At 66.5% G+C, this 50,315-nt stretch carries 48 protein-coding genes and 1 riboswitch; of the genes, 12 read left to right on the forward strand and 36 right to left on the reverse strand.

Annotated elements, in window-relative coordinates:
* Positions 1-188: 188 nt before the first annotated feature.
* Positions 189-818, reverse strand: a complete 630-nt coding sequence (locus WS62_RS15525) for a septal ring lytic transglycosylase RlpA family protein (protein WP_066572235.1) — start codon at positions 816-818, stop codon at positions 189-191.
* A 603-nt stretch (positions 819-1,421) separates the two neighbouring features.
* Here WS62_RS15525 and WS62_RS15530 point away from each other — a divergent pair.
* The 3 genes from WS62_RS15530 (at position 1,422) to WS62_RS15540 (ending at position 3,268) form a co-directional block, all read left to right on the forward strand.
* Positions 1,422-2,066 (forward strand): MBL fold metallo-hydrolase, encoded by a 645-nt coding sequence (locus WS62_RS15530; protein WP_066572237.1) that lies wholly within the window; start codon positions 1,422-1,424, stop codon positions 2,064-2,066.
* Complete coding sequence (locus WS62_RS15535; RefSeq protein ID WP_066572238.1) at positions 2,063-2,719, forward strand: exonuclease; 657 nt, start codon at positions 2,063-2,065, stop codon at positions 2,717-2,719. The genes WS62_RS15530 and WS62_RS15535 overlap by 4 nt, the downstream gene beginning before the upstream one ends.
* 90 nt (positions 2,720-2,809) lie before the next feature.
* Entirely contained in the window at positions 2,810-3,268 is a 459-nt protein-coding gene (locus WS62_RS15540) for an Lrp/AsnC family transcriptional regulator (protein WP_004195771.1), read from the forward strand.
* 94 nt (positions 3,269-3,362) lie between these two features.
* On the opposite strand, the gene WS62_RS15545 is transcribed toward WS62_RS15540, so the two are convergent.
* The 3 genes from WS62_RS15545 to WS62_RS15555 all read right to left on the reverse strand — a co-directional run bounded on the left by WS62_RS15545 (position 3,363) and on the right by WS62_RS15555 (position 6,156).
* The gene (locus WS62_RS15545) at positions 3,363-4,559 is read right to left on the reverse strand and encodes a cation diffusion facilitator family transporter (protein WP_066572239.1); all 1,197 of its coding nucleotides are present in this window, start codon (positions 4,557-4,559) and stop codon (positions 3,363-3,365) included.
* 239 nt (positions 4,560-4,798) lie between these two features.
* Positions 4,799-5,092, reverse strand: coding sequence for an H-NS histone family protein (locus WS62_RS15550; protein WP_010107038.1), 294 nt, complete (start codon positions 5,090-5,092; stop codon positions 4,799-4,801).
* A gap of 383 nt (positions 5,093-5,475) precedes the next feature.
* Complete coding sequence (locus WS62_RS15555; protein WP_066572247.1) at positions 5,476-6,156, reverse strand: HugZ family pyridoxamine 5'-phosphate oxidase; 681 nt, start codon at positions 6,154-6,156, stop codon at positions 5,476-5,478.
* Positions 6,157-6,442: 286 nt separating this feature from the next.
* Between WS62_RS15555 and WS62_RS15560 the strand changes: the two genes are divergently transcribed.
* Complete coding sequence (locus tag WS62_RS15560; protein ID WP_066572249.1) at positions 6,443-7,654, forward strand: MFS transporter; 1,212 nt, start codon at positions 6,443-6,445, stop codon at positions 7,652-7,654.
* Positions 7,655-7,798: 144 nt separating this feature from the next.
* Here WS62_RS15560 and WS62_RS15565 read toward each other — a convergent pair whose 3' ends face one another.
* Both WS62_RS15565 and WS62_RS15570 read right to left on the reverse strand, forming a co-directional pair.
* The gene (locus WS62_RS15565) at positions 7,799-8,941 is read right to left on the reverse strand and encodes a branched-chain amino acid ABC transporter substrate-binding protein (RefSeq protein ID WP_066572251.1); all 1,143 of its coding nucleotides are present in this window, start codon (positions 8,939-8,941) and stop codon (positions 7,799-7,801) included.
* Between the two features lie 444 nt (positions 8,942-9,385).
* The gene (locus WS62_RS15570; RefSeq protein ID WP_066572254.1) at positions 9,386-10,486 is read right to left on the reverse strand and encodes an NAD(P)H-dependent flavin oxidoreductase; all 1,101 of its coding nucleotides are present in this window, start codon (positions 10,484-10,486) and stop codon (positions 9,386-9,388) included.
* Between the two features lie 292 nt (positions 10,487-10,778).
* Between WS62_RS15570 and WS62_RS15575 the strand changes: the two genes are divergently transcribed.
* Positions 10,779-11,471, forward strand: coding sequence for a dienelactone hydrolase family protein (locus tag WS62_RS15575; protein WP_066572257.1), 693 nt, complete (start codon positions 10,779-10,781; stop codon positions 11,469-11,471).
* Between the two features lie 112 nt (positions 11,472-11,583).
* On the forward strand, positions 11,584-13,074 hold the full coding sequence (locus tag WS62_RS15580; RefSeq protein ID WP_066490910.1) for an amidase: 1,491 nt from the start codon (positions 11,584-11,586) through the stop codon (positions 13,072-13,074).
* A 141-nt stretch (positions 13,075-13,215) separates the two neighbouring features.
* On the opposite strand, the gene metF is transcribed toward WS62_RS15580, so the two are convergent.
* The 25 genes from metF to flhD all read right to left on the reverse strand — a co-directional run bounded on the left by metF (position 13,216) and on the right by flhD (position 39,007).
* Positions 13,216-14,046: a methylenetetrahydrofolate reductase [NAD(P)H] gene (gene metF / locus WS62_RS15585; protein ID WP_066490911.1), complete on the reverse strand. Its 831-nt coding sequence runs from the start codon at positions 14,044-14,046 to the stop codon at positions 13,216-13,218.
* An 18-nt stretch (positions 14,047-14,064) separates the two neighbouring features.
* Entirely contained in the window at positions 14,065-14,418 is a 354-nt protein-coding gene (locus WS62_RS15590; RefSeq protein ID WP_059473799.1) for a phage holin family protein, read from the reverse strand.
* 164 nt (positions 14,419-14,582) lie between these two features.
* Complete coding sequence (gene ahcY, locus WS62_RS15595) at positions 14,583-16,004, reverse strand: adenosylhomocysteinase (protein WP_066490912.1); 1,422 nt, start codon at positions 16,002-16,004, stop codon at positions 14,583-14,585.
* A gap of 34 nt (positions 16,005-16,038) precedes the next feature.
* A riboswitch (S-adenosyl-L-homocysteine riboswitch) is annotated at positions 16,039-16,178 on the reverse strand.
* A 126-nt stretch (positions 16,179-16,304) separates the two neighbouring features.
* Positions 16,305-17,036 carry an RNA polymerase sigma factor FliA gene (locus WS62_RS15600; protein ID WP_059473801.1) on the reverse strand — a complete coding sequence of 244 codons (732 nt, stop codon included), beginning with the start codon at positions 17,034-17,036 and terminating at the stop codon, positions 16,305-16,307.
* Positions 17,037-17,060: 24 nt separating this feature from the next.
* Positions 17,061-17,873 carry a MinD/ParA family ATP-binding protein gene (locus tag WS62_RS15605; protein WP_059597563.1) on the reverse strand — a complete coding sequence of 271 codons (813 nt, stop codon included), beginning with the start codon at positions 17,871-17,873 and terminating at the stop codon, positions 17,061-17,063.
* Entirely contained in the window at positions 17,866-19,584 is a 1,719-nt protein-coding gene (gene flhF / locus WS62_RS15610; RefSeq protein ID WP_066572259.1) for a flagellar biosynthesis protein FlhF, read from the reverse strand. Before flhF ends, WS62_RS15605 begins: the two co-directional genes overlap by 8 nt.
* Entirely contained in the window at positions 19,581-21,683 is a 2,103-nt protein-coding gene (gene flhA / locus WS62_RS15615) for a flagellar biosynthesis protein FlhA (protein ID WP_066572261.1), read from the reverse strand. The genes flhF and flhA overlap by 4 nt, the downstream gene beginning before the upstream one ends.
* Positions 21,680-22,885 carry a flagellar biosynthesis protein FlhB gene (gene flhB, locus WS62_RS15620; RefSeq protein ID WP_066572315.1) on the reverse strand — a complete coding sequence of 402 codons (1,206 nt, stop codon included), beginning with the start codon at positions 22,883-22,885 and terminating at the stop codon, positions 21,680-21,682. Before flhB ends, flhA begins: the two co-directional genes overlap by 4 nt.
* 332 nt (positions 22,886-23,217) lie before the next feature.
* Positions 23,218-23,796: a hypothetical protein gene (locus WS62_RS15625; protein WP_231748306.1), complete on the reverse strand. Its 579-nt coding sequence runs from the start codon at positions 23,794-23,796 to the stop codon at positions 23,218-23,220.
* Between the two features lie 144 nt (positions 23,797-23,940).
* Positions 23,941-24,441 (reverse strand): VOC family protein, encoded by a 501-nt coding sequence (locus WS62_RS15630; protein ID WP_066572268.1) that lies wholly within the window; start codon positions 24,439-24,441, stop codon positions 23,941-23,943.
* A gap of 183 nt (positions 24,442-24,624) precedes the next feature.
* Entirely contained in the window at positions 24,625-25,923 is a 1,299-nt protein-coding gene (locus WS62_RS15635; RefSeq protein WP_066572270.1) for a DUF3443 domain-containing protein, read from the reverse strand.
* Between the two features lie 22 nt (positions 25,924-25,945).
* The gene (locus WS62_RS15640) at positions 25,946-26,449 is read right to left on the reverse strand and encodes a DUF2844 domain-containing protein (RefSeq protein ID WP_066572272.1); all 504 of its coding nucleotides are present in this window, start codon (positions 26,447-26,449) and stop codon (positions 25,946-25,948) included.
* Positions 26,450-26,657: 208 nt separating this feature from the next.
* Positions 26,658-27,386, reverse strand: a complete 729-nt coding sequence (gene cheZ / locus WS62_RS15645) for a protein phosphatase CheZ (RefSeq protein ID WP_066572274.1) — start codon at positions 27,384-27,386, stop codon at positions 26,658-26,660.
* 1 nt (position 27,387) lies between these two features.
* Positions 27,388-27,783, reverse strand: coding sequence for a chemotaxis response regulator CheY (gene cheY, locus WS62_RS15650; protein WP_059473810.1), 396 nt, complete (start codon positions 27,781-27,783; stop codon positions 27,388-27,390).
* Between the two features lie 49 nt (positions 27,784-27,832).
* Complete coding sequence (locus WS62_RS15655; protein WP_066572325.1) at positions 27,833-28,924, reverse strand: protein-glutamate methylesterase/protein-glutamine glutaminase; 1,092 nt, start codon at positions 28,922-28,924, stop codon at positions 27,833-27,835.
* A gap of 5 nt (positions 28,925-28,929) precedes the next feature.
* Complete coding sequence (cheD, locus tag WS62_RS15660; protein WP_066572277.1) at positions 28,930-29,628, reverse strand: chemoreceptor glutamine deamidase CheD; 699 nt, start codon at positions 29,626-29,628, stop codon at positions 28,930-28,932.
* Entirely contained in the window at positions 29,625-30,572 is a 948-nt protein-coding gene (locus WS62_RS15665) for a CheR family methyltransferase (RefSeq protein ID WP_066572280.1), read from the reverse strand. Before WS62_RS15665 ends, cheD begins: the two co-directional genes overlap by 4 nt.
* Before the next feature lie 3 nt (positions 30,573-30,575).
* Positions 30,576-32,579: a methyl-accepting chemotaxis protein gene (locus WS62_RS15670; protein WP_066572283.1), complete on the reverse strand. Its 2,004-nt coding sequence runs from the start codon at positions 32,577-32,579 to the stop codon at positions 30,576-30,578.
* Between the two features lie 58 nt (positions 32,580-32,637).
* Positions 32,638-33,165, reverse strand: a complete 528-nt coding sequence (gene cheW / locus WS62_RS15675) for a chemotaxis protein CheW (RefSeq protein ID WP_059473814.1) — start codon at positions 33,163-33,165, stop codon at positions 32,638-32,640.
* A gap of 30 nt (positions 33,166-33,195) precedes the next feature.
* On the reverse strand, positions 33,196-35,487 hold the full coding sequence (gene cheA / locus WS62_RS15680) for a chemotaxis protein CheA (RefSeq protein WP_066572290.1): 2,292 nt from the start codon (positions 35,485-35,487) through the stop codon (positions 33,196-33,198).
* Between the two features lie 31 nt (positions 35,488-35,518).
* Entirely contained in the window at positions 35,519-35,899 is a 381-nt protein-coding gene (locus WS62_RS15685; RefSeq protein WP_066490953.1) for a response regulator, read from the reverse strand.
* A gap of 30 nt (positions 35,900-35,929) precedes the next feature.
* Entirely contained in the window at positions 35,930-36,952 is a 1,023-nt protein-coding gene (motB, locus tag WS62_RS15690) for a flagellar motor protein MotB (RefSeq protein WP_066572291.1), read from the reverse strand.
* 16 nt (positions 36,953-36,968) lie between these two features.
* Positions 36,969-37,829: a flagellar motor stator protein MotA gene (gene motA, locus WS62_RS15695; protein WP_059473818.1), complete on the reverse strand. Its 861-nt coding sequence runs from the start codon at positions 37,827-37,829 to the stop codon at positions 36,969-36,971.
* Positions 37,830-38,043: 214 nt separating this feature from the next.
* On the reverse strand, positions 38,044-38,595 hold the full coding sequence (gene flhC, locus WS62_RS15700; RefSeq protein ID WP_066490966.1) for a flagellar transcriptional regulator FlhC: 552 nt from the start codon (positions 38,593-38,595) through the stop codon (positions 38,044-38,046).
* Between the two features lie 91 nt (positions 38,596-38,686).
* The gene (flhD, locus tag WS62_RS15705; RefSeq protein ID WP_059473820.1) at positions 38,687-39,007 is read right to left on the reverse strand and encodes a flagellar transcriptional regulator FlhD; all 321 of its coding nucleotides are present in this window, start codon (positions 39,005-39,007) and stop codon (positions 38,687-38,689) included.
* 592 nt (positions 39,008-39,599) lie between these two features.
* Between flhD and WS62_RS15710 the strand changes: the two genes are divergently transcribed.
* The gene (locus WS62_RS15710; RefSeq protein ID WP_066572298.1) at positions 39,600-40,664 is read left to right on the forward strand and encodes a glycosyltransferase family 4 protein; all 1,065 of its coding nucleotides are present in this window, start codon (positions 39,600-39,602) and stop codon (positions 40,662-40,664) included.
* Between the two features lie 103 nt (positions 40,665-40,767).
* Here the strand turns inward: WS62_RS15710 and WS62_RS15715 are convergent, their stop codons facing one another.
* The gene (locus WS62_RS15715) at positions 40,768-41,064 is read right to left on the reverse strand and encodes an H-NS histone family protein (protein ID WP_066490971.1); all 297 of its coding nucleotides are present in this window, start codon (positions 41,062-41,064) and stop codon (positions 40,768-40,770) included.
* Between the two features lie 306 nt (positions 41,065-41,370).
* Here WS62_RS15715 and aqpZ point away from each other — a divergent pair, with 306 nt between their 5' ends.
* On the forward strand, positions 41,371-42,075 hold the full coding sequence (gene aqpZ, locus WS62_RS15720) for an aquaporin Z (RefSeq protein WP_066490974.1): 705 nt from the start codon (positions 41,371-41,373) through the stop codon (positions 42,073-42,075).
* 164 nt (positions 42,076-42,239) lie between these two features.
* Here aqpZ and WS62_RS15725 read toward each other — a convergent pair whose 3' ends face one another.
* Together WS62_RS15725 and WS62_RS15730 are read right to left on the reverse strand one after the other, a co-directional pair.
* Entirely contained in the window at positions 42,240-43,061 is an 822-nt protein-coding gene (locus tag WS62_RS15725) for a Cof-type HAD-IIB family hydrolase (protein ID WP_066572300.1), read from the reverse strand.
* Between the two features lie 108 nt (positions 43,062-43,169).
* Positions 43,170-44,060, reverse strand: a complete 891-nt coding sequence (locus WS62_RS15730; protein ID WP_066572302.1) for a BadF/BadG/BcrA/BcrD ATPase family protein — start codon at positions 44,058-44,060, stop codon at positions 43,170-43,172.
* A 151-nt stretch (positions 44,061-44,211) separates the two neighbouring features.
* Here WS62_RS15730 and WS62_RS15735 point away from each other — a divergent pair, with 151 nt between their 5' ends.
* Positions 44,212-44,817: a DNA-3-methyladenine glycosylase I gene (locus tag WS62_RS15735; RefSeq protein ID WP_082720998.1), complete on the forward strand. Its 606-nt coding sequence runs from the start codon at positions 44,212-44,214 to the stop codon at positions 44,815-44,817.
* A gap of 435 nt (positions 44,818-45,252) precedes the next feature.
* On the opposite strand, the gene rpsU is transcribed toward WS62_RS15735, so the two are convergent.
* A complete protein-coding gene (gene rpsU / locus WS62_RS15740) occupies positions 45,253-45,465 on the reverse strand; it encodes a 30S ribosomal protein S21 (protein ID WP_066572305.1) in 213 nt (70 codons plus the stop codon).
* Between the two features lie 544 nt (positions 45,466-46,009).
* Between rpsU and WS62_RS15745 the strand changes: the two genes are divergently transcribed.
* From WS62_RS15745 to fliT, 3 genes are all read left to right on the forward strand, one after another.
* The gene (locus tag WS62_RS15745; protein WP_066572306.1) at positions 46,010-47,161 is read left to right on the forward strand and encodes a flagellin; all 1,152 of its coding nucleotides are present in this window, start codon (positions 46,010-46,012) and stop codon (positions 47,159-47,161) included.
* 149 nt (positions 47,162-47,310) lie between these two features.
* The gene (gene fliD / locus WS62_RS15750) at positions 47,311-48,840 is read left to right on the forward strand and encodes a flagellar filament capping protein FliD (protein ID WP_066572308.1); all 1,530 of its coding nucleotides are present in this window, start codon (positions 47,311-47,313) and stop codon (positions 48,838-48,840) included.
* Positions 48,841-48,853: 13 nt separating this feature from the next.
* The gene (gene fliT / locus WS62_RS15755) at positions 48,854-49,168 is read left to right on the forward strand and encodes a flagellar protein FliT (protein ID WP_066572310.1); all 315 of its coding nucleotides are present in this window, start codon (positions 48,854-48,856) and stop codon (positions 49,166-49,168) included.
* A 485-nt stretch (positions 49,169-49,653) separates the two neighbouring features.
* Here fliT and WS62_RS33855 read toward each other — a convergent pair whose 3' ends face one another.
* On the reverse strand, positions 49,654-50,055 hold the full coding sequence (locus WS62_RS33855) for a hypothetical protein (RefSeq protein WP_082720999.1): 402 nt from the start codon (positions 50,053-50,055) through the stop codon (positions 49,654-49,656).
* Between the last annotated feature and the right edge of the window lie 260 nt (positions 50,056-50,315).

The raw sequence follows: 50,315 nt of genomic DNA on the forward strand, positions 1-50,315 counted from the left end.
GCGATTCGATGCCAATTCCGCCGGCAAGATACTCGTCTACGATGCGCTGCCTGAACTGCTCGTTGTACTTCGTCATGAAAAACACCCCAAAGGTTGGATCGGTGTCCAACTTTTGGGGTGCAGTTCAGAGGCGGCCCTTTTCATATGCATTCGGTCGACTTTCGGCCGACGCGACGCGTTCGTCGCGATTACTTCGCCGCGTTCGATGCGAGCGTCTCGTCGCGGGCGACACGCGCTTCTTCGGGCGACAGGCCCTGGATCTTCACCCGTGCGGTGCCCGCGTGGACGAGGCCGATCACCTTCGCCGCCGCGTACGACAGATCGAGAATCCGGCCGCGCGAGAACGGGCCGCGATCGTTGATCTTCACGACGACCGACTTGCCGTTCGCCTGGTTCGTCACGCGCACGTACGACGCGAGCGGCAGCGTCCGGTGCGCGGCCGTGAGTTCGTTCATGTTGAAGCGTTCGCCGTTCGCGGTGCGGCGGCCGTGGAACCCCTTGCCGTACCACGACGCCCGGCCGGTCTGGCGGAAGTCGGAAACGTCGGCGGCGTCGATCGGCTTCGCGTCCGCGAGCGATTGGCGCGACGCATCCTGCGAGCCCGCGGCGGGCATCGAGGCGAGCGCCGTGTCGAAGTTCAGCGGTGCGCCCGCCGTTTCCTTGTTGTTGGCCGCGCCTGAAGCGGCGGTGCGCAGCGCGTCCTTCGACGCAGCGCCTTTCGCCTGTTCGGCGGTCGGTGCGTTCGGCGGCACCGCGCAGCCTGTCAGCGCGAAAAATACAGCTAGAGTCCCGAGGTGCCTCGGTAATCGAAATCTCATCGACGTGTCGCCTGCTTGTACGGGTCGCTTTTTTTACCGATGCGACCCGGACGGACATGCAGCCCCATCCGCGCTCGCGCGCGGGCGGCCTGCATCTGGCGCGGCTCACGTTCTGCCGCAACCGGTCCTGATTAGCTTTCACGTCTGGCGCAACCTGTCCCCGGCAGCCTGACCAGACCCCACATGCCGCCAATCGAACATGGCTTCCACGTTCGTGCGCGTCGTAGACTCAAACGCGCAGGAACGGCGGCATAGGCCTCATCCGGCTTCGCGGCAGCAGGGCCGCAGCGGACGCGTTGCGCCCGGCCGGACAAGACGTGAGCACCGACGAATCGGCACTGGATGCACCGCCGGACATCCGGCGGGCTATTGCATTGACGGTGCCACAAGAACCGAAAAAAACGGATTCCGAACACCCACTGACGACGTGGTCTTCCACGCACACTGGGTCGCATTATACATAAACGAAAACAGTCGCCTCAAAAAGGGCGGGCTCGGACGATTGATTCTCTCTATGATCGAAACAATCGATATTGAGTTGCCGCGCGCGGCGGGCAATCTGCCCGGCCAGTACAATCAGGGCTTTTAACCGCCGCTCGCGCCATGAAAGTCACGCTCATTCCGGTCACGCCGTTCCAGCAGAACTGCTCGCTGCTCGTCTGCGAGAAGACGGGGCGCGCCGCCGTCGTCGATCCCGGCGGCGATCTCGATCTGATCGAGCAGGAAGTCGCGCGGCAGAACGTCGAGGTCGAAAAGGTGCTGCTCACGCACGGCCACGTCGACCATTGCGCGGGGGCGAAGCGGCTCGCCGCGCATTACGGCGTGCCGATCGAGGGGCCGCAGGAAGAAGAACGCTTCTGGATCGAGAAACTGCCGATGCAGAGCGAACGCTTCGGCTTCCCGGCCGCCGAGACATTCGAGCCCGACCGCTGGCTCGACGACGGCAACACCGTCGCGTTCGGCGACGAAACGCTCGAGGTCTATCACTGCCCGGGCCATACGCCCGGCCACGTCGTGTTCTTCAGCCGCGCGCACCGGCTTGCGATCGTCGGCGACGTGCTGTTCGCCGGCTCGATCGGCCGCACCGATTTCCCGCGCGGCAATCACGTGGACCTGATTCGCTCGATCCGCGAAAAGCTCTGGCCGCTCGGCGACGACGTGACGTTCGTCCCCGGCCACGGCCCTGTGTCGACGTTCGGCGACGAGCGCCGCACGAATCCGTTCGTTGCTGACGGGGTGGCGGGATGAACGTCGCGACGACAGGCACGAGCCGGGAAATCTACGTCAGCACCGACGTCGAAGCGGACGGCCCGATTCCGGGCCCGCACTCGATGCTGAGCTTCGCGTCCGCCGCGTTCACCGAGGACAAGCAACTGATCGCGACCTTCTCCGCCAATCTCGAACTGCTGCCGGGCGCCGCGCCGCATCCGGTGCAGGACGCGTGGTGGAAGACGCAGCCGCAAGCGTGGGCCGCATGCCGGCGCGATCTGCAGGCGCCGGAGGCGGCGCTCGTCGCGTACGCCGAATGGGTCGAGGCGCTGCCCGGCAAGCCGGTGTTCGTCGCGATGCCGGCGGGCTTCGATTTCACGTTCATGTTCTGGTACATGATGCGTTTCGCCGGACGCTGCCCGTTCTCGTGGTCCGCGCTCGACATCAAGACGCTCGCGTTCGCGCTGACGGGCCTGCCGTACCGCAAGGCGATCAAGCCGCGCTTCCCGAAGCACTGGTTCGACGACCATCCGCACACGCACATCGCGCTCGACGATGCGATCGAACAGGGCGCGCTCTTTTGCAACATGCTCGCCGACCTGCGCGCGATGCAGGCCGCGAAGGCGTCGGCGCCGCCGCTCGAAGCAGCAGACGATTCAGCACAAAATCCCGCCGACGGCCCGAGAAATTAGCGAATATCGCTCGTTTTAACCGCTTCGGATTGCCTTTCCTTCCACCCGCCTCTACCATTGGCAAATGTTGTAGCCGCTTTGGAGGCGCAGGTGACCCTCGATACCTTTTCGCAAAAAATCCTTCGCCTGTTGCAGCTCGACGCGCGCCGCTCCGTGCAGGAGATCTCCGATCAGGTCGGCCTCTCCAGCACGCCATGCTGGCGCCGCATCAAGGACATGGAGCAGTCCGGCGTGATCCAGCGCTACACCGCCCTCCTCGATCGGGAGAAGCTCGGGCTCCATATCTGCGCGCTCGCGCACGTCCACCTGACCCGCCACAACGAGGGCGGCGTCGAGCAGTTCGAGCGGGAGATTGCGACCTGCCCCGAAGTGACCGAGTGCTACAGCACGACAGGCGAAGCCGATTACATCCTCAAGATCGTCGCGCCCGACATCAAGGCTTACGACATCTTCCTGCACGAGCGGATCTTCAAGATTCCCGCCGTGTCGCAAGTGCGCACGAGCGTCGTGCTGCGCGAGATCAAGTTCGACACGCAACTGCCGCTCTGACGCGCGTGGAGCGTTGCGGGCGCTCCGGTGCTTGGGCGCTTCGCGGCACATGCAACGGCGAGCGGCGCGAGCCCGCGCACCGCGCATAGGCCAATCAGAGCGGCCGGCCGACCGTCGCCGCGTCGCCCGACGCGAGCGCGCGCGAAATGCCGAGGCGCCGCGCGCCGAACCGGCGCTTCAATGCTTCGATGTCCAAACGAGCGGCCGGATCGCCGTCGGCCACACGCTCGCCGCCTGCGTGCGCGTCCAGCGCGAGCGTGATGTCGATTTCGAGCCCCGTGCTCAGATAGTGCAGGTTGATCGCGCTCGCCTGCAGCCCCGCCGTTTCGAGCGTCGCCGCGATCTGCCCCTCGATCTGGTCGCGCGGCGGCAAGTCGAGCACCGTGCGGCGCGCGACGTCATGCTCCGGATCGACGTGGATCAGCGCGTCGAGCACGCGCCGGTCCGTGAGCACGCGCGCCCGCGCGGCCTCCGCGATGTAGTGCCCCTCGGAGACGGACATCATCGGATCGACAAGAATGTGCGCGTCGACGAGCGCCGAGTCGCCCATCTTGCGGGTGCGCAGATCGTGCACGTCGCGCACGCCGGGCGTCGACACGATGAGCGCGCGGATCTCGGCGGACGCGTTCTCGTCGAGCGCACGGTCCGACAGGTCCTGCAGCGCGTCCCAGCCGAACGTCCAGCCCATCCGAGCGACCATGAAGCCGACGATCGCCGCGGCGATCGGATCGAGGACGCGCACGCCGGCGAGGCTGCCGATGATGCCGAGCGCGACGACGAGCGACGACGCGGCGTCCGAACGCGCGTGCCACGCGTTGGCGACGAGCATCGCCGAGCGCACGCGTTGCGCCTCGCGCAGCATGTAGCGGAACAGCGCCTGCTTCGACAGCAGCACGACGACGGCGACCGCGAGCGCGCTCGCATGGACGGGCGGAATGTCCTCGAGATGCACGAGCCGATCGCCGGCGCGCCACAGCATCCCGACGCCAACCGCGATCAGGATCGCGCCGAGAAAGAATGAAGCGACCGTTTCGTAACGGCTATGGCCGTAATTATGATCGGCGTCCGGTTTTGCGCCGCTGTGCCGATTGGCGAGCAGTACCACAAAATCGGAAACCAAATCCGACAATGAGTGAACGCCATCCGCAATCAAAGCTTGGGAATGCGCAATTAGGCCGACAGCCACCTGCAGCGTCGCCAGAATCACGTTGAGCACGATGCTGACGAACGTGCTCTTGCGAGCGACCGCCTGCTTTTCCGAGGCCAGGTCGTCGTTTGAAAATGTAGACATGAAATATCGAATGCGGCGAAAGATACCGCAATTCTATCAAGCGAGTCTTGAAAGCGCTCGAGCCAGGACCAAAAAAACAAGCAAAATCAATCGCTTATGAAAACGCAACGCATTTTCATTTACAACTAAACATTACATTTATGTGACAAATGCCGGCCGCGGGCGCCGGCTTCCAAAACACAAAAGGCCACGCTCCCCTCAAGGGGTGTGGCCTTTTGTGTTTGGCAGGCAGGTTGCGCTCAGATTGCGAATTGCTCGCGATTCTTGCCGGCGATCCAGCGAGGAGGCTTCCCACGGCCCGACCATGTCGCGCCGGATTCCGGGTCGCGGTATTTCGCCGCGACGCCGGCGCGGGGACGACCCGCCTTTCCGACTTTGCCACGACCGAGACCGAGTTCTGCGAGCGTGAAACCGTAATCGGCGATCTTTTGCTTGACGTCGCTCAATACCTCCGCGTATTCGCGCGACTTGGCCTCTTCGATCTGCTTCTCCAGCTTCTCTCGCTGAGCGAGAAGGTCCTTGTAAGAAGACATAAATTCCCTTTTATCTGACCAAATGGTGCCGATCTTGGGTCGGCTTGCCATCTTAACTAACGATGCCTCGGATAATGGGATCAAAGGTTAGCACAAAAAAGAATTCAGCGAATACCGCATCTCGGAAAATAAGCGTTGTATTTTGTGATTTGATTGTTCAAATTGACCAGCATCCGCTTCATTTGCAATTATTGCTAGTCTTACAAGCGGATAGACTGAATTCAGTACATATTTTAAGCTCGCAAATTGCGCAATTGACCCGGGCGATCGAATTAGAAGTTTTCATGAAACGAAAGGTTCCGCGGATTCAAAGCATGGCCGTCGCCTTATCTCGTTTAATACGTCCGCAATGTGCGCAATCGCTCATAATCGGCCCCGCCGCTTTACGTAAACGAAACGGCTGCCGCCTCCCGCAGCGCCGCGGACAGCGCATCGGCATCCATTTTCGGCGCGTCGAACGGCGTGCGCCGTCTCGTTCCATTCAAACGCCAGTCCGCGCCGTAGCGGTCGACGCCGAGCAATTCGAGCCCGGTGCGCCGCTCTCGCGACGCGTCGTATTCGTCCCATAGCGCGCGCTCGTCGTCGTACCCGACAGGCGCGAGCGGATCCAGCTCGGTCGCGTCGAGCCAGCCCATTCGACCGAATCCGCCGATATAGCGCAGCCGCTCGCACGTGAGCGCCCAGAACGTGAAATCGCCGAGCGCGAGATAACGTTCGCCGTCCGGGTGATAGCGAAGGTAGCGCGCGGCGACGTGCGAATCGATGCCGGCCGGTTCGAAGCGGCCGACGAGCGTCGCGCGTTCCGCCTCGAGCACGCTGTCCGACGCGCCCGCCGCATCGCCCAGGCCGTCGGCGACCAGAAAACCGGCGCGCGGATCGGCCGCGAGATTGCGCGTGTGCTCGGCGAGCCCGCTCACGAGCACGACCGGCCGGTGCCGCGCGTCGACCGCGTACGGCACGACGGTCGGATACGGGTAGCCTTCGGGCGCGCGCGAGTGCGTCGCGAGCGTGCCGAGCGCATTGCGGTGTAAAAGATGAAGCGGCAAGACGGCGGAAATGTTCACGTGCGTGATCCTTGCATGCGGGGGTGAAACGCTCGGGCCGGACCGGCGTCCGTCCGGGCCGGGCGCGCTGAACGCGTCGGCGCGCCCGGCAGGGGCGATCGGCAAGCCATCAAGCCAACGAAGGCGGCGCACGCCAAGCATGCACTCGCCGGCGCATCGCGCGCAACCCGGCAAGCGCAAGCAAGACGCAACGCGCTCCGCTAGAATCGGCGCTGTTTTGTTAAGCGCCGCGTCAGCTTCGCGCGCCGTTCTCACCCGATTTCATCCCGTCCCCGCCGAGCCTTCCGTGTCCGACCCGTCGCCCGATCTCGCTTCGCCCGCCTCCATCCATCGCCGGCCTCCGGCATCCGCCCGCCAGCGCGCACGGGCGGCGACGATGGCGCTCTTCTTCGTCGCCGGCATGATGTATGCGTCATGGGGCGTGCACGTGCCGACCGTGCGCGACAAGTTTGCGCTGTCGCCCGCGCTGCTGTCGTTCGCACTCCTCGCGGCCGCGATCGGCTCGATCGTCGCGATGACGACCAACGCGCGCTGGATCGCGCGTGTCGGCTCCCGCACCGCGTGCCTGACGGGCGGCCTCGCGATGTCCGCATGCGGCGCGCTGATCCTCGTCGTGCCGTCCTACCCGCTGCTGCTCGCGGTGCTCGTGTTGTTCGGCTTCTCGATGGCGACGCTCGACGTCGCGATGAACGCCGAGGCGAGCGCGGTCGAATCGGCGTTCGGCAAGCCGATCATGTCGATGCTGCACGGGATGTTCAGCGTCGGCGGAATGGCGGGCGCCGCCGCGGGCGGCGCGCTGCTGTCGGCCGGCATGGCGAGCGCCGTGCATCTCGCGCTCGCCGCGCTCGCGAGCGCGCTCGTGCTCGTCGTCGCATGCCCGGCGGTGCTGCCGCACGTGCCGCACGCCGACGCCGCCGCGCACGGCGGCCCGCGCGCGAACCGCTGGCGCTCGACCCCGCTGTGGGCGCTCGGCGCGATCGCGCTCATCGCGCTGATCGCCGAAGGCGCGATGTACGACTGGGCGACTGTTTACATGCGCGACGTCGTATCCGCGTCGCCGGCGTTTTCGAGCGCGGCATACGCGGCGTTCTCGGGCGGCATGGCCGCCGCGCGTTTCGCGGGCGATGCGGTTCGCGCGCGCTTCGGCGCGCCGCAGCTCGTCTGCGCGAGCGCGACGCTCGCGTGCGTCGGCATGATCGGCGCGCTCGCGCTGCCGTATGCGCTCGTCGCGCTGGCGGGCTTCACGCTGATGGGCCTCGGCCTCGCCAACATGATGCCCGTGCTGTTCGCCGCCGCCGCGCGGGTCGAAGGCATCCACGCGGCCGAAGGGCTCGCGCACGTTGCGGGGCTCGCATACTTCGGGCTGCTGTTCGGGCCGGTCGTGATCGGCGCGGTCGCGCAGGCGGCCAATCTTTCAGTTGGATTGTCGATCGTCGCGCTATGTGCGGCGCTCGTCGCGATCGTCGCGCCGAAAGTGCTGAGCCGGCTGAAGATCTGATCCGGCTCCGGCAAGCCTGCCCGCAGGCACCGAGGCATTCGCCCGATCACCCGCTCCGCTTGTCCTCTTTCTTCCTCTCAAAAAACAAGGCGCGCACGCCTTTCGGCATGCGCGCCCCGCCCCCTCCGTCAGCCGCGCAGACGGTTACATCTTGACTTCGTCCAGGAACGTCTTCTTGCCGTTCTTGTAGTCGTACAGCGAAATCACGCCGTGCTGCAGATCGCCCTTCGAATCGAAGGTCGTCGTGCCGATCACGCCCGTGTAGTTCGTCTTCGGCATCGCCGCGACGATCTTCGCCGGGTCCGTCGAGTTCGCGCGCTTCATCGCGTCGACGACGATGTACACCGCGTCATACGTGAACGGCGCGTAGATCTGGATCGGCTGGCCGAAGCGCTTCTCGTACTTCGCCCTGAACGCCGCACCGCCCGGCATCTTTTCGAGCGACGCACCCGCTTCCGAGCACACGACGTTGTCGGTCGCATCGCCCGCCAGGTCCGACAGCTTTTCCGTGCAGACGCCGTCGCCCGCGAGGATCTTCGCGCGCAGGCCGAGCTGCTTCGCCTGCTTCGCGAACGGGCCGCCCGTCGCGTCCATGCCGCCGTACATCACGGCATCCGGATTCTCACCCTTGATCTTCGTCAGGATCGCGCGGAAGTCGACCGCCTTGTCGTTCGTCGCGTCGTGCGACACCACCTTCAGGCCGAGCGCCTTCGCCTTCTTCTCGAATTCGTTCGCAAGGCCCTGGCCGTACGCGGTCGAATCGTCGACGACGGCGACGCTCTTGATGCCCTTCGAACGCGCGTAGTTGGCGAGCGCCGGACCTTGCTGCGCGTCGGTCGCGACGACGCGGTAGGTCGTCTTGAAGCCTTGCTGCGTGTAAGCGGGATTCGTCGCCGACGGCGAGATCTGCACGATGCCCGCATCGCTGTAGATCTTCGACGCCGGGATCGACGTGCCCGAGTTCAGGTGGCCGACGACGGCGACGACCTTGTCGTCGACGAGCTTCTGCGCAACCTGCGTCGCGGTACGCGGGTCTGCCGCGTCGTCCTGTGCATCGAGCTGGAGCGTGATCTTCTGGCCGCCGATCGTGAGACCCTTCGCATTGATCTCTTCGACCGCGAGACGCGCGCCGTTTTCGTTGTCCTTACCGAGGTGGGCGATCCCGCCCGTCAACGGTGCGACGTGGCCGATCTTGACGACCTGGTCGGCAGCAGCGTTCGTGGCGGCTGCAGCCAACAGCATAGCTGCCGCGCTGATCGGCAGCAGCTTTTGCATCTTGATATTCATGGAAGTCTCCAGTTTCAATCCAAAAAAACGCCTTCACCGACGCCCCGCACCGATCCTCGTGTTCGACAAAAAACCACTGGACGATTCGCCGGCTGCATTGGTTTATGCACTTGCACCAATCAAGCGCGCGATGCACCACATGCGAGGCGGCCTTCACGTGCTTGCGCGCAAGTGTAGGCGATCAAATTAATAAGTGGGACGTTTTTAGAAAACTGGGACGACTACCGATGTCGCACTTGCGTCAAAGCGGGTCCGATCGGCCGCAAACCCGCTAAACGTAAGGGTTTCCGCCAATTCAGATGAAGAAATGAAAGGCCCAATTAATGATTGGGAAAGCGATTTCAATCGTGTTTTTAATCAATGTCTTCCGATTGAAATAATTCGGTGAACAGAGCGTGTCGGACAACGCGGCCGGCGTGCGTTTTTGTCGCGCCGGCCGATTCGTCAGTCAACCGAAATAATGTGGCGCGAAAGCGTCGCGCGCCACTCCGAATCGAGCGCATCGATCAGTTGCGCGGTCGTTTGTGCTGCATCTCGGTGCTTGCCGAGCGGCGCGCCCTGGCCGGACCATAGCGACAGATACTCGGCGTCGCCTGCGCGCGCGGCCGCTTGCCGCAGCTCTTGCGTCAGCGCGTTTTGCACCGGGTACGGCGCGACCGAATCGAGTCGCTCGGTCAGTTGCGCCATCAGCGCGTTGCGGATGCCGCGTGCATGCCGGCCCGTGATCGCGCGCGTGACGGCCGTCGACGTGTCGTCGCTCGCGAGCAGGCGCGCCTTCCAGCACGCGGGGATCGCGCTTTCCGCGCATGTGAGGAACGCGGTGCCGAGCTGCGCCGCCTGCGCGCCGAGCGCAAGCGCGGCGGCGATCCCGCGTCCGTCCATGATGCCGCCCGCCGCGAGCACCGGCAGGCCGGTCGCGTCGACGAGCTGCGGCACGAGCGCCATCGTGCCGACGAGTGCGTCTTCGGCCGAGCCGATGAACGTGCCGCGATGGCCGCCCGCTTCCGCGCCCTGCGCGCAGATCGCATCGGCGCCCGCCGCCTGCCATGCGAGGCCTTCGGCGATGTGCGTCGCGGTGCCGATCACGTACGTGCCCGCCGCCTGCAGCCGCGCGACGTCTTCCTTGTCGAGCACGCCGAACGTGAAGCTCGCAACCGGCACACGCGCGTCGACGAGCGCGTCGAGCTGCGCGCGAAAGTCGGGCGCGTAGCGCGCGGGCGGCGCACCGGGCGGCAGCCCGAACTGCGCGCGCAGCGGATCGATCGCGGCAAGCGCGCGACGCACGGTCGCGTCGTCCGGATGCGCGTCGGGCAGCACGAACAGATTCACGGCGAACGGACGGCTCGTCGCCGCGCGCACCGCGGCGATCTCGGCGGCGAGCCTGTCGGGCGCGAACGACGCGCCGCCGAGGCTGCCGAGCGCGCCGGCGTTGGACGCGGCCGCGACGAGCGCGGGCGTCGTCGCGCCGACCATCGGCGCCTGCACGAGCGGCAGGCGCAATTCGAAGCGGGCGGAGAACGGGGTCGGGGCAATGCGGGAAGTCATGGCGAATCCTCGAATGAATGCAGGGATACAGGGAGGCGGATGCGGTCACGCGGGAGACCGGCGGGATCGAACGACCGATGCAACGACTGTAACCGCGCGCGACGGCACTGAAAATTGAATAATCCAGATCGATCCGATCGCGCGGCGAGAAGGCTCGCGCGAACACACCGGGCACGGGCGTTGCGCGGGCATGGCGCGGCACTGCATCGACGAAAGTTTGATGGCACACTGGGCCCCACTTTCACATTCACCGTCAGGACCGTCACCGGTCCTGCTTTGCCAGGAGATCAGCATGGCTTCGCAATGGATCGACATCCCCGCAGGCAACGACACGTTCGGCGGCTATCTCGCGCTGCCGAAGCGCGGCAAGGGCCCGGCCGTCGTCATCATTCAGGAGATCTTCGGCGTCAACAGCCACATCCGCTCGGTCGCCGACCAGTACGCGGCCGACGGCTACGTCGCGCTCGCGCCCGACGTGTTCTGGCGCACGCAGCCGCGCGCCGAACTCGGCTACGAGGGCGCGGACCGCGAAAAAGGCATCGAGCTGCTTCAGAAGACCGACGTCGCGCAGGCCGTCGCCGACATCGGCGCGGCCGCCGCGGCGCTGCGTGCGCGTCCCGAGGTCGCGGGCAAGCTCGCCGCGATCGGCTATTGCTTCGGCGGGCGCCTCGCGTATCTCGCCGCGGCGCGGCAGCACGTCGATGTCGCGGTCGCGTATTACGGCGGCGGCATCCAGAATCATGTCGACGTCGCGGCGAAGATCGCGCAGTCGATCCTCTTCCACTACGCGGGCCACGACCAGTCGATCCCGCCCGATGCAGTCGACAACGTGAAGGCCGCGTTCGCCGGCCGCGCGAACGCCGAGTTCCACCTGTACCCGGACGCGCAGCACGGCTTCAACTGCTCGGATCGCGCGACGTACGACCAGCGCGCGGCGGCGCTCGCGCACGGCCGCACGCTGACGTTCCTCGCCGAACATCTGTAAGCTGCATGCAATCGCCGCGCCCGCGCGTCACGCGCGGGCGCGCACGCCGCTTCACCTGTTCCGCATTCCGCATTCCGAATTCCCAATCGGTAGCCGCTCGTCACCACAGGAGATGACCGTGCAGTCCGACTATCTGTCTCACGATGCAATCGGTCTCGCGCAGCTCGTCGCGCGGCGCGAAGCCAGCGCGCGCGAGCTGCTCGATGCCGCGATCGGCCGCGCGGAAGCGCTCAATCCGGCGCTCAACGCGATCGTGCTGAACGACTACGCAGCCGCGCGCGACCGCGCGACGAATGGCGCGCTCGACGGGCCGCTCGCCGGCGTGCCGTATCTCGTCAAGGATCTCGGCTCCGCGGTGGGCGGGCTGCCGCTGTCGCTCGGCAGCCGCCACTATCGCCACTACGTGCCGGCCGAAGATTCGCCGCTCGTCGCCCGGACGAAGGCGGCTGGGCTCAACATCTTCGGCAAGACCAACACGTCCGAACTCGGGCAGATGCCGTACACCGAGCCCGCGCTGTTCGGCGCGTGCCGCAACCCTTGGAATCTCGATCACACGCCGGGCGGCTCGAGCGGCGGCTCGGCGGCGGCCGTGGCCGCGGGCATCGTGCCGCTCGCGCACGCGTCCGACGGCGGCGGCTCGATCCGGATTCCCGCGTCGTGCTGCGGCCTGTTCGGCTTCAAGCCGTCGCGCGATCCGGCGCTCGCGCCGTGGCCCGTGCCGGGCGAGATCGTCGTCGAGCATGCAGTCTCGCGCAGCGTGCGCGACAGCGCGCTCCTTCTCGACATCACGACGGGACGGGCCGCCCCGGGCCGGCTCGATGCCGCCGGCGCGCCCGACACGTACCTCGGCGCGCTCGACGCGCCGCCGCCCGCGCTCAAGATCGGCTACGTGACGGACCCGATGCTCGCGCCGGCGCTGTCCGCCGACGTGCTCGACGCGCTCGACGGCGCCGCATCGCTCGCCGCATCGCTCGGGCATACCGTCGAGCCGACGTCGCTCAATCTCGACTTCGCGCAGATCAACGAGGTGTTCCTGACGATCTGGGCGACGATCGCCGACGAGCTCGTGCTCGGCGCGGAAAACATCACCGGACGCAAGCCCGCGCGCGCCGAATTCGAGCCGGCGACCTGGGCGATGGCGCAGATCGGCCGCCGGCTCGCGCGCGAGCGGCTGCCGCACATGCTCGAGTTGCAGCGACAAATCACCGCGCGCGTAGCGGGCCTCGTGTCGCGCTACGACGTGATCCTGTGCGCGACGCTTGCCGCGCCGCCGATCAAGATCGGCGAAATGCAGCCGACGCTGTTCGAGACGCGGCAGATGGAGATGCTCGGCGTGCTGCCGGTGAAGCCGCTGCTCAAGCGGATGCTCGCGGAGGCGTCGCAGAAGGCGTTCGCGTGGGCGGGCTGCACCGAGCTCTTCAATCTGACCGGGCAGCCGGCGATGTCGGTGCCGCTGCATTGGACGCGGCGCGGATTGCCGGTCGGCGTTCAGTTCGTCGCGCGCCACGGCGACGACGCCCGGCTCTTCAAGCTCGCGCGCCAGCTCGAGCTCGCGCGGCCGTGGTTCGACAAGCGGCCGCCGCTCGTTCGCGCGCAGGCATGAACGGCGGGCGGTCGCGCGGCGGCGCTTCGTTGCGCGCCGCGCCTGTCGATCGAATACGGAAATTCGGGCAAAAAAAGAGGCGAAACCGAAAGGTTTCGCCTCGTCGTACTCGCTGACGCGCCGCCTGCGCGCCGGCCGGCGTCAGAGACCCAGCCGCTCGCAGACGAGCTTCGTCGCCGCCGCGCCGTTCAGCGTGTAGAAGTGCAGACCGGGCACGCCTGCGTCGATCAGTCGCCGGCAAAGACCCGTGACGACGTCCGCGCCGAATGCGCGGATCGAGTCCTTGTCGTCGCCGAAGCTCTCGAGCCGGCGCGCGACCCAGCGCGGCACTTCCGCGCCGCACATCTCGGAAAAGCGCATGAGCTGCGAGAAGTTCGTGATCGGCATGATGCCGGGCACGATCGGCACGTCGACGCCGAGCTTCGCCGCGTCTTCGACGAAGCGGAAGTACGCGTCCGCATTGTAGAAATACTGCGTGATCGCGGCGTTCGCACCCGCCTTCACCTTGCGCACGAAGTTCTCGAGATCGGCCTTCGGCGAGCGGGCCTGCGGGTGGTACTCCGGATAGGCGGCGACTTCGATCCGGAACCAGTCGCCGTGCTCGGCGCGGATGAAGCTGACGAGCTCGGACGCATAGCGCAGCTCGCCCACCTCGCCCATTCCGGACGGCAAATCGCCGCGCAGCGCGACGATGTGGCGGATGCCGTGCGAGCGGTACTGGTCGAGAATCGCGCGCAGGCTGTCCTTCGACGAGCCGACGCATGACAGGTGCGGCGCGGCTTCGAGCCCCGCTTGCTGCATGTCGAGCACGGTGTCGAGCGTGCCTTGCTGTGTCGAGCCGCCCGCGCCGAACGTGACGGACACGAATTTCGGCTTGAGCGGCGCGAGCTGCGCGCGCGTCGCGCGCAGCTTGTCGACGCCTTCCGCCGTCTTCGGCGGAAAGAATTCAAAGGAAAGTTCGATCGGGTTCATGATTCAGGGATCACCCCGTCAGCCGATGTTGCGCTGACCGAAGATCAGGGCGGACAGCAGCCATGACACGATGCTGTACAGGATCGAACCGAAGAACGCGGACCAGAATCCCGACACTTCGAAGCCCTTCAGCAGCGACGCCGCGAGCCAGAAGCACAGCGCGTTCACGACGAGGATGAAGAGGCCGAGCGTGACGATCGTCACGGGCAGCGTGAGCAGGATCAGGATCGGCCGGATCACCGCATTGATGAGACCCAGCACGACCGCGACGATGAGCGCCGTGCCGAAGCTCTTGATGTGGATCGACGGCACGAGGTACGTGATGATCAAGAGCGCGAGCGCGTTGATGATCCAGGTCAGGATGACGGTCATGTGAAGCTCCTTCTGCGGTTGACGATCCGGCCGAGCGCGGCCGCCCCGGAAGATGAGAACGCGCGGCGCGTCGGGCGGCGCACTTCGCCCGCCGGCGCGCCGCGCGCGGCGGACGTCAGGCGAGCGGCCGCCCGGCGCTCGCGCGCCGGGTACGGATCAAGATATCAGTAACGATAGTGATCCGGCTTGAACGGGCCCGCCTTCGGCACGCCGATGTACGACGCCTGATCGTCGGACAGCTCGGAGAGCTGCGCGCCGATGCGCGCGAGGTGCAGGCGCGCGACCTTCTCGTCGAGATGCTTCGGCAGCACGTACACCTTGTTCTCGTACTGCTCGCCGCGCACGAACAGCTCGATCTGCGCGAGCGTCTGGTTCGCGAACGAGTTCGACATCACGAACGACGGGTGGCCGGTCGCGCAGCCGAGGTTCACGAGGCGGCCTTCCGCCAGCAGGATCACGCGCTTGCCGTCCGGGAAGATGATGTGGTCGACCTGCGGCTTGATGTTTTCCCACTCGTACTGGCGGGTCGACGCGACGTCGATTTCCGAGTCGAAGTGGCCGATGTTGCAGACGATCGCGTTGTGGCGCATCGCCTTCATGTGATCGTGGTTGATCACGTGGTAGTTGCCGGTCGCCGTCACGAAGAGGTCGGCCTTGTCGGCCGCGTATTCCATCGTCACGACGCGGTAGCCTTCCATCGCCGCCTGCAGCGCGCAGATCGGATCGATTTCCGTGATCCACACGGTCGCTCCGAGGCCGCGCAGCGATTGCGCGCAGCCCTTGCCCACGTCGCCGTAGCCCGCGACCACTGCAACCTTGCCCGCGATCATCACGTCGGTCGCGCGCTTGATGCCGTCGACGAGCGATTCGCGGCAGCCGTACAGGTTGTCGAACTTCGACTTCGTCACCGAATCGTTCACGTTGAACGCCGGGAACGGCAGGCGGCCGTCCTTTTCCATTTGGTACAGGCGGTGCACGCCCGTCGTCGTCTCTTCGGTGACGCCCTTGATGTGCGCGAGGCGCTTCGAGTACCAGTTCGCGTCGATGTCGAGGTGGCGCGCGATCGACTTGAAGAGCGCGACTTCTTCCTCGTTGGTCGGCTTGGCGATCGCCGAGCGGTCCTGCTCGGCCTTCGAGCCGAGGATCAGCAGCAGCGTCGCATCGCCGCCGTCGTCGAGGATCATGTTCGCGAACTCGCCGTTCGGCCATTCGAAGATGCGGTGCGAGAACTCCCAGTATTCGTCGAGCGACTCGCCCTTGAACGCGAAGACGGGCGTGCCGGCTTCGACGATCGCGGCCGCCGCGTGATCCTGCGTCGAGAAGATGTTGCACGACGCCCAGCGGACGTCGGCGCCGAGCGCCTTCAGCGTCTCGATCAGCACGCCCGTCTGGATCGTCATGTGCAGCGAACCCGCGATGCGCGCGCCCTTGAGCGGCTGCTGCGCCTTGTATTCGTCACGGATCTGCACGAGGCCGGGCATCTCGGTCTCGGCGATGTTCAGCTCCTTGCGGCCCCAGCCGGCAAGCGCGATATCGGCGACGACGTAATCTTGCGAGGAATTGGAATCGATGACAGCGGCGTTCATCACGCCCTCCTTTCTAAAAAAGTTCTAGAAAATTGTGACGTGAGCGCCGTTCAAGTAAGCGGCCGGCATCGGCAGGAACGATCGCCGCTACGCGACGATACTGCGCCGACACACCGCTCGGTTGACCATTTCCGAGCCTGGCGGGCGGGGCCCGTCGCAACGCTCCTCGGAAACGAGGTGGGATTGTAGCAAATCGAGGCGAAATTTTCCTATCGGGCGGGCCGGCCGCTCGCGCGCGGCATTTCGTCCGGCTTCGTCAGCGCGCATTCCCGTTTCGCGCCCGATCGTCGCACGGGCGGCTCAGCTCTCCGTGCCCACCCACGTCTGCTCGCGCAGCTTCGCGCGCAGCCGCGCGACCGCCTGGCTGTGCAGCTGGCATACGCGCGACTCGCTCACTTCGAGCACCGCGCCGATCTCGCGCAGGTTCAGGCCGCGCTCGTAGTACAGCGACATCAGCAGCTTCTCGCGCTCGGGCAGGTGCTCGATCGCGTCGACGAGCGCGCTGCGCAGATGACCGTCAAGCAGCGCGGAAAGCGGATCGGCGTGGTCGGCGCGGTAGCGGTCGAGGAACGGCTCGTCGTCGGCCGAGCGGTCGAAGTCCTCGTAATAGACGAGCTGGCTGCCGTGCAGATCCTGCAGCATCGACTGGTATTCGCCGAGCGGCATCTGCAGATGCGCAGCGACCTCCGTTTCGTTCGCCGAGCGGCCAAGCCGCTGCTCGACCTGGTGAACCGCGTGCTCGACTTCGCGCGATGTCTTGCGCAGGCTGCGCGGCAGCCAGTCGTTGCTGCGCAGCTCGTCGAGCATCGCGCCGCGGATCCGCTGCGTCGCGTAGGTCTCGAACTGCGCGCCCTGATCTTCCTTGTAACGGCTCGCCGCGTCGAGCAGGCCGATCATGCCGGCCTGGATCAGATCGTCGAGGTCCACGCTCGCCGGCATCTTCGCGACGAGCTGCAGGCCGAGACGACGCACGAGCGGCGCGTATTGCGTCAGCACTTCGTCCTGGGAAATCTTGCCTTGAGCGTTATACATCGTGCCCTCTCTTCGTCGTGGCGTTCAGGCGGCATGAGCCGCACCCCGTTCAAACGCCGAACTTCCCGTCCGGACCCGGCCGACGCCCGGACCCGGGCGCATCGGCCAATACAGCAGATCGGCGGCGATCTGCCGGTAATCGCGCGCCGCCGCCGCCGACGGAAACGCGTCCACCACCGTGTGCGCGAGCCCGCGCGCGCGCTCGATCAGCGTATCGGCGGCGACGCATCCGGCGTCCGACAGCGACACCCGCAGATAGCGGCTCGCGACGCCCGCGAGGTTCTCGTACGCGGCCTTCGCGTCGGCGGCGCTCTGCACGTGATTCGTCAGCACGCGGAACTGCGCGAGCGCATGCGCGTAATGCAGCCGTTTCATGCACGCGTACGCCTCGGTGATCGCCGACGCCGACACGCGCGTGACGACGAGCACGTCGTGCGCGTCGCGCGCGAGCGCCGACAGCGCGCCGTTCGCGTCGAGCTGCGCGTCGATCAGCACGATGTCCGCCGCGCCGTCGCCGAGCGTCGCGAGCTGCGTCTCGCTGTAGCCGCCGCGCGCGAGCCGCGACGCCTCGCATATCGCGAATCCGAGCTCGTGCCGCACCGGCTCGCCGCCGCGCAGCCACGAGCCGCACAGCGTCGCCGAGATCGAGCGGACGTTCGCGCGCTCGTCGACGACGAGCACGTCCTTGCCGAGCGCGGTCAGCGCCGCGGCGAGATTCGCGACCGTCGACGTGCAGCCGACGCCCGACGGTCCGCCCGTCACCGCGACGACGCGCGACGCGCGTCCGGCGAGCAGGCGCCGCAATCCTTCGGCCTGGTCGGTGATGCGTTTATCCAAAGCGGACCTCGTGCAGTTCGTTGCCGGCGCGCGCGCTCAACGCGGACAGCATCGCCGGAAGATCGTCGTCGTGCGGCACGAACGGCGAATCCTCGCGCGGCGCGCAGAACGCACTCTTCAGCAGGAATTTCTTCGTCGCGACGTACAGGTTCTCGGGCACTTTCTGGCCGGTCGACACGTAGTGCACCGGCAGCTTGTAGCGGATCACCGTGTCGAGCACGCCGCCCAGGTTGCTCGCCTCGTCGAGCTTCGTCAGGATGCAGCCCGCGAGATCGGGCAGGGCCGCTTTAGGCTGGCCTGCCGCGCTGCGGTACGCCTGCACGACTTCGTTCAGCGTATCGCCGTGGCTCGTCGCGTTCAGCAGCAGCAGGCGCTGCACCGGCGTGTCCGCGCCGTGCAGCATCGCGATCTGGTCGGACACCGTGCGGTCGCGCTGGCTCATGCCGATCGTGTCGATCAGCACCATGTGCTTGTTGCGCAGCTCGGCGAGCGCGAGCTGCAGATCGCCGCCGTCCTTCACCGCGTGCACCGGCACGCCGAGGATCTTGCCGAAGATGCGCAGTTGCTCGTGGCCGCCGATCCGGTAGCTGTCCGTCGTCAAGAGCGCGACCTTGCTCGCGCCGAAGCGCATCACGCAGCGCGCCGCGAGCTTCGCGGTCGTCGTCGTCTTGCCGACGCCCGTCGGCCCCATCAGCGCGAACACGCCGCCGCGCTCCATCAGCGCGTCCTCGCTGTCGAGCACGGGCAGGTTCGCCGCGAGCACCGTGTGCGCCCAGTCGGCCGCCGCGTCGAGCGTGCCGTAGCCTTCGCCTTCCGGCAGGTTGTCGACGACCATCCGCACGAGCTGCGCGGAGAAGCCCGCCGCGAACAGATATTTGGTCAGCGCGCCGTGCACCGGATTGCGGCGCTGGCGCTCGTTCCACATCAGGCCCGCGAACTGTTCTTCCATCAGCTCGCGCAGCGAGCCGAGCTCCTGCATCACCGTGTCGTTGACGATGCGCTCGATGCGCGCCTTCACCGCGTCCGCGACGACGGTCGCCGTGTCTTCGGGCAGGCGCGGCGCCGCGGGCCTCGACGTCGTCGCATCGTCGGCGGGCAGCCGGCGCGCGGTGTTGCGCACGATGTCGCGCGCCCATTCGGGCGGCTCGTCGGCGGCCGCGCGCTCGCGCGGCGCATGCGGGGCGGCCGCGGCCGCGCGCGGACGCGCGACGAGCGCCTCGTGCTGCTTCGTCAGCCGCTTCGCATGCTCGACGAGCCACGGTGCGGGCTCGGACGGCGCAGCGGCCGGCTGCGCGACGGCGGGCGGCGCATCGTCCTCGGCTGCCGCATCGACGCTCGCGCCGAACACCGACGAGAACACGTCGGGGATGCCGCCCGCCGCGTACGGATTCGCGGCGGCGCGCGGCGCCGACGCGGTCGCCGAGGGAACGATGACCGAAGCGGCGGGCGACGCGAACGACAGCGCCGAAGACGGATGCTGCGCCGGCTGGCGCAGCGCTTGCGGCTGCGGCTGGGCCTCGCCGTGCGCGGCTTCGGCGGCCGCGCGCCGCGTCGAGATTTCGGCCAGCTCGGCGGCGGGCAGCGCGACGATCTCGACACGACCGTCGTCGAGCGTCCGATTGGACAGTACCGCCGCGTCGGCGCCCATCGCTTCGCGCACGAGGCGCAGCGCATCGCGACTCGTCGGACCAATGAATTTGCGAATGTTCAAGCGGTACCCCCAATGACGTTAACGACCTTGATCGTGCGGGTGTCCGGCACTTCGGCGTAGGACAGCACTTTCAATTGCGGCAGGCTGCGCCGCAGGAAGCGCGCGAGCATCGCGCGCAGCGCGTGCTGGACGAGCAGCACGGGCGGCAGCCCCATGTTCTGTTGACGCAGCATCGCGTCTTGCGTGCCGATGAGCAGCGTGTGCGCGAGGCCCGGCTCGAGGCCCGGATTCGCGCCGGCGGCGAGCGCCTGCGACAGCACGCGCTCGAGATTCGCGTCGAGCCCCATCACCTGCATCTCGCCCACGCCCGGATACCACTGCTGGGTGATCGCGCGGCCAAGCGCGAGACGCACGGCGGCCGTGAGCTCGTACGGATCAGTGATGCGGCCCGCCTGCTCGGACACGGCCTCGATGATCGTGCGCATGTCGCGGATCGGCACGCCTTCGTCGAGCAGGTTCTGCAGCACCTTCTGCAGCGTGGTGAGCGAGATCGTCTTCGGCACGAGATCCTCGACGAGCGACGGCGCATCCTTGCCGGTCCGCTCGATGAGCGCCTGCACTTCCTGGCGGCCGAGCAGTTCGGCCGCGTGCTGGACGACGAGGTGATTGAGGTGCGTCGCGACGACCGTGCTCGCGTCGACGACCGTGTAGCCGTACACCTGCGCCTGCTCGCGCAACGACGTGTCGATCCAGACGGCGGGCAGCCCGAACGCCGGATCCTGCGTCGGCGCGCCCGGCAGCGCGGCCGTCACCTGGCCCGGATTGATCGCGAGCCACTGGCCCGGATACGCTTCGCCGACGCCGACCTCGACGCCCTTCAGCGCGATCCGGTAAGCGTTCGGACGCAGCTCGAGGTTGTCGCGGATATGGATGACGGGCGGCAGGAAGCCGATTTCCTGCGCGAACTTCTTGCGGATGCTCTTGATCCGCTTGAGCAGTTCGCCGTCGGTGTTCTTGTCGACGAGCGGAATCAGCCGATAGCCGACTTCGAGGCCGAGCGGATCGATGAGCGTGACGTCTTCCCAAGTCGCTTCGTGGCTGTCGGCCGGCAGCGCCGCCGGCGGCGCGATCTCGGCGACCAGGCCCGCCGCCTTCTTCGCGGCTTCGCGCTTCGTCAACGTCCGCGACAGCCAGATCGCGCCGGCGCCGAGCAGCAGGAACGCGAAGTGCGGCATGTTCGGGATGAGGCCCATCAGCACGATGATCGAGCCCGTGATCATCAAGACGCGCGGGTTCGTGAAGAGCTGCGTCGTGATCTGCGTGCCGATGTCCTCGTCGGTCGCGACGCGCGACACGATCACGCCCGCCGCGGTCGAGATCACGAGCGACGGGATCTGCGCGACGAGGCCGTCGCCGATCGTGAGCAGCGTGTAGTTCTTGCCCGCCGCGGCGAAGCTCATGTCGTGCTGGAGCATCCCGACGATCAGGCCGCCGATCACGTTGATCGCCATGATGATGAGGCCCGCGATCGCGTCGCCGCGCACGAACTTCGACGCGCCGTCCATCGACCCGTAGAACTCCGCTTCCTGCGCGACCGCCTGGCGGCGCTTCTTCGCCTGCTCTTCGTTGATGAGGCCGGCGTTCAGGTCGGCGTCGATCGCCATCTGCTTGCCGGGCATCGCGTCGAGCGTGAAGCGCGCGGACACTTCGGCGATCCGCCCCGCGCCCTTCGTGATCACCATGAAGTTGATGATCATCAGGATCACGAACACGACGATGCCGACCGCGAAGTTGCCGCCGACGAGGAAGTGGCCGAACGCCTCGATCACCTGGCCGGCCGCGTCGGGGCCCGTGTGACCTTCGAGCAGCACGATGCGCGTCGACGCGACGTTCAGCGACAGGCGCAAGAGCGTCGAGAACAGCAGCACGCTCGGGAACGCGGCGAAGTCGAGCGGCTTCATCGTGTACATGCTGACGAGCAGCACCATCACCGACAGCGCGATGTTGAACGTGAAGAACAGATCGAGCAGCAGCGGCGGCAGCGGCAGGATCATCATCCCGAGAATCATGCAGATGAGGATCGGGCCCGCGAGCGCGCGCAGGTTCGCGCCGTCGAGGAACTGCGCGCGCTTGCCGAGGAAACCGGCCGGCATGTTCATGCGGCACCTCCGGCGGCGTGACGGCCAAGCGCGTCTTCAGCTTCTTCCTCCTCGTCTTCCGGCGCGACGTGCTTGCCCTTGTCGAGCTCAGCGGGCACCTCGAGATCGACGGGCGTCTCGGGCGCGATCCCGCCTTCGGCGCGGAAGCGCTTCAGCTGATACACCCACGCGAGCACTTCGGCGACGGCCGAATACAGGGTGCCCGGAATCTCGCGTTCGAGATCGACGTTGTGATAGAGCGCGCGAGCGAGCGGCGGCGCCTCGAGGAGCGGCACGTGGTGCTCGGCCGCGAGCTCGCGGATTCGCGCGGCGACAAGGTTCACGCCCTTCGCGACGACCTTCGGCGCGCGCATCTCGCCGTCCGTGTACTTGAGCGCGACCGCGAAGTGCGTCGGATTCGTGACGACGACGTCGGCCGTCGGCACGTTCGTCATCATCCGGCGGCGCGCCATCGCGCGCTGCTGCTGGCGAATCCGGCCCTTCACGTGCGGATCGCCTTCGTTCTCGCGGTGTTCGCGCTTCACTTCTTCCTTCGTCATGCGCAGCTTCTTGTTGTACTGCCAGAGTTGATACGGCACGTCGAGGCCCGCGACGACGAGCATTCCCGCGACCGTCATCCCGCAGCACACGGCGACGAGATGCAGCGCGTCGGCGAGCGCCGCGTGGAGCGGCTGCGTCGCGAGGCCGAGCAATTCGTCCTTGCTGCGCCAGATCGCGATGCCGCCGATCCCGCCGACGACGAGCGTCTTCGCGATCGACATCCCGAGCTGGATCGGCCCTTGAATCGAGAAAATGCGGCCGAGGCCCGTGATCGGATTCAGGCGCTCGAACTTCAGCTCGAACGTCTTCGTCGACACGAGCCAGCCGCCGAGCGCCATCGGCGCGGCGAGCGCCGCGACGCCCGTCAGCGCGAGCAAGGGCGCGAGCGCGTAGAGACCTTCGAGGCTCAGGCTGCCCGCGTGCGACAGCATCCGATGGGTGTCGAACGCGGTTGCGCGGTCGAACGAGAACGCCGCGTGCAGCATCGTGCGCAGATGCTCGCTGATCGGGCCGGACAGGAGCCACGCGCCGTAGAAGCCCGCCGACAGCAGCGCGAACGAAGCCAGCTCGCGCGAGCGCGCGACCTGCCCCTCCTCGCGCGCCTTCTCGCGGCGCTTGGGAGTCGCGGCTTCTGTCCGTTCGAGATCGCTGTCCTCTGCCACGAGGGCCTCCATGCGGGCGCGGCGGGATGCCGCTTTCCAGTGACACCGATTATTCCCGCAGCGGTCAACGGGCGATCGGTCGAGGAAAGCGGGGAAACGGGGGTATTTCTCGGAATCGGTTGCGCAGGCGAAGGGCGAGCGGTGAGCGGGTTTGGGGGCGGGATCGGCGGCGGGCGGCGGGCTGCCCTTGCAACCAGCGTCTTCATGCTTGCCGCACGCGCCGCTGAAACGTGCCTGCCCGCTGGAAAACGCCGACGCGGTCTCGAAGGGCGCGTTTGCAGCGAGCCCGGCGCTCGGCTCCTATGCGCGGGCGCCGCGCGCCGGCACGGCGCTCACCGCAACGCACACGACGCGAGCGCGTTGGCCGCGAAGACGCCCGACAGCATCGATGTCGTCACGCCGAAGCCCGGATACGTCGTCTGGCCGGCAAGATACAGCCCGTCGATCGGCGTCACGTGCGCAAACTGCTGATCCGGCCGCGCGGCGGGCGACAGCCCGTAAGGCGCGCCTTCGTACAGGCCGAGCCGCTCCGCATGATCCCGCGGGCTCGTCACGCGCAGCGTCGCGATGTCGAGCCGGTGCCGGCGCGCGAGCGCGTCGATCCAGGGCTGCGCGGCCGCCGTCTTCGCGGCGTCGGTCCACGCGTCGAGCGGCGTTTGCGCGTCGACGGCCGCGAACATCTCGACGATGCTGCCGCCCGGCGGGGCGAGCCCGGGCAGCGTGTGACCGTCGGCACCGTGTAGTTGAACCAACGCACGCCGTCCGGCTGAGGCGACAGCGTCGCCCGCTGGTCGCCCGCGGGGCGGCAGATGGTTGACCGAATAAGCGACGGGCTCGATCCGGTTGCGCAGCCCGAGCTGGATGCCGAGCGCGCGATGCGACAAAGGCGCGCGGGCGACGCGGCGCAGCATCGCGCGCGGCGCGTCGGCGGCCTCGACGAGGCGCGCGCCACACCGATTGGCTTCATTCCGTGTCTGCGCTGCGGAGAAGCCCGTATTGTCGTCGAAAGGCGGGGAACGCGAAGGACGGACGGCAGCGAAACGGCGAGCGGGCGCTCAGCCGGCCGCGGCCCGCTGCAGCGTCGCGAGGTCGATCTTCTTCATCTGCATCAGCGCCTGCATCGTGCGCGACGCCTTCGCCGGATCGGCGCCCGTCAGCAGTTCCGGCAGTTGCGCGGGCACGATCTGCCACGACAGCCCGAAGCGGTCCTTGAGCCAGCCGCACTGCTGCGCGCTCTCGTCGCCGCCTTCGGACAGCCGGCGCCAGTAGTCGTCGATCTCGTCCTGCGTCGCGCAGTTGACGACGAACGACACGGCCGGATTGAACTGGAACGCGGGGCCGCCGTTCAGCGCGACGAAGCTCTGGCCGTCGAGCTCGAAGGCGACCGTCATCACAGTGCCCTCGCCCTGCCCGGACGCCTGCGCGCCCTCCCTGCCGTAGCGGGCGACGCGTGTGATCTTCGCGTTGTCGAACACCGATACGTAGAACGTGGCGGCTTCCTCGGCGTTGCCGTCGAACCACAGGAAGGGGGTGATGCGCTGCACACGTGCTGTCATGACGTCTCTCCTCATGAGTCTTCCTCTGCGGAACAACCTAACGATGATAGGCGCTCGCGGCGTGTGCGGCCGCGCATCTTCCGTAGTTCTCCATGCAAAAGGGCGCGATTTCTCGCGCCCTTTTTGGGTGGGTTCGCGACGCGCGGGCGTCCGGAAAAACCGCCCGCCCGCGCGCCTGTCGCGTCAGAACGCGACGTAAGGGGCCGGCCCGCCGCTGCCGCGCTGGTCCATTCCGAAGTACAGCGTCTTGCCGAAGAAGTGCGGCAAGCCGAAATCGAGCACCCGTGTGTCGCCGAACGGGCCGCCCAGGTTCGGCACCGCGGACTTGTACGACGAGAACAGCGAGTTCGCGTTGGCGATCGAGATCGACGGCGACGCCTGCGCGCCGTTCAGGCCGATGACGGTGGCCGTCGTGTTCTGCGTGCCCGTCGTCGGGCAGTAGAACGATGAATTGTTGCTGCAAACGGGCAGCGTGACGGCCGTGCTGCCGCCCGTGTCGAAGAAGTACGCGTTCGAGCCGGTGTCGAAGAACGCCGTGCTGATCGCGCGCCCTAGCAGCGTGCCCGTCAGGTCGCCCGCCGTCGTCGACGTGAGCTTGGTCGCGCTCGACGGCAGGGCGTTGTTCGCCTGCGTGTTGATGCCGAACGTCAGTGTGCCGGTCGCGCTGCCGCCCGACGGCGGATTCATCGCGACGATCACGCCGTTGTTGTCGGCCGCAAAGCGCGGCACCGGATTCGCAACCTGCTGCGCGAGCGGCACCGTCGTGACCTGGCAGCTCGAGTTGCCGTTCGGGCACGCGTAGTAGTTGCTGTAGAGCGTCGACGTCACGCAGTTCGCGCCGCAGTCGTACGGCGCGGGCCCGATCCCGAGGATGCCGTTCGCGCCGAGGTCGGCGGCCGTGTTCGACGGCGAATTGCCGTTCGAGCACGACGCCGGCACGCCGGACGTGCCGAGGTCGCCGATGATCTGGACCGGCAGCGAGCTCGCCTGCTCGCCGGCGATCTTCACGTCGGCGGTGCGCACGGTGCCCCACGTGTAGCTCGTCACGAACTTGCCGCACTCGACGAGCGCGCCGCCGCTCACGCTCGACACGGGCAGGCTGCCGAGCACGTTCGACGCGGCGGTGTTGACGATCCGCAGCCCGTACGACGCGGTGTCGACGAGCACGTTGTCGATCGTCTGGCACGCCGACGTGCCGGGCGCGCAGATCGTCACGCTGACGGTCGGCATGTTGACGACGGTCGCGACGCCCGTGCTGACGGTGATCGCCGTCTGGTTCGACGCGAGCGGCGTGCCGGACGAGCCGCCCGAACCGCTGCTCGAGCCGCCGCCCGCGGACGTGCTGCCGCCGCCGGAACCGGTGTTGACGGACGCGTTCGAGCCGCCGTCGCCCCCGCCGCCGCAGGCGGCGACGAGTGCGACCGTGGCCGCGCCGACGCTCAGCGCGCCGAGCCAGCGAGTCAGAGTGTGTTGGAAGCGCAAGATCTGTCCCCTCCCGTCGCGATCACTGGATGTCGTTGGTGGAGAAGCCGGCAGGCAGCGCCTGCGGCAGCCACGCCTGACCGGAGTACGAGCCCATGTGGCCGCCCGTGTGGACGACGAGCCCGCTCGTGTCGATCGCGGTCGGCGCGCGCGGCCCGCGTGCGGCGTGGGACGCCTTCACGCCCGCCTCGTATTGCGGGAAATAGCTGCCGAGCAGATCGGAGAGATCCGGCGCGATGGGGCCTTGCCACGACAGCGCGAACACGGTGCCTGCCGTCGAGACGTACTCGCGCACGACGGTGCCGGAGCCGAGCGTGGTTTCCCGCACGGTGTAGCCGACGGCGGCCGTCGATGCGCTGCCCGCCGCATGGATGCTGCGCTGCATCGAACGCACCACCGCGGCGGTATCCGCGGCGGGCGGGGTCATCGGCGCGCCGCCGAGGCCCGCGTGGACGGGCGCGGCAAGCCACGCGCACATGAAGCCGGCCGCCGTCGCGGCGATCCGGCGAAATCGACTCGATCTCACTCCATTCCTCCTCGAATTCAGGCTCGCATCTCGGGCGGCGTGACGTCTGCCGGCTCATGCACCGCTCATAATCGACAATCGACAATCGAAAGCGAAAAGAAAGCCATCGAGAGCCGGCAAACCAGGAGCGTAGTATGCCTGTCTCTTATGTCAGAAACCTATTGGCATTAATCTCGACGATCTCTTGAATTTTGCAAAACAAATCGACTCAAAAGCCGAGGCTCGCCAGCAGATCGTCGACTTGCGCCTGATCCTGCACGACGTCCGCCTTCCCTTCCGGATTGATTTGCGGCCCATTCAGCAGCGATTCCGGCGTGATCGCGCCGCCCGCCTGCTCGGCGGCGAGCGCGGCGGCCGTCGCGGCGAACTGCTCGCGCCGCTCGGGCGCGATGTTTTCGACCAGCACGGTCAGCAGTTGCTGCTCGATCAGGTAGACCATGTCCATGATCTTCTTGATCACCTGGCCCGTCAGATCCTGGAAGTCCTGCGCAAGCATGATCTCGAGCAGTTGCGCGTTGGTCGCGCCCGTCGCCTCCGGAAGCGCGCGCAGGAACGCGCGCGTGTCGTCCATCAGGCCACGCACTTCCGCGCGCTCGATCGGCGACTCGTACCACTTCGCCCAGCGCGCGTCGAGCGCCGCGGCCTCTTCCTGCAGGCGCACCTGCACGGGCTTCGCGATCTCGATCGCGGTCAGCACGCGCTCGGCCGCCTGCTCGGTCATCGCGACGACGTAGCGCAGCCGATCGCGTGCATCCGGCACGGCTTCCGCCGCCTTCTCGACGTGCTTGTCGAGTCCCAGTTCGCGCATCGAGTCGCGCAGCGTGCGCGTCAGCTGGCCGATGCGCGCGAGAATACGGTCGCTCGCCAGATCGGCGGCGTCGGCAAGGCGTTCATCGGCACTCGCGCCGGCAAGCGCTGCATTGATCGGCTCGTTCACGTCAGCTCCCCGCTTTCGCCATCTTTTCCAGAATCTTGTTGAGCTTCTCGTCGAGGGTCGCCGCCGTAAAGGGCTTCACGACATAGCCGCTCGCGCCCGCCTGCGCGGCCGCGATGATGTTCTCCTTCTTCGACTCGGCCGTCACCATCAGCACGGGCAGATGCGACAGCGACGCGTCCGCGCGGATCTCCTTCAGCATCGCGAGGCCGTCGAGGTTCGGCATGTTCCAGTCGGAGATCACGAAGTCGTAGCCGCCGCCGCGCAGCCGCGCAAGCCCGGCGAGACCGTCCTCCGCCTCATCGACGTTCGAATAGCCCAGCTCTTTCAACAAGTTGCGGACGATCCGACGCATCGTCGGAAAATCGTCCACCACCAGAATCTTCATGCTCTTGTCCATCATCTCTGTTCCTTTCCTGATTCGTGTCCTGTAACGGTGGCGCCTAGGATTACACGCGCTGCACGCGGTCGCCCATCGACGCAAGGCGCGCCATGATACGGCGACTCATGTCGGAAAGGGGCGCGACGTCGTCGACGCCGCCCATCGCGATCGCCTCGCGCGGCATCCCGAACACGACGCAGCTCGCCTCGTCCTGGGCGAACGTATACGCGCCCGCCTTTTTCATTTCAAGCAGCCCGGCCGCGCCGTCGCGGCCCATCCCGGTCAGGATCACGCCGAGCGCGTTCTTGCCCGCGTGCTGCGCGGCCGAGCGGAACAGCACGTCGACCGACGGACGATGGCGGTTGACGGGCGGATCGTCCGACAGATGCGCGATGTAGTTCGCGCCGCTTCGCGCGAGCAGCAGGTGCGCGTGGCCGGGCGCGATGTACGCGTGACCCGGCAGCACGCGCTCGCCGTGCTCCGCTTCCTTCACCGAGATCCGGCACAGCCCGTTCAGGCGCTGCGCGAACGAGCGCGTGAAGCCGGGCGGCATGTGCTGCGCGATCAGGACGGCGGGCGCGTCGGGCGGCAGCGGCGTCAGCACCTCGCGGATCGCCTCGGTGCCGCCCGTCGACGCGCCGACGATGATCAGCTTCTCGGTACTGACGAGCGGATTGTTGATGAGCGGCGCGGCGGCGGCGCCTGCGTGGCCGGGCGCGGCGGCTGCCGCGTGCGGCTGCGGATTCTGCCGCACGCGCGCGCGTGACGCGGCGCGCACCTTGTCGGCCAGCTTTTCCGAGTATTCGAGCATCCCGTCGCGGATCCCGACGCGCGGCTTCGTGACGAAGTCGACCGCGCCGAGCTCGAGCGCGCGCAGCGTGATTTCCGAGCCGCGCTCGGTCAGCGACGACACCATCACGACCGGCATCGGCCGCAGGCGCATCAGCTTCTCGAGGAAGTCGAGGCCGTCCATCCGCGGCATTTCGACGTCGAGCGTCAGCACGTCCGGGTTGTGCTGCTTGATCAGCTCGCGCGCGACGAGCGGATCGGGCGCCGTCGCGCACACCTCCATGTCGGGCTGGCTGTTGATGATTTCGGTCATCAAGCTGCGGATCAGCGCCGAATCGTCGACGCACAGCACTTTGATTTTCTTCTGCACAGCGTTCAAGCCTCCTGCTTTCTTGTGGCGGGCTGCGACGCGGCCCGCGTACCGAACAATTCGATGCGGGCCTTCGCATCCGCCTTGGGCGCGGGCGTCCCGAACAGCTCGACGCGCGGGCGCGGACGGGCGGCGCGCTCGCCGCGCGCCTCGCGCGCGAGCGCGGCTTCCCGCTCCGCGACGTCGGGCGCCTGCACGCGCAGCTTCTTCACCATCGCCTGCCCCGTGTGCGGCATGAACGCGACCTTGCGCGGATGCACGCCCTGCAGATCCTCGGCGGTGATGCGGATGCGCTCGAGCGCGAGATAGCGGCGCGCGAAATCGGCGTTGCGATCGCCGATGTTGATCGTCGTCATCCCGGCGAGCACGGCCGCGCCGCCGAACACCTTCGCTTCGAAGCGCTCGCGGCGGCCGCCCGCCTTGATGAGCTCGTTGATCAGCACTTCCATCGCGTATGCGCCGTAGCGCATCGATTCGGATGCGGCGGCGGACGGATCCGCACCGTCGTCCGGCAGCATGAAGTGGTTCATCCCGCCGATCCGCGCGATCGGATCGTGCAGGCACGCGGCGACGCACGAGCCGAGCACGGTGACGAGCACCATGTCCTCGCGCGTCGTGTAGAACTCGTTTGGCAGCAGCTTCACGCCGCGGCGGTGGAAGTGCGCGTCGAAATAATGATTGGTCGCGATCGGCAGCCCGCTCATCGGAGTTCCTCCTCGGCCGCGGCCGCGCCGATGCGCGAACGCACGCGCGGCGCGGCGGAATGCCCGTCGCGCGTCAGCTCGTAGACCGTCTGCCCGCGCAGATGGAACGCCTGCGTCACGTACGTGAAGTTCTCCGAATGGCCGGCGAACAACAGGCCGCCCGGCTTGACCAGCGGCTCGAAGCGCGCGAGCACCTGCGACTGCGTCGGCTTGTCGAAATAGATCATCACGTTGCGGCAGAAGATCGCGTCGAACGGCTTCGTGAGGCCGTAGTCGGCGTCCGTCAGGTTGAGCTGCGCGAAGCGGATCATCGCGCGCAGTTCGGGGCGCACCTTCACGCGGCCCGCCTGCGCACCCGCGCCTTTCAGGAAGAAGCGCTTGAGCCGCTCGGGCGACAGGTGCTTCACCTGCTCGAACGCGTAGACGCCCGCTTCCGCCTTCGCGAGCACCTGCGTGTCGAGGTCGGTCGCGAGCACGGTCGCCGAGCGCGCGGCCGAATCGCCGAGCGCCTCGACGAGCGTCATCGCGATCGAATACGGCTCTTCGCCCGTCGACGCCGCCGAGCACCACACCGATACCGGCTGCTCGCGGCGCTTGACGAATTCGGCGAGGATCGGGAAGTGATGCGACTCGCGGAAGAACGCAGTCAGGTTCGTCGTCAGCGAATTCGTGAACGCTTCCCATTCGACCGGGTCGTTTTCACGCTCGAGCAGCTCGAGGTAGTCGCAGAAACGGTTGAGCCCGCGCGCGCGCAGGCGCCGCGCAAGGCGGCTGTACGCCATGTCGCGCTTGTGCTCGGACAGCGAGATGCCCGCGCGCCGATAGATCAGCGCGCGGATCTTCGTGAAGTCGGCGGACGTGAATTCGAAGTCCCGCGCAGCGTCGCCCGACCGTTCTTGCGGTTCGAGTGCGTCGAGACGAGAGGCGGCGCGTGCGGGCATCATGGCTTAAAAGGTTTCCCAGTCGTCGTCGGAGGACACCGCGGCGACCGCGGGCTTCGACTCGCCCGACAGCACCGGGCGCTTGAGCGCGAAGGAGGATGCGGAAGCGGCGGCGGCTTGCGGCGCGGCGGCCGCGCCTGCCTTGCCTGGCGACGGATGCGCGGCTGCGCCCGGCTTCGCGAGCTTCGGCGCGTAGGCGGAAGACGCCGTGGACGCGGCGGACTTCGGCGCGTCGGCGGGCTTCTTCGTGGGCCGCGGCGCGGCGCCGGGCGTGCCGTGCGTCGCGCGGGCGCCGTGTGCGGCGGCCGAAGCCGACGACGATCCGGACGCGCCGGCGGTCGCAGACGCGCCGGCAGCGGGCGCGCGCGACGTGGTCGCAACGGCCGACGGCACGCTCGGCGACCCCGCGTTCGCATGCGCCTTCGCCCCCGACGAAGCCGCGGCGGACGCGATCCCGCCTTCGACGCGCCAGACCGACACGACCTGCTTCATCTGCCGCGTCTGCTCTTCGAGCGACGCGGCCGCGGCGGCCGCCTCTTCGACGAGCGCCGCGTTCTGCTGCGTGACGGCGTCCATCTGGCTGACCGCGCGATTCACCTGGACGATGCCCGTCGACTGCTCTTCGGACGCCGCGCTGATCTCGCCCATGATGTCCGTCACGCGGCGCACCGCCTGAACGATTTCGGCCATCGTCGTGCCCGCGCGCTCGACGAGCGCCGAGCCGCTTTGCACCTTGTGCGCGGAGTCGCCGATCAACTGCTTGATTTCCTTGGCGGCCGTCGCGCTGCGCTGCGCGAGCGAGCGCACCTCGCCCGCGACGACCGCGAAGCCTCGGCCCTGCTCGCCCGCGCGCGCCGCTTCGACGGCTGCGTTCAGCGCGAGGATGTTGGTCTGGAATGCGATGCCTTCGATCGTGCCGATGATGTCGGCGACCTTCGTCGAGCTCGCCGCGATGTCCTGCATCGTCGTGACGACCTGGCCGACGACCTCGCCGCCTTGCGTCGCGATGTCGGACGCGTTGACCGCGAGCTGGCTCGCCTGCCGCGCGTTCTCCGCGTTCTGGCGCACCGTGCCCGTGAGATGCTCCATGCTCGACGCGGTTTCCTGCAGCGACGCCGCCTGCGATTCGGTGCGCGCCGACAGGTCGGCGTTGCCGCTCGAGATCTCGCGCGCGCCGGCGTCGACCGCCACCGCGCCGCGATGCACGGCCTTCACCATGTCGGCGACGGCCGCCTGCATCCGGCCGATGCCCTGGAACAACCGGCCGATCTCGTTCTTGCCCGCGACTTGCGACGCTTGCGTGAGGTCGCCCGCCGAGATCCGCTCGAACTGCGCGATCGCGACGTTGAGCGGGTGCACGATGAGCCCGCGCAGCGCGAAGCGGATGCCGATCACCATCAGGAACGCGACGCCGATGCCCGTCGCGATCAATGCGATCATCAGCGAAATGCGCGCCTGCGTCGCGTCGAAGCGCGATTCCGCGCGCTTCGAATACGCGGCGACCACCGCGGACGCCGCGCTGTCGTACGCGACGAACATCGGGCTGATTTTCGTGTCGGCGATCGCGTGATACGCGGCGAGGTCGCCCGCATGCGCGGCTGCGAATTCCGGCTCGACGCCTTCCTTCGTCAGCGTCGCGTAGCGCGCGGCGAGCGCGTCCGTGAGCGCCTGGTCGATGCCTTCCTTCGACGCCGCGAGATACGCCTGCCAGTTTTGCGTCGATTTCGCGTACAGCTCCTGCGCGCGCGACAGCACCTTCTGCGCCTCGTCGGCGTTGCCGGCCTCGGACAGCGTCTTGAAACGGTCGAGCGCGACGCGCGAGCGCAGCAGGTACGACGACGTGTCGTCGAGCGTGTGGATCGTCGGCAGGTCGCCGTGCGCGATCGCGTCGAGCGAACGGCTCGCGTGATTGAGCGCGTACAGCCCGAGCCCGCCGACCAGCGCGGCGACGAGCACCAGCATTAATCCGACGGCCGTCAGCGTCGTGCGGATCGACCAGTTGTGCAGCATCGTCAGCTCCCCCGTAGTTCCGTTGCGTGCGTCGCGTGCGACAGCGCGGCGCGCCCGTTCACGCGCCGAGCGTGTCGATCAGCGCCATCTCCTTGCTCGTCATCAGCTTCTCGATGTCCATCAGGATCAGCATCCGGCCGTCGACCGTGCCGAGACCCGTCAGGTATTCGGTCGTCAGCACGCCGCCGAACTCCGGCGCCGGCATGATCTGCTCGGTCGACAGCGTGAGCACGTCGGACACGCCGTCGACGACCATCCCGACGACACGGTGCGCGACGTTCAGGATGATCACGACCGTCTGATGGTCGTAGTCGACGCGGCCGAGATGGAACTTGATCCGCATGTCGACGATGGGCACGATGATCCCGCGCAGGTTGATCACGCCCTTGATGAACTCGGGCGCGTTCGCGATCCGCGTGACGCTGTCGTAGCCGCGGATTTCCTGCACCTTGAGAATATCGATGCCGTATTCCTCGTCGCCGAGCGTGAAGACGAGAAACTCCTGGCCCGCCGCGTCGCCCTGCTCGGCATCACGGCGGTTGGCCGCGTTCGCGGCGGCCGAATTGTTCGTTTGGACTTCGGACACATTAGCCCCCAGATCGATGGATGACGTAAGTTAGGACACGGCGAGCGCGGCGCTCGCGTGCGCGCCGTGCATCGAGCGGGTCTCGCGATTGAGCGCCGCGACGTCGACGATCAGCGCGACGCTGCCGTCGCCGAGAATCGTCGCGGCGGAAATGCCGTACACCTTGCGGTAGTTCGTCTCGAGATTCTTGACGACCACCTGCTGCTGGCCTACCAGCTCGTCGATCAGCATCGCGAAGCGGCGGCCTTCCGTCTGCATGATCGTGACGATGCCCTGCATCGGATCGGTGCGCGCGTCGTCGACCGAGAACACCTCGTGCAGCGCGACGAGCGGCAGATATTCGCCGCGCACGCGCACGACGCGCTCGCCGTTGCCGATCGTATAGATGTCTTCGGCCAACGGCTGCAGCGACTCCATCACGAAATTGAGCGGCAGGATGAAGATCTCGCCGCCGACCTTCACCGACATCCCGTCGAGAATGGCGAGCGTGAGCGGCAGCACGATCCGCGTCGTCGTGCCACGGCCGGCCTGCGACGAGATCTCGACGTGCCCGCCCATCGACTGGATGTTGCGCTTGACGACGTCCATCCCGACGCCGCGGCCTGACACGTCGGTCACGACTTCGGCCGTCGAGAAGCCCGGCGCGAAGATGAGGTTCCACACTTCGTCGTCGCTGATGTTCTCGGAGATCTGCATCCCCTGCTTCGCGGCCTTCGCGAGGATCCTGTCGCGGTTCAGGCCCGCGCCGTCGTCGCTGACCTCGATCACGATGTTGCCGCCGTGATGCGCGGCCGACAGCACGAGCTGGCCGACCGCGTCCTTGCCCGCCGCGCGGCGCGCCTCGACGGTTTCGATCCCGTGGTCGAGGCTGTTGCGCACGAGGTGGGTGAGCGGATCGATGATCCGCTCGATGAGGCTCTTGTCGAGCTCGGTCGCCTGGCCGAACGTGACGAGCTCGACCTGCTTGCCGAGCTTGCCCGCGAGGTCGCGCACGAGCCGCGGGAAGCGGCTGAACACGTAGTCCATCGGCATCATCCGGATCGACATCACGGCTTCCTGCAAGTCGCGCGCGTTGCGCTCGAGCTGCGCCATGCCGTTGTACAGGCGGTCGTGCAGCGCCGGATCGAACGCGCTCGTCGTCTCCGCGAGCATCGCCTGCGTGATCACGAGTTCGCCGACGAGGTTGATCAGTTGATCGACCTTCTCGACGCCCACGCGGATCGAGCTGCCCTCCGCGCTCGCGGCGGCGGCCGGGCGCGGCTTGCGGTCGTCGTGATGCTGCGCGGCGGCTTGCGCCGCGCTTTGTGCGGCGGGAGCCGCGGCCGCCGGTGCGGCGGCGGGCTCGGCGGGCGCGCTCGGCGCGGCGGGTTGCGCGGCCGGCTTCGCCTCGGCAACGGGCGCCGCTGCCGGCCGGGCCGTGGCCGGTTCCGCCGCGGCTTCGGCGGGCTCGGGCTCGGGCTCGTGTTCGGCTTCGTGCGACTGCGACTGCGACTGCGACGCCGCCTGCGTCGCGGCGGCCGCCTCGGGCTGCGCCGCTCCGGTGCCCGGCGCGGTGCCGCGACCGATCGCGATCTGGCTTTCGTCGATCACGAAGCAGCACACGGCGATGATGTCGTCCGACGGCACGTCGGTTTCGAGCCACAGCGTGAGCGCGTCGCCCGCCTTCACGCGGCCGACGATCCGCCCGAGATTGCCGAGCTCCTCGGTCAGCAGTTCCTGGTCCTTGTCGCCCACGCCCGTCAGGGTGATCTTCAGATGCGGGCCGTCGCCGCCTGCGGCGTCGGGCGCGCCGGGCGCCGGATGCGCGGCCTCGACCGCCTGCTCGACGACATGCTCGGGCACGCCGAAGAGGCCTGCCGTCGGCGCGGCGGGTGCGGCCGGCGCGGGCGCAGCCGGTTGAGCCGTGGCCGGTGCCGCCGCCTGCGCGCCGCTCGCCGACGCTTTCAGCCGTTCGAGCTTCCCGCAGATCGCGGCGGCCGCGGCCGCGTCGGGCTCGGCGCTCGCGCGGTAGTCGGCGAGCTGGTCGGACAGCACGTCCTTCGTCTCGAGGAACGCGTCGACCATCTCCTTCGTCAGCGTCAGTTCGTGATTGCGCGCGCGGTCGAGCAGCGATTCGAGGATGTGCGTCGTCTCCGTGAGCGCGGTGAAGCCGAACGTCGCGGCGCCGCCCTTGATCGAATGCGCGGCGCGGAAGATCGCGGCCAGATCCTCGGGATCGGGCGAGGCGACGTCCAGGTTCAGCAGGAGCTGCTCCATCTGCGCGAGCAGCTCGTCGGCTTCGTCGAAGAACGTCTGATAGAACTGTGTGATATCGAGAGTCATGCCGGTTCACCGCATAAAAACGTCGTGTTCATCACGAAAGGCTCGACGACGACGCAAGCGCCGCGACGAGCTCGAGCAGCGCGTCCGGGTCGAGCGGCTTTTCGATCCAGCCGGTCGCGCCCGCGGCGCGCGCCGCGTCCATGAATGCATCGCCGTTCTCGGTCGTGAGGACGAGAATCGGCGTCGCCTCGTAAGCGGGCTGCCCGCGCAGCGCCGCGATCACCTCGAGGCCGTTCTTCTTCGGCATGTAGTGATCGGTCAGCACCAGGTCGAACGTCGCGGCCAATGCGACCTCGAGCCCGGCCTCGCCGTCCGAGGCGACAGTCACGTCGTAGCCCGCTTCGCCTAGCGTCGCGTGCAGCAGCGTGCGCATCGTGGCGGAATCGTCGATGGCGAGAATGGTTCGAATCATGTCGTGTCTCGAATGCGTGTCTCGAAAGCGTCAGGGTTTCTGCGCGGCGGGGCTCGAGGCGCCCGGCGAAGCGGGCGCGGCGGCCGCGCCGGGCGGCGTGATCTGCTGCGCGAGGTGTCCCGTGCCGGCCGCGTCGGACGACAGCGTCGTCGTCGTCGCGTCGTCGCGCATCAGCGCGAGTTCCGACTTGCGGTTCAGCACGATGATGCTGATCCGGCGATTCTCCGGATCGAGCGGGTCCACCTTGTTCAGGTTTTGCGTCGACGCGAGGCCGAGCACGCGCAGCACCTTCGCCTCGTCCATGCCGCCCGCGATCAGCTCGCGGCGCGACGCGTTCGCGCGATCGGCGGACAGCTCCCAGTTGCTGTAGCCCTTCTCGCCGCCCGCGTACGGCACGGCGTCGGTGTGGCCCTGGACGACGATGCGGTTCGGCACGTCGTTGAGCGTCTTGCCGATCTCGCGCAGGATGTCGCGCATGTACGGCTCGACGGCGTTGCTCGACATCGCGAACATCGGCCGCTTCTGCGTATCGACGATCTCGATGCGCAGCCCCATCAGCGTCGAATCGATGCGGATCTGCTGCTTGAACTGGCGCAGCGTCGGGTTCGCCTCGATCGCCGCCATCAGCTTCACCTGCAGGTCGTGCAGCCGCACCTGCTCGCGGCGCTCGAGCGAGCCTTGCGCCTGCGCGAGCGCTTCGTCCTCGCTCTTCTTCACGATGCGGTCGGCGAGACTGGTCGATCCGTCGGTGCGGCGCGTCGCGCCGGCTTCGATGCTCGAAATGTCGCGGCCGCCGCCCTTGACGATGCTCGAATCGTCGGCGCTGCGCTCGCCGCTGCCGAAGACCGCGGCCTTGAGCGGCGTGTTGAAGTACTCGGCGATCCCCTTCAACTGCACGGGCGTCACGGCGGAGAGCAGCCACATCAACAGGAAGAACGCCATCATCGCGGTCATGAAGTCCGCGTACGCGAGCTTCCATGCACCGCCGTGGTGCCCCTTCTTCTGCTGGTTCACCCGCTTGACGATGATCGCCTGATCTTTGCCTTTGCTCATGTCGGGGCCCTCGCGCTCACTTGGCCTTCACGCGGCGCACGTGCTCTTCGAGCTCGGCGAACGACGGACGCTCGGTCGAGAACAGCACCTTGCGGCCGAACTCGACCGCGATCGCGGGCGCGTAGCCGTTCAGGCTCGCGAGGATCGTTACCTTGATGCACTGGAACATCTTGGTCGACTCGGCGACGCGCTGCTCCGCGAGGCTCGACAGCGGGCCGATCAGACCGTACGACAGCAGAATGCCGAGGAACGTGCCGACGAGCGCCTGCGCGATCATCGCGCCCAGCACCGCGGGCGGCTTGTCGGCGGACGCCATCGTGTGGACGACGCCCATCACCGCGGCGACGATCCCGAACGCCGGCATCGCGTCGCCGACGCGCATCAGCGCGTGCGCGGGGCCTTCGCCTTCCGCGTGGTGCGTCTCGATCTCCTCGTCCATCAGGCTTTCGATCTCGAACGCGTTCATGTTGCCGCCCACCATCAAGCGCAGGTAGTCAGTCAGGAATTCGACGATGTGCTTGTCGGCGAGGATCTTCGGATACTGGGTGAAGATCGGGCTCTTCTCGGGGTCGTCGATGTCCGCCTCGAGCGTGAGCGTGCCTTCCTTGCGCGCCTTCGCGAGCAATACGTACAGGAGCGCCATCAGCTCCATGTAGATGTCCTTGTTGTACTTCGAGCCCTTGAACAGCGAGGGCAGCACGCGCAGCGTCGCCTTGATCGTCTTGATGCCGTTGCCGAGGATGAACGCGCCGACGCCCGCGCCGACGATCATCAAGATCTCGACCGGCTGAACGAGCGCGCCCAGGTGTCCGCCCGCCAGCGCGTAGCCGCCGAACACGGACAACAACGTCACGAGAGTTCCCACGAAAATCAGCACTGCCTGTCCCTCACGAATGCGCGACCGGGGGCCGCCGTTAAGTGGTTTACGGCAGTCAGAACGAAAACTTTGAGAACCGCCCCGGAGAGGCCTGCCCGTGTAAACCAGCAGACGGAGAAAACGGCGTGCCGCCCGAGGGACGGGCGGCGCGGCTCGACAGCCGGAGCGAACGCTCGTTCGCCTGCGGCTTATGCGGCTTATGCGGCTTGTCGGCTTATGCGGCGATGGCGGCCTGGCCGGCCAATGCGGCGGCCTTGCGGGTCTTGCCCGCGCGCGACGGCGGCTGACAGAGCCCGCACACGTAGCCGTGGTGCGGATCGTGCGCGTGCGCGACAAAGTGTCCGCCACAGCGGGTGCATGGCGTCATCTGCAGCATGCCGGAATCGAAGAAACGCACGAGTGTCCAGGCGCGCGTGAGACTCAGCACCGCTTCGTCGTCCGACAGGCCGACATGCTCCAGGTACAGCCGGTATGCCTTCACGATCGCCTGGATCGACTCGCAGCCGCCGTGCTCGCGCATGAAACGGTAGATGTTATAGAACAGCGACGAATGAATGTTCGGCTGCCACGTCATGAACCAGTCGGTCGAGAACGGCAGCATCCCCTTCGGCGGCGACACGCCCTTCAGCTCCTTGTAGAGCTTGATCAGGCGATCGCGCGACAGGTTCGTCTCGGCTTCGAGCAATTGCAGCCGCGCGCCCAGTTCGATCAGTTCGATCGCCAGGGTGATCTCCTTGACCTCGATCACTACGCTCTTGGACGCCATCGTCGCTCTCCGCTATTTCCGTTAATCGAACAATCAGATTGCTTATTTCCGCTGATGCACCAATGCGCCTGAACGGGAGGCGCGACTTCGCTCAACGGAAGCTTTCGACCGGCTGACCGGCCATCAGGATCGCCGAGTGCGCGTGCGCGACGGCGGAGCTGCGACCTTTGTCGGCGAGCGACGACAGGAGCGAGTGATCGTCGAAACGGAAACGGCAGAGCATCTGATTCGAGGCGGCGAGCTTGACCGTCTGGGCAAGCGTCAGGTTCACGAGCACGTCGGCGAGTTCCTCCGAAATCCCCATGCGGAACATGCCCATGGCCTTGTCCTCGCGCAGCAGTCGTTGCGCGAGCAGCAGGTAAGACAGGTTGACTTCGTTGATCTCGGCAAGCATTTCGCTGGTTGCGCTCATGATTCGATTCCCCCGTAAGAAATCTTTGGCCAATCGGTAATGCCAATGAAAACGTTTGCTCGATCTACCCAGTAAGAACGGGCAATCGGCTTGTTTATATTCTTACGGGCATTTTGGCCAATCAGCGGGGACGCCGCTATCAGTGAAGGGGAATGCGCCTTGCCGGATTTGTCTGTAAACCGTGTAGGAATTTTTCTGACATGGTGCGGGGATGGCCGGCGAAGCGCCCGTCCGGCCGAAAGTCGCGCCAGTCAAGGCAGGGGAAACACCATCTTCAGGCGCGGCAGCAGCGAAACGGCGCAATCCGCTCGAATGGGCGGGCGACTTTCGCATTCCGTTTCTGCCACATGCTAGCCATTCGGCCAGGCGATTTCTAGGGTTTTTGCGTATTTCATCCTGTAACAAGGGTTAAGCGTTTGAAAAATCCCTCGATACCGAGCGGACGATCCCGATAATGAATCGGAACGCCCGGTCCGGCGACATTCGCCGCGCACCGCCTTGCTTGCCCCAGGGCAGGCGCCCGCCGCTCATCGAGAGCGTTGCTCGCGACATCCGTCGGCGAGTTCCGCTCTCTTCGCAACGGAGATCGCTCATGCGCATTGCCCAAATCGCCCCGCTTTACGAAGCCGTTCCGCCCAAACTCTACGGGGGCACCGAGCGGGTCGTGTCCTATCTGACCGAGGCACTCGTCGAAATGGGGCACGACGTCACGCTGTTCGCAAGCGGCGATTCCGTCACGTCGGCGCGCCTCGAGGCCGCCTGGCCGCGCGCGCTGCGGCTCGATCCGTCGATCCGCGACGCGATGGCGCCCCATATGCGCCTTCTCGAGCAGGTCGCGCGCGTCGCACATACGTTCGACGCCCTGCACTTCCACCTCGACTATCTGCCGTTCCCGCTGCTGTCTCGCCTCGACGCACCGTTCGTCACGACGCTGCACGGTCGCCTCGACCTGCCGGAACTGCAGCCCGTGTTCGACGCGTTCCCGAACGCGCCCGTCGTGTCGATCTCGGACTCGCAGCGCACGCCGCTGCCGCAGGCCGGCTGGGCGGGCACCGTCTACCACGGGCTGCCCGCCGCGCTGCTCACGCCGCAGGCCGACCGCAAGCCAGAATATCTCGCGTTTCTCGGCCGCATTTGTCCGGAAAAGCGCGTCGACACCGCGATCCGGATCGCGGCACAAAGCGGCCTGCCTCTCAAGATCGCGGCGAAGGTCGACAAGGTCGACGAGGATTATTTCAAGGCCGAAATCGAGCCGCTCCTCGATTCCGCGCACGTCGAGTTCATCGGCGAGATCAACGAGGCGCAAAAGCCGGCGTTCCTGTCGGGCGCGAAGGCGCTGCTGTTCCCGATCGATTGGCCGGAGCCGTTCGGCCTCGTGATGATCGAGGCAATGGCGTGCGGCACGCCCGTCGTCGCGTTCAACCGCGGCTCCGTGCCGGAAGTGATCGACGACGGCGTGACGGGCTTCATCGTCGAGGACGTGCAAGGCGCGGTGGGCGCGCTGCACCGGATCGACGAATTGTCGCGCGATGCAATCCGCGCGCAATTCGAGCAACGTTTCAGCTCGCACGCAATGGCGCGGCGCTATATCGACATCTATGAAACGCTGCGCGAGTCGGCCAAGCAACCACAATGGCGACGCGCGGCGGCGGGTTAACCCTTTAGCCGGCGCCATTGCAGAAATGAGGCGCCCATTACGTCCCACAGAGAAGAAAGCCGCATCGGTAAATGCGGCTTTCTTTTTGCCAAGCGCTCGATAATCAGTCGATCAAAAACCGCTCGCGGTTTTTGCCGACGATCCAATGCGGGGGCTTCCCGCGGCCGCTCCATGTGCTGCCGGATTTCGGATCGCGGTATTTGGGCGGCAGCGGCCCCTTCTTCGGCGGGCGACCGCGCCGCGCGCGTTCGGCGAATCCCAGATCCTGCGCCGTCAGGCCATACTCGGCGATCTTGCCTTGCAACTCGGCGATCACGGCCGCGACTTCCTGATGACGCACCTCGTCCGCCTGAGCCTGCAGCTCGGCGATCTGCGCCTTGATTTTCGCGTATTGAGACATTTCGACTCCCTATATCATGATCCGCCTGGCATTTCTCAGCCTAGACACAAAGGATCTATTGCGCAATCGGAATTGCTACGAAATCCGCCAAATTCATTTCGTCTGATAAATTTTAAAGCTCAATTGCAATACTCCTGCAATGCGGCCTTATTCTAATAAAAACACTGATCGGCCAATCTCAATTTGACAATCGTTGACCCTTCACAATCCGTAAGATTTCCTATAATCCAGGCGGCATTCGTGGATGCGTCCCCGCTTTTTGCGGCGCGATCCGTTTTTCGATTTACATGACCAGGAACCACTCCAATGAAATTACCTCAGCGTCTCGCAGCGGAAGTGTTCGGCACGTTCTGGCTCGTTCTGGGCGGCTGTGGCAGCGCCGTGCTGGCGGCCGCTTATCCGGGCCTCGGCATCGGCTTTGCCGGCGTCGCATTGGCCTTCGGCTTGACGGTCCTGACGATGGCGTTCGCAATCGGCCACGTCTCCGGATGTCACCTGAATCCGGCCGTGAGCGTCGGCCTGACCGTGGCGGGACGTTTCCCGGCCCGCGATCTCGTGCCGTACATCGTCGCGCAGGTCGTCGGCGCCACGCTCGGCGCGTTCGTGCTGTATCTGATCGCGACCGGCAAGCCGGGCTTCGACGTCGTCGGCAGCGGCTTCGCGACGAACGGCTATGACGCGCGCTCGCCCGGCCATTACTCGCTCACGGCCGCGTTCATCTGCGAAGTCGTCCTGACGGGCTTCTTCCTTTTCGTGATCCTCGGCTCGACCGACAAGCGCGCGCCTGCCGGCTTCGCGCCGATCGCGATTGGCCTGTGCCTCACGCTGATCCACCTGATCTCGATCCCGGTGACGAACACGTCGGTGAACCCGGCGCGCTCGACGGGGCCGGCGCTCTTCGTCGGCGGCGAGGCAATCGGCCAGCTGTGGCTGTTCTGGGTGGCGCCCATCATCGGCGCGGCGATCGCCGGCGTGGTGTACCCGCTCGTCGCGGGCCGCGACGAAAGCTGACGCCGGCGCGGCCGGATTCGCGCCGGCCGCCCGCACCTCGCCTCACGGGGCGACACGACAGAGGAATACGATCATTCGCCCTTCGCCGGCCAGCGGCGACGAGGCGAAGCCGGAACGGGCGCCGCGGCGCCCGTTTTTTCATCGACGGCGGCTTGCCGTGCGCGTCAGTGCGCCGCGGGATCCTCGAGCACGAACAGCGTACGCAGATGGCGCGCAACGCCCGCTTCGAAGTTGTTGCCGATCCGCGGCACCTTCGGCAGACGCGAGACGAGATCGGGATTCGCGTTGTTCATCATGAACGGATGCCCCGCCGTTTCGAGCAGATCGATGTCGTTCATGTTGTCGCCGAACGCGACGCAATGCGCGGAATCGACGCCGAGCCGCTCGAGCACGACTCGCAGCGCGCGCCCCTTCGACACGTTCGCCGTCATCACCTCGAGGCAATCGGGCAGCGAGTACGTGACGTACAGCGCGTCGCCGAACCGGCGCGCGAGGTTGTCCGAAACGACGGCCAGATCCTCCGGCTCGCCGATATAGAGCACCTTCGCGATGTCCGCGCCGTCGTGCGACAGCATATCGATGACGTCGTAGCGAAATCCGGAATCCTGATGAAATGCGAGCAGATGCGGCGCGTCGCGGTCGATCAGCCAGCCGTCGTTCGTGAAGAGATTGACGATCACGCGACCATGCGTGCCGACGAGCTCAGGCCGCACCAATTGCCGCACCGTGTCGGCGGGCACGTCCTGCGCGTGGATCCGCGTATCGTCGGGCGCATGCACCCGCGCGCCGTTCGACGTGATCAGGTACGGCCGGATGCCAAGCACGTCGCGAATGCCTGCGACGTCCGCATAGTGGCGTCCCGTTGCGATCACGAAGCGCACGCCGCCGTCCGCGAGCCGCCGTACCGTGTCGATCGTGTACGGATCGAGCTGGTGATCGCTGTTGAGCAGGGTTCCGTCGAGATCGGTAGCGATGACTTTGTACATGGCAGACGTCGGAGGATGCGGGGGACGCAGAGGGACGCAGAGGGACGCGGACATTCTATCGTCGGATGGAAAATGCTGCTCGCCGATGTCCGTTCACGCTCGTCGCACTCATTGCCGCGCCGTGAGCCCGAGCCTTGCCGCTTCCCGTGCGGCGAGCCGCAGTGCGCCGTGCGCGGAATCGGCTTGCGGCGCGACGAGCCGCGCACGGTGGGGCTCCAGCACCGCGCTCGCGAGCGCGTCGGCGAGCCCGCCGCACAACGCGACGGGCAGCGCCGCCGCAGGATCGAGCGCATCGATCATCTTGCCGATCTCGACGCCCGCCTGCTCGATCCATCGCGCGGCGGCCGGGTGATCGCGATGCGCGAGCACGATCGGCGCAAGGCATGCATACGCCGTCTGATTCGCTTCGCACGACCAAACGACGAGCGCGTCGCGGTCGGACGCGCCGGTATGCGCGACGAGCGCCTGCGCGAACGCGTCGAGCGGAGCGCGTCCGTCGAGCGCCTGCTGCGCGTACGACAGCGCGCGCAGGCCGAGCCATGCGCCGCTCGCCTCGTCGCCGGACGGAAAGCCGTACCCGCCCGCGATCCGGCAGACGCCCGCCTCGTCGAGCGCGGCGGCAATGCTGCCGGTGCCGAGCGCGACGACGACGCCCGGCGCGCCGCCGTGTGCGCCGACGACAGTCGTGTATGCGTCGCTTTCGACTGCGAGCGCGGCAAGCGGCGCGCTCGCGCGAAATGCGCTTAGCCACTCGCGATGGTTCGCGCCGGCAAGCCCGCAACCGAGCACGCAGCGCTGCCAGTCGAACGGGACGCCGGCGCGCGCGCAAGCGTCCGTGCAGGCGGCCTCGATAGCGCGCCACGCGGCGTCGATGCCGAGCGCGAGCCCCGACGGCCCGCCGTTGCCTTGCGCGAGCTCGCGCTCCTGCCCGTCGGCAAGCACCGCGCGGGTGCCCGTGCCGCCGCCGTCGACGCCGATCAGAAAAATGTCATTGCTCATTGCCGCTTCAGTCCAGATGATTCGTCGAGATGTCACTGATGCAAGAGCTTAACCGCAACGGCCCACCGCGCCCATCGGCCGAACGGCCAGGCTTGCACGCGCTCGCCGATCCGTTATGCTGGCGCGACCAGATCGACGAAACATGCGAAAGATGCCGATGCAGGAACGCTGCAACTGGGTAAAGACCGAAGCGGACGCTCACTATCACGATACCGAATGGGGCGTGCCGTCGCACGACGACCGGCACTTGTTCGAAATGCTCGTGCTCGAGGGCGCGCAGGCGGGCTTGTCGTGGTCGACGATCTTGAACAAGCGCGCCGGCTATCGCGCGGCGTTTGCCGACTTCGACGTCGACAAGGTTGCCCGTTTCACGCCGAAGCGGATCGACGAGCTGATGCTCGATGCGCGCATCGTGCGCAACCGCGCGAAGATCGAGGCGGCCGTCGCGAACGCGCGCGCGGTCCAGCAGATTCGCGCGGAGCACGGCTCGCTCGCCGCGTTCCTGTGGTCGTTCGTCGATGGTGCGCCGTCGCAAAACGCATGGGCGTCGTACCGCGAAGCGCCGGCGTCGACCGAGCGCTCGGACGCGCTCAGCAAGGCGCTCAAGCGCTACGGCTGCAAGTTCGTCGGCTCGACGATCTGCTATGCGCTGATGCAGGCGACGGGCATGGTCAACGACCACGAAAAGAACTGCCCGTGCCGCGCGCGCTGCGCGGCGCTCGGCAAGAAGATGGGGAAAAAGAAGTCGGCGGCATGACGCTTGGGCGTCCGGCCGCGTGCGTCAGCGACGATCGCAGCCGAACTGCGGCGCGTCGGTTCGCGGGGCCGGGCGCGACGCCGAAGCAGTGGATCGTCGAGCCGCCTTCGATCGCGCTCGGCAAAGCGGGCGTGGCTCCGAAGATGGGCGCGTGTCGATCGGCAACCTGATGAACCGGCGGTATCGGGAGCATCGTGAACTCCACCACGCGGACTACATGAAGCCAGGCGATCCGCGCACGGTGAGCATCGCCGCGAAGATCGACTTCTGATGCGGCGATCACGCGCCAAGCCCGGTGGGCCGTGTGCGGCGCGTGCGTACGCAGCCGCTTGCGCTCGCCGCCCGCCCTGCCCGGTGCTGCCCGCGCGCCCCAAACAAAACGGCGGTGCGGCTTCTTGCGAAGCGGCACCGCCGTCGAGGCGAAGCGGACGAAGCTTAGTGGAGCTTCTTCGGCAGCATCTGGCTGCGCAGGCGCTTGTGCAGGCGCTTCACCGCAGCGGACTTCTTGCGCTTGCGCACGGCAGTCGGCTTTTCGTACGACTGGCGCTCACGCAGCTCGGCGATCAGGCCATTTTTTTCGATAGCGCGGCGGAAGCGGCGAATCGCCACTTCGAACGGCTCATTTTCTTTCAAAAGAATCGTCGTCATGTCGTTCCTAATTTGCTTGATACGGTCAAAAACGTAGCGGCCAAGCGCCACGCACCGGCCTTCCGGGCGTTTCCACGAACGGGCGAAACGAGCGGGTATGCGGCCTCGGAGGCCGGAAAAGAGAGGCGGAATGCACCGCGAAACGCTCTGCAACCAACACCAGGCGCCGCGTTTGACTGTCAGCAGACATGTGCCCTACGTATACGCGTAAACGGCAAAGGCGTGACAGAAATCTCAATTCAGCCGGCGATCATAACAGGTAAACGTCGGCTAGGCCAGGGGTTTGCTGTTTTCCCGATCGAAAATCTGTGCAAACGCCGTTGCGCGCGCCGCGAACGGCGCCGGGCCGTGCACGCGATTGCTGCACCTGCAACGTTTGCTCACCGAACGATCTGAGCAAAAAATTCGGGCCGAATCTCGTCGTGTCCCTCAAGTTTTTTGGGCGTGCGCCGAAATCCTGCACAAGGCGGCCGGCAAAGAACGAGTGCTTCCGCCCCCGCCAATAGTGGCATTGATGGGCTTTACGCCCAATTAGGAGATTTTCATGCTCGGAATCAACAGCAATATCAACTCGTTGGTCGCTCAGCAGAACCTCAACGGCTCGCAAAGCGCCTTGTCGCAAGCGATCACCCGTCTGTCGTCGGGCAAGCGCATCAACAGCGCGGCCGACGATGCAGCAGGCCTCGCTATCGCGACCCGGATGCAAACGCAGATCAACGGCCTGAACCAGGGCGTGTCGAACGCGAACGACGGCGTGTCGATCCTGCAAACGGCGTCGAGCGGCCTGACCTCGCTGACGAACAGCCTGCAGCGTATCCGCCAGCTCGCGGTGCAAGCCTCGAACGGCCCGCTGAGCGCAAGCGACGCATCGGCGCTGCAACAGGAAGTCTCGCAGCAGATTTCCGAAGTAAACCGTATCGCTTCGCAGACGAACTACAACGGCAAGAACATCCTCGACGGCTCGGCCGGCACGCTGAGCTTCCAAGTCGGCGCGAACGTCGGTCAGACGGTCACCGTCGACCTGTCGCAAAGCATGTCGGCTGCCAAGATCGGCGGCGGCTTGGTCCAAACGGGCCAGACGCTCGGTACGTTCAAGGTCGCCGTCGATTCGTCCGGCGCCGCCTGGACGGCGAGCAGCACTGGTCAGGAAACGACGCAGATCAACGTCCTGTCGGACGGCAAGGGCGGCTTCACGTTCACCGACCAGAACAATCAGGCGCTGTCGACAACGGCCGCCACCGCGTTGTTCGGCGCATCCACCGCCGGCTCGGGCACGGCCCTGTCGGTGACGCTCAATTCGGCTGCAACCAGCTCGCTGAGCGCGGCGGATCAGGCAGCCGCGACGGCGATGCAAACGCAGGTCAACGCGGTCAACCAGCCGCAGACGGTCTCGAACCTGAACATCAGCACGCAGACGGGCGCCTACCAGGCGATGGTGTCGATCGACAACGCGCTCGCGACGGTCAACAACCTGCAGGCAACGCTCGGCGCGGGCCAGAACCGCTTCACCGCAATCGCGTCGACGCAGCAAGCCGGCTCGAACAACCTGGCACAAGCGCAATCGCAAATCCAGAGCGCGGACTTCGCTCAGGAAACCGCGAACCTGTCGCGCGCGCAAGTGCTGCAGCAAGCCGGCATCTCGGTGCTCGCGCAAGCGAACTCGCTGCCGCAGCAAGTGCTGAAGCTCCTGCAATAACGTGTACCGAACGACGGGCCGCGCTGTCTGGCGGCCCGCCTTTGTGCGGCGGCGCAACACCCTCGTGGCCGCCGCACGTTTTTGTTTTCTGAATCTACCGAATCTCGCGAATTTCGCGCGCCGCTTCCGGCGACGAAGGGAGCTACCCGATGTCCACGCCCGTCACCAGCACCACGACCACGACGCAGCAGCAAACCAACGCGGCGCTTCAGCAGGCAGCGCAGTCGATCATCAGCGGCTCGACGGGCAACTCGTCGATGGACGTCAACTCGCTCGTGACCGCGCTCGTCAACGCGAAAACGGCGGGCCAGACCGCCGCGCTGTCGACGTCGGTCGCCACCGACCAGACGACGCTTTCCGCGCTCGGCACGCTGAAAGCCGCGCTCACCGCGCTGCAAGCCGGGATCGGCTCGCTCAGCGACGGCACGTTGACCCAGAAATTCACCGCCACGGCGACGGGCAGCGGCCTCACGGCGACGACGGCCGCCGGCGCGGTGGCCGGCAGCTATTCGGTTGCCGTCACGCAAATCGCCACGTCGCAGACGCTGTCTTCCGGCGCATTCGATGCGACGCAGCAGCTCGGCACGGGCACGCTGACACTGTCGGTCGGCGGCAAATCGACGTCGATTTCGATCGACTCGACGAACAACACGCTTTCCGGCATCGCCGCCGCGATCAATTCCGCATCGAACAACCCCGGCGTGACGGCGACGATCGTCACGGGCACCGACGGCGCGCACCTCGTGCTGCGCTCGGCGACGACGGGCGCCGCGAACGTGATCAACGTCGGCGTGAGCAACCTGTCCGGCGACAACGGGCTGTCGAGCCTCAATGTGACGTCGACGGCGAGCACGACGGGCGGCCAGTCGACGATCCAGTCCGGCGGCACGATCGCATGGATGCAAAGCACGTCCGCGCAGGACGCCGAGTTCACGGTGGGCGGCATCGCCGCGTCGAGCGCGAACAACGCGGTGACGGGCGCGATCGCCGGCGTCACGCTGAATCTGACGCAGGCCGCCGTCGGCACGACACAGACGCTCAACGTCGCGACCGACACGACCGCGCAGGCAACTGCGATCACGAACGTCGTCAACCTGTACAACACGGTCGTCACGACGATGTCGTCCCTGTCGTCGCTGTCGGGCGCGGGCACCAGCTCGCAAAGCGCGGGGCCGCTCCTCGGCGACTCGACGCTCAACATGATCCGCAACTCGCTCGCACGGGTCGTCGGCGCAGGCGTCACGACGGGCGGCTCGACCGTGTCGCTCGCGTCGATCGGCATCACGTTCGCCGACGGCTCGACGTCGACGCAGGCGGACGGCACGCTGACCATCGACACCACGAAGCTCAACGCGGCGCTGCAGAACAATCCGTCGACCGTCGCCGCACTGTTCAACTCGACGAACGGCATCGGCGCGGAGCTGAACAACACGATCCAGGGCTACGTGCAGACGGGCGGTGTCTTCGATACCCGTTCGAACGCGCTGAACCAGGATCTGAAGAGCCTCGCGCAGCAGCAGACGCAACTCGCGTCGTACGCGTCGCAGCTGACGTCGCAGTACAACGCCCAGTTCACCGCGCTCAACACACTGATGGCGCAGATGAACACCAATTCGAACTACCTGACGCAACTGTTCGGCGGCGCCAACAGCTCTGGCACGCTGGCGACCAACAAGTAACGAATTGCGCACGATGGAGAAACCGATAATGGATCAGATGTCGTTGGTCGAAAACGTACTGTCGATCACCCGCGAAATCGATCACGCGGTGCAGATGGCCGACTGGACCGAGGCCGCGCGCCTGACCGAAGAGCGCTCGCCGTATCTGATGTCGATCTCGGCCGAACAGACGCCCGCGTCTCTCGCGCTCGTGCGCCAGATCCAGGCGATCGATGCGGCGCTCCTCGCGAACGCAAAGGCGGCGCAGGCCGAGTTGCAGGTCGAATACCGCACCGCGATGGATCGGTTGAGCAAGGCCGGCGCCTATCAGGCGGCCGCGCAGCTCTGATCTGACGAATTCCCCCCGAACAACAACAAATCACGCGTTTCGGCGCGTGCTCGTTCACCTCACGGCCCGCCGCAAGGCGGGCATTTTTTCGCCCGTTGTGCGCAGACGCGATCTGTCAATTGGTGGACAATTTCTCACGGGATGCTCGATTAGGCCGCTAGATATCGCTCATTCGGTCGGGGCACGTCCGTCGTGCCCGCATCCTCGCTCGGCCCGCCCCTCGGAGCAGCAGATGCATGCCGACATCGCACTTGTGCCCTAAAAAGCATGCTCGCTCATCGTCGTGACGGCAAGTTCGAGCGGCTGGCCGAATGGCGCGTAAGCGCAGCAAGTCCGCAGTCTCGCTCGGCATACGCGGGCCGAGTTGAGCCGGCAATGCTTCGCCTACGCTCGACCCGCCCCAGCCTCGCCCACTCGAAATTCAATAGAGGTGAACTTCATCAACCGACACAGTAGCGTCTCGCAGATGAAGCTGACGCATAAGATCAGTTAGCCGTTTGAATGAGCAAGGTCGCCTGTCCCGTATTGTCAGCGCAAGCGTCGTCACTTACGTAGGCAATAAATCCCGAGGTATTTCCGGGAACGTCAACAACAGTTGGCTGAGTGACGGTGGTGCCCCATCTGTTGTTTCCATATCCGCCTTGCACAAACACAGAATTGATCAAACAGCCGTTCGTTAAAACGCCATTGGAACAGCTCATGTTGTTCGAGGCGATCGAAATGACATATCTTCCCGGCGCAAGCGGGAACGTCGCGGGAGTGCCGCCAGAGACGTTGCCGGTGTTCGAGAGACAATTGCGCTTCGCGTCGATCACAACGGAGGTCGCCGCCTCACAGACGAAAGGAACGATAGCCACAAGTACTCCGGCGATAATTTTTGCACGCATAGATTAAATTCCCTCGTAAATGGTAGTAGTTCATTGAAAAAATGCCATGGCGCCATACGCGACATAGTCGAACCTGAACAATCCTGGACGGCTTATACGGAAAGGCTGTGATGCCGAAACGGTGTTGTTGGATTTGCAGGAAGCAGGCATATTGACGCGTGAATCCTGCAAATCCTGACGAGGTGTGGATGGGTCCGAAGTTGCCGGTGACAGAGGGAGATTTCTTCCGCCAACCGCTGCGCGAGCAGATCAATCTGAAG

It is taken from the genome of Burkholderia sp. ABCPW 14 (genome assembly GCF_001523835.1).
Taxonomy (GTDB): domain Bacteria; phylum Pseudomonadota; class Gammaproteobacteria; order Burkholderiales; family Burkholderiaceae; genus Burkholderia; species Burkholderia mayonis.

Bases quoted from the DNA above. Each gene is read 5' to 3' on its own strand.
- WS62_RS15745 (WP_066572306.1), top strand. From the start codon at position 46,010: ATGCTCGGAATCAACAGCAATATCAACTCGTTGGTCGCTCAGCAGAAC.
- flhD (WP_059473820.1), bottom strand. From the start codon at position 39,007: ATGAGCGCAACCAGCGAAATGCTTGCCGAGATCAACGAAGTCAACCTG.
- WS62_RS15590 (WP_059473799.1), bottom strand. From the start codon at position 14,418: ATGACCGTCATCCTGACCTGGATCATCAACGCGCTCGCGCTCTTGATC.
- WS62_RS15525 (WP_066572235.1), bottom strand. From the start codon at position 818: ATGAGATTTCGATTACCGAGGCACCTCGGGACTCTAGCTGTATTTTTC.
- flhC (WP_066490966.1), bottom strand. From the start codon at position 38,595: ATGGCGTCCAAGAGCGTAGTGATCGAGGTCAAGGAGATCACCCTGGCG.
- ahcY (WP_066490912.1), bottom strand. From the start codon at position 16,004: ATGAACGCCGCTGTCATCGATTCCAATTCCTCGCAAGATTACGTCGTC.
- WS62_RS15580 (WP_066490910.1), top strand. From the start codon at position 11,584: ATGACCGTGCAGTCCGACTATCTGTCTCACGATGCAATCGGTCTCGCG.
- aqpZ (WP_066490974.1), top strand. From the start codon at position 41,371: ATGAAATTACCTCAGCGTCTCGCAGCGGAAGTGTTCGGCACGTTCTGG.
- WS62_RS15665 (WP_066572280.1), bottom strand. From the start codon at position 30,572: ATGATGCCCGCACGCGCCGCCTCTCGTCTCGACGCACTCGAACCGCAA.
- WS62_RS15725 (WP_066572300.1), bottom strand. From the start codon at position 43,061: ATGTACAAAGTCATCGCTACCGATCTCGACGGAACCCTGCTCAACAGC.
- rpsU (WP_066572305.1), bottom strand. From the start codon at position 45,465: ATGACGACGATTCTTTTGAAAGAAAATGAGCCGTTCGAAGTGGCGATT.
- WS62_RS15545 (WP_066572239.1), bottom strand. From the start codon at position 4,559: ATGTCTACATTTTCAAACGACGACCTGGCCTCGGAAAAGCAGGCGGTC.
- WS62_RS15625 (WP_231748306.1), bottom strand. From the start codon at position 23,796: ATGCTGCGCCGCGTCGCCCGCGCGCCTTTGTCGCATCGCGCGCTCGGC.
- WS62_RS15715 (WP_066490971.1), bottom strand. From the start codon at position 41,064: ATGTCTCAATACGCGAAAATCAAGGCGCAGATCGCCGAGCTGCAGGCT.
- WS62_RS33855 (WP_082720999.1), bottom strand. From the start codon at position 50,055: ATGCGTGCAAAAATTATCGCCGGAGTACTTGTGGCTATCGTTCCTTTC.
- metF (WP_066490911.1), bottom strand. From the start codon at position 14,046: ATGAACCCGATCGAACTTTCCTTTGAATTCTTTCCGCCGAAGACGGCG.
- WS62_RS15550 (WP_010107038.1), bottom strand. From the start codon at position 5,092: ATGTCTTCTTACAAGGACCTTCTCGCTCAGCGAGAGAAGCTGGAGAAG.
- WS62_RS15575 (WP_066572257.1), top strand. From the start codon at position 10,779: ATGGCTTCGCAATGGATCGACATCCCCGCAGGCAACGACACGTTCGGC.
- cheY (WP_059473810.1), bottom strand. From the start codon at position 27,783: ATGGACAAGAGCATGAAGATTCTGGTGGTGGACGATTTTCCGACGATG.
- fliD (WP_066572308.1), top strand. From the start codon at position 47,311: ATGTCCACGCCCGTCACCAGCACCACGACCACGACGCAGCAGCAAACC.
- flhA (WP_066572261.1), bottom strand. From the start codon at position 21,683: ATGAACATGCCGGCCGGTTTCCTCGGCAAGCGCGCGCAGTTCCTCGAC.
- WS62_RS15600 (WP_059473801.1), bottom strand. From the start codon at position 17,036: ATGTATAACGCTCAAGGCAAGATTTCCCAGGACGAAGTGCTGACGCAA.
- cheA (WP_066572290.1), bottom strand. From the start codon at position 35,487: ATGACTCTCGATATCACACAGTTCTATCAGACGTTCTTCGACGAAGCC.
- WS62_RS15685 (WP_066490953.1), bottom strand. From the start codon at position 35,899: ATGATTCGAACCATTCTCGCCATCGACGATTCCGCCACGATGCGCACG.
- WS62_RS15565 (WP_066572251.1), bottom strand. From the start codon at position 8,941: ATGAATATCAAGATGCAAAAGCTGCTGCCGATCAGCGCGGCAGCTATG.
- WS62_RS15630 (WP_066572268.1), bottom strand. From the start codon at position 24,441: ATGACAGCACGTGTGCAGCGCATCACCCCCTTCCTGTGGTTCGACGGC.
- WS62_RS15710 (WP_066572298.1), top strand. From the start codon at position 39,600: ATGCGCATTGCCCAAATCGCCCCGCTTTACGAAGCCGTTCCGCCCAAA.
- cheD (WP_066572277.1), bottom strand. From the start codon at position 29,628: ATGAGCGGGCTGCCGATCGCGACCAATCATTATTTCGACGCGCACTTC.
- WS62_RS15670 (WP_066572283.1), bottom strand. From the start codon at position 32,579: ATGCTGCACAACTGGTCGATCCGCACGACGCTGACGGCCGTCGGATTA.
- motB (WP_066572291.1), bottom strand. From the start codon at position 36,952: ATGAGCAAAGGCAAAGATCAGGCGATCATCGTCAAGCGGGTGAACCAG.
- WS62_RS15570 (WP_066572254.1), bottom strand. From the start codon at position 10,486: ATGACTTCCCGCATTGCCCCGACCCCGTTCTCCGCCCGCTTCGAATTG.
- WS62_RS15730 (WP_066572302.1), bottom strand. From the start codon at position 44,060: ATGAGCAATGACATTTTTCTGATCGGCGTCGACGGCGGCGGCACGGGC.
- WS62_RS15535 (WP_066572238.1), top strand. From the start codon at position 2,063: ATGAACGTCGCGACGACAGGCACGAGCCGGGAAATCTACGTCAGCACC.
- fliT (WP_066572310.1), top strand. From the start codon at position 48,854: ATGGAGAAACCGATAATGGATCAGATGTCGTTGGTCGAAAACGTACTG.
- WS62_RS15530 (WP_066572237.1), top strand. From the start codon at position 1,422: ATGAAAGTCACGCTCATTCCGGTCACGCCGTTCCAGCAGAACTGCTCG.
- WS62_RS15735 (WP_082720998.1), top strand. From the start codon at position 44,212: ATGCCGATGCAGGAACGCTGCAACTGGGTAAAGACCGAAGCGGACGCT.